Origin of the sequence: Pseudomonas sp. HT11, from assembly GCF_044875395.1 — a bacterium.
GTDB lineage: Bacteria > Pseudomonadota > Gammaproteobacteria > Pseudomonadales > Pseudomonadaceae > Aquipseudomonas.
This window is the reverse complement of sequence record NZ_CP173217.1, coordinates 699,216-756,886: the sequence shown is the minus strand read 5'-3', so window position 1 is coordinate 756,886 and position 57,671 is coordinate 699,216. Positions and strand designations below refer to the sequence as shown.

49 protein-coding genes (2 of these 49 cut by a window edge) are annotated in these 57,671 nt (G+C 62.4%); 27 read left to right on the top strand and 22 right to left on the bottom strand.

Going from position 1 to position 57,671, the window contains the following annotated elements; translation table 11 throughout:
• A protein-coding gene (locus ABWL43_RS03255) for a collagen-like triple helix repeat-containing protein (RefSeq protein WP_404486699.1) crosses the window boundary here: on the top strand, positions 1–519 show its final stretch. It extends 1,263 nt beyond the left edge of the window; the window shows 519 of its 1,782 coding nt (coding positions 1,264–1,782); the start codon falls outside the window, past its left edge; the stop codon is at positions 517–519.
• A gap of 182 nt (positions 520–701) precedes the next feature.
• Positions 702–2,384 carry a ShlB/FhaC/HecB family hemolysin secretion/activation protein gene (locus tag ABWL43_RS03250; RefSeq protein ID WP_404486697.1) on the top strand — a complete coding sequence of 561 codons (1,683 nt, stop codon included), beginning with the start codon at positions 702–704 and terminating at the stop codon, positions 2,382–2,384.
• Between the two features lie 317 nt (positions 2,385–2,701).
• Here the strand turns inward: ABWL43_RS03250 and ABWL43_RS03245 are convergent, their stop codons facing one another.
• The 3 genes from ABWL43_RS03245 to ABWL43_RS03235 are packed head-to-tail and all read right to left on the bottom strand — an operon-like array spanning position 2,702 to position 3,612.
• On the bottom strand, positions 2,702–3,109 hold the full coding sequence (locus tag ABWL43_RS03245; protein WP_145160348.1) for a response regulator: 408 nt from the start codon (positions 3,107–3,109) through the stop codon (positions 2,702–2,704).
• A 59-nt stretch (positions 3,110–3,168) separates the two neighbouring features.
• A complete protein-coding gene (locus ABWL43_RS03240) occupies positions 3,169–3,363 on the bottom strand; it encodes a Flp family type IVb pilin (RefSeq protein ID WP_145160347.1) in 195 nt (64 codons plus the stop codon).
• 54 nt (positions 3,364–3,417) lie between these two features.
• On the bottom strand, positions 3,418–3,612 hold the full coding sequence (locus ABWL43_RS03235; RefSeq protein ID WP_119737765.1) for a Flp family type IVb pilin: 195 nt from the start codon (positions 3,610–3,612) through the stop codon (positions 3,418–3,420).
• 333 nt (positions 3,613–3,945) lie between these two features.
• Here ABWL43_RS03235 and cpaB point away from each other — a divergent pair, with 333 nt between their 5' ends.
• Genes cpaB through ABWL43_RS03195 form a run of 8 tightly spaced genes read left to right on the top strand, consistent with a single transcriptional unit; the run spans position 3,946 to position 11,358 of the window.
• Positions 3,946–4,872 (top strand): Flp pilus assembly protein CpaB, encoded by a 927-nt coding sequence (gene cpaB, locus ABWL43_RS03230; protein WP_106577724.1) that lies wholly within the window; start codon positions 3,946–3,948, stop codon positions 4,870–4,872.
• A gap of 15 nt (positions 4,873–4,887) precedes the next feature.
• Entirely contained in the window at positions 4,888–6,108 is a 1,221-nt protein-coding gene (locus ABWL43_RS03225; RefSeq protein WP_262208962.1) for a type II and III secretion system protein family protein, read from the top strand.
• Entirely contained in the window at positions 6,105–7,298 is a 1,194-nt protein-coding gene (locus ABWL43_RS03220) for a pilus assembly protein (RefSeq protein WP_145160343.1), read from the top strand. The genes ABWL43_RS03225 and ABWL43_RS03220 overlap by 4 nt, the downstream gene beginning before the upstream one ends.
• Complete coding sequence (locus tag ABWL43_RS03215; protein WP_145160341.1) at positions 7,295–8,563, top strand: CpaF family protein; 1,269 nt, start codon at positions 7,295–7,297, stop codon at positions 8,561–8,563. The genes ABWL43_RS03220 and ABWL43_RS03215 overlap by 4 nt, the downstream gene beginning before the upstream one ends.
• A gap of 13 nt (positions 8,564–8,576) precedes the next feature.
• Positions 8,577–9,458 carry a type II secretion system F family protein gene (locus tag ABWL43_RS03210; protein ID WP_369301509.1) on the top strand — a complete coding sequence of 294 codons (882 nt, stop codon included), beginning with the start codon at positions 8,577–8,579 and terminating at the stop codon, positions 9,456–9,458.
• Between the two features lies 1 nt (position 9,459).
• Positions 9,460–10,353, top strand: a complete 894-nt coding sequence (locus tag ABWL43_RS03205; protein ID WP_404486693.1) for a type II secretion system F family protein — start codon at positions 9,460–9,462, stop codon at positions 10,351–10,353.
• 10 nt (positions 10,354–10,363) lie between these two features.
• Entirely contained in the window at positions 10,364–11,086 is a 723-nt protein-coding gene (locus tag ABWL43_RS03200) for a tetratricopeptide repeat protein (protein ID WP_369301510.1), read from the top strand.
• A 2-nt stretch (positions 11,087–11,088) separates the two neighbouring features.
• Positions 11,089–11,358: a DUF3613 domain-containing protein gene (locus tag ABWL43_RS03195; RefSeq protein ID WP_404486690.1), complete on the top strand. Its 270-nt coding sequence runs from the start codon at positions 11,089–11,091 to the stop codon at positions 11,356–11,358.
• A 143-nt stretch (positions 11,359–11,501) separates the two neighbouring features.
• Here ABWL43_RS03195 and ABWL43_RS03190 read toward each other — a convergent pair whose 3' ends face one another.
• Complete coding sequence (locus tag ABWL43_RS03190) at positions 11,502–12,284, bottom strand: response regulator transcription factor (RefSeq protein WP_242199087.1); 783 nt, start codon at positions 12,282–12,284, stop codon at positions 11,502–11,504.
• 125 nt (positions 12,285–12,409) lie between these two features.
• A complete protein-coding gene (locus tag ABWL43_RS03185) occupies positions 12,410–12,862 on the bottom strand; it encodes a prepilin peptidase (RefSeq protein WP_404488361.1) in 453 nt (150 codons plus the stop codon).
• Between the two features lie 93 nt (positions 12,863–12,955).
• Here ABWL43_RS03185 and ABWL43_RS03180 point away from each other — a divergent pair, with 93 nt between their 5' ends.
• Positions 12,956–13,396, top strand: coding sequence for a TadE/TadG family type IV pilus assembly protein (locus ABWL43_RS03180; RefSeq protein ID WP_145160327.1), 441 nt, complete (start codon positions 12,956–12,958; stop codon positions 13,394–13,396).
• Entirely contained in the window at positions 13,393–16,125 is a 2,733-nt protein-coding gene (locus tag ABWL43_RS03175) for an ATP-binding protein (RefSeq protein WP_404486688.1), read from the top strand. The genes ABWL43_RS03180 and ABWL43_RS03175 overlap by 4 nt, the downstream gene beginning before the upstream one ends.
• Here the strand turns inward: ABWL43_RS03175 and ABWL43_RS03170 are convergent.
• The 6 genes from ABWL43_RS03170 to pbpC form a co-directional block, all read right to left on the bottom strand.
• A complete protein-coding gene (locus ABWL43_RS03170) occupies positions 16,122–18,098 on the bottom strand; it encodes a pilus assembly protein TadG-related protein (RefSeq protein WP_404486686.1) in 1,977 nt (658 codons plus the stop codon). The two genes, ABWL43_RS03175 and ABWL43_RS03170, sit on opposite strands and share 4 nt — an antisense overlap.
• A 213-nt stretch (positions 18,099–18,311) precedes the next feature.
• Complete coding sequence (locus ABWL43_RS03165) at positions 18,312–18,869, bottom strand: DUF4136 domain-containing protein (RefSeq protein ID WP_145160321.1); 558 nt, start codon at positions 18,867–18,869, stop codon at positions 18,312–18,314.
• Between the two features lie 44 nt (positions 18,870–18,913).
• Entirely contained in the window at positions 18,914–19,516 is a 603-nt protein-coding gene (locus tag ABWL43_RS03160) for a DUF4136 domain-containing protein (protein ID WP_106577710.1), read from the bottom strand.
• Between the two features lie 24 nt (positions 19,517–19,540).
• The gene (locus ABWL43_RS03155; RefSeq protein ID WP_404486683.1) at positions 19,541–20,290 is read right to left on the bottom strand and encodes a methyltransferase; all 750 of its coding nucleotides are present in this window, start codon (positions 20,288–20,290) and stop codon (positions 19,541–19,543) included.
• Positions 20,283–20,591 (bottom strand): MazG-like family protein, encoded by a 309-nt coding sequence (locus ABWL43_RS03150; protein ID WP_119737788.1) that lies wholly within the window; start codon positions 20,589–20,591, stop codon positions 20,283–20,285. The genes ABWL43_RS03155 and ABWL43_RS03150 overlap by 8 nt, the downstream gene beginning before the upstream one ends.
• 293 nt (positions 20,592–20,884) lie before the next feature.
• Complete coding sequence (gene pbpC / locus ABWL43_RS03145) at positions 20,885–23,197, bottom strand: peptidoglycan glycosyltransferase PbpC (RefSeq protein ID WP_404488360.1); 2,313 nt, start codon at positions 23,195–23,197, stop codon at positions 20,885–20,887.
• Positions 23,198–23,387: 190 nt separating this feature from the next.
• Here pbpC and ABWL43_RS03140 point away from each other — a divergent pair, with 190 nt between their 5' ends.
• Positions 23,388–23,678: a hypothetical protein gene (locus tag ABWL43_RS03140; protein ID WP_145160315.1), complete on the top strand. Its 291-nt coding sequence runs from the start codon at positions 23,388–23,390 to the stop codon at positions 23,676–23,678.
• A gap of 139 nt (positions 23,679–23,817) precedes the next feature.
• On the opposite strand, the gene ABWL43_RS03135 is transcribed toward ABWL43_RS03140, so the two are convergent.
• Positions 23,818–28,719 (bottom strand): alpha-2-macroglobulin family protein, encoded by a 4,902-nt coding sequence (locus ABWL43_RS03135; protein ID WP_404486680.1) that lies wholly within the window; start codon positions 28,717–28,719, stop codon positions 23,818–23,820.
• 237 nt (positions 28,720–28,956) lie between these two features.
• Here ABWL43_RS03135 and ABWL43_RS03130 point away from each other — a divergent pair, with 237 nt between their 5' ends.
• The gene (locus tag ABWL43_RS03130) at positions 28,957–30,294 is read left to right on the top strand and encodes an MATE family efflux transporter (protein WP_404486678.1); all 1,338 of its coding nucleotides are present in this window, start codon (positions 28,957–28,959) and stop codon (positions 30,292–30,294) included.
• Here the strand turns inward: ABWL43_RS03130 and ABWL43_RS03125 are convergent.
• The 5 genes from ABWL43_RS03125 to ABWL43_RS03105 all read right to left on the bottom strand — a co-directional run bounded on the left by ABWL43_RS03125 (position 30,239) and on the right by ABWL43_RS03105 (position 35,574).
• On the bottom strand, positions 30,239–31,132 hold the full coding sequence (locus ABWL43_RS03125) for an alpha/beta hydrolase (RefSeq protein ID WP_404486676.1): 894 nt from the start codon (positions 31,130–31,132) through the stop codon (positions 30,239–30,241). The genes ABWL43_RS03130 and ABWL43_RS03125 overlap by 56 nt on opposite strands.
• 154 nt (positions 31,133–31,286) lie before the next feature.
• Complete coding sequence (speA, locus tag ABWL43_RS03120) at positions 31,287–33,200, bottom strand: arginine decarboxylase (protein WP_145160307.1); 1,914 nt, start codon at positions 33,198–33,200, stop codon at positions 31,287–31,289.
• Positions 33,201–33,413: 213 nt separating this feature from the next.
• Positions 33,414–33,785 (bottom strand): translation initiation factor Sui1, encoded by a 372-nt coding sequence (locus ABWL43_RS03115; RefSeq protein WP_005784408.1) that lies wholly within the window; start codon positions 33,783–33,785, stop codon positions 33,414–33,416.
• A gap of 182 nt (positions 33,786–33,967) precedes the next feature.
• Positions 33,968–34,504, bottom strand: a complete 537-nt coding sequence (locus tag ABWL43_RS03110; RefSeq protein ID WP_145160305.1) for an NUDIX hydrolase — start codon at positions 34,502–34,504, stop codon at positions 33,968–33,970.
• Positions 34,505–34,506: 2 nt separating this feature from the next.
• On the bottom strand, positions 34,507–35,574 hold the full coding sequence (locus tag ABWL43_RS03105) for a DUF2333 family protein (RefSeq protein WP_404486673.1): 1,068 nt from the start codon (positions 35,572–35,574) through the stop codon (positions 34,507–34,509).
• Positions 35,575–35,873: 299 nt separating this feature from the next.
• Between ABWL43_RS03105 and ABWL43_RS03100 the strand changes: the two genes are divergently transcribed.
• The 13 genes from ABWL43_RS03100 to ABWL43_RS03040 all read left to right on the top strand — a co-directional run bounded on the left by ABWL43_RS03100 (position 35,874) and on the right by ABWL43_RS03040 (position 52,938).
• Complete coding sequence (locus ABWL43_RS03100) at positions 35,874–37,544, top strand: PleD family two-component system response regulator (RefSeq protein WP_262208939.1); 1,671 nt, start codon at positions 35,874–35,876, stop codon at positions 37,542–37,544.
• A 1,466-nt stretch (positions 37,545–39,010) separates the two neighbouring features.
• Positions 39,011–39,559: a methyl-accepting chemotaxis protein gene (locus ABWL43_RS03095; RefSeq protein ID WP_370004716.1), complete on the top strand. Its 549-nt coding sequence runs from the start codon at positions 39,011–39,013 to the stop codon at positions 39,557–39,559.
• A gap of 297 nt (positions 39,560–39,856) precedes the next feature.
• Positions 39,857–40,312: a type II 3-dehydroquinate dehydratase gene (aroQ, locus tag ABWL43_RS03090; protein ID WP_016972516.1), complete on the top strand. Its 456-nt coding sequence runs from the start codon at positions 39,857–39,859 to the stop codon at positions 40,310–40,312.
• Between the two features lie 24 nt (positions 40,313–40,336).
• Positions 40,337–40,798, top strand: coding sequence for an acetyl-CoA carboxylase biotin carboxyl carrier protein (gene accB, locus ABWL43_RS03085; RefSeq protein WP_017738537.1), 462 nt, complete (start codon positions 40,337–40,339; stop codon positions 40,796–40,798).
• Between the two features lie 17 nt (positions 40,799–40,815).
• The gene (gene accC / locus ABWL43_RS03080) at positions 40,816–42,177 is read left to right on the top strand and encodes an acetyl-CoA carboxylase biotin carboxylase subunit (RefSeq protein ID WP_145160297.1); all 1,362 of its coding nucleotides are present in this window, start codon (positions 40,816–40,818) and stop codon (positions 42,175–42,177) included.
• A 277-nt stretch (positions 42,178–42,454) separates the two neighbouring features.
• A complete protein-coding gene (gene prmA / locus ABWL43_RS03075) occupies positions 42,455–43,333 on the top strand; it encodes a 50S ribosomal protein L11 methyltransferase (protein WP_106577697.1) in 879 nt (292 codons plus the stop codon).
• Positions 43,334–43,363: 30 nt separating this feature from the next.
• The gene (locus ABWL43_RS03070; protein ID WP_404486670.1) at positions 43,364–44,623 is read left to right on the top strand and encodes a DUF3426 domain-containing protein; all 1,260 of its coding nucleotides are present in this window, start codon (positions 43,364–43,366) and stop codon (positions 44,621–44,623) included.
• Positions 44,624–44,808: 185 nt separating this feature from the next.
• Entirely contained in the window at positions 44,809–45,822 is a 1,014-nt protein-coding gene (gene dusB / locus ABWL43_RS03065; protein WP_119737806.1) for a tRNA dihydrouridine synthase DusB, read from the top strand.
• The gene (fis, locus tag ABWL43_RS03060; protein ID WP_002555375.1) at positions 45,819–46,139 is read left to right on the top strand and encodes a DNA-binding transcriptional regulator Fis; all 321 of its coding nucleotides are present in this window, start codon (positions 45,819–45,821) and stop codon (positions 46,137–46,139) included. The genes dusB and fis overlap by 4 nt, the downstream gene beginning before the upstream one ends.
• Before the next feature lie 81 nt (positions 46,140–46,220).
• Positions 46,221–47,828 carry a bifunctional phosphoribosylaminoimidazolecarboxamide formyltransferase/IMP cyclohydrolase gene (gene purH / locus ABWL43_RS03055; RefSeq protein ID WP_242199054.1) on the top strand — a complete coding sequence of 536 codons (1,608 nt, stop codon included), beginning with the start codon at positions 46,221–46,223 and terminating at the stop codon, positions 47,826–47,828.
• Positions 47,829–47,997: 169 nt separating this feature from the next.
• Positions 47,998–49,290 (top strand): phosphoribosylamine--glycine ligase, encoded by a 1,293-nt coding sequence (gene purD / locus ABWL43_RS03050; protein WP_106577691.1) that lies wholly within the window; start codon positions 47,998–48,000, stop codon positions 49,288–49,290.
• A 116-nt stretch (positions 49,291–49,406) separates the two neighbouring features.
• Positions 49,407–52,178, top strand: coding sequence for a hybrid sensor histidine kinase/response regulator (locus ABWL43_RS03045; protein WP_145160286.1), 2,772 nt, complete (start codon positions 49,407–49,409; stop codon positions 52,176–52,178).
• Positions 52,179–52,341: 163 nt separating this feature from the next.
• Positions 52,342–52,938 (top strand): MarC family protein, encoded by a 597-nt coding sequence (locus ABWL43_RS03040; RefSeq protein WP_017253590.1) that lies wholly within the window; start codon positions 52,342–52,344, stop codon positions 52,936–52,938.
• On the opposite strand, the gene ABWL43_RS03035 is transcribed toward ABWL43_RS03040, so the two are convergent.
• The 5 genes from ABWL43_RS03035 to cobG all read right to left on the bottom strand — a co-directional run.
• A complete protein-coding gene (locus tag ABWL43_RS03035) occupies positions 52,935–53,714 on the bottom strand; it encodes a hypothetical protein (protein WP_145160283.1) in 780 nt (259 codons plus the stop codon). The genes ABWL43_RS03040 and ABWL43_RS03035 overlap by 4 nt on opposite strands.
• Positions 53,715–53,951: 237 nt before the next feature.
• Positions 53,952–55,589, bottom strand: a complete 1,638-nt coding sequence (gene cobJ, locus ABWL43_RS03030) for a precorrin-3B C(17)-methyltransferase (RefSeq protein WP_404486666.1) — start codon at positions 55,587–55,589, stop codon at positions 53,952–53,954.
• Positions 55,589–56,323 carry a precorrin-2 C(20)-methyltransferase gene (locus ABWL43_RS03025; protein ID WP_177410092.1) on the bottom strand — a complete coding sequence of 245 codons (735 nt, stop codon included), beginning with the start codon at positions 56,321–56,323 and terminating at the stop codon, positions 55,589–55,591. The genes cobJ and ABWL43_RS03025 overlap by 1 nt, the downstream gene beginning before the upstream one ends.
• Positions 56,320–56,946 (bottom strand): precorrin-8X methylmutase, encoded by a 627-nt coding sequence (locus tag ABWL43_RS03020; RefSeq protein WP_404486664.1) that lies wholly within the window; start codon positions 56,944–56,946, stop codon positions 56,320–56,322. The genes ABWL43_RS03025 and ABWL43_RS03020 overlap by 4 nt, the downstream gene beginning before the upstream one ends.
• Positions 56,939–57,671 carry the 3' portion of a precorrin-3B synthase gene (gene cobG, locus ABWL43_RS03015; RefSeq protein ID WP_404486662.1) on the bottom strand. The gene runs 614 nt beyond the window's last position, so 733 of the gene's 1,347 nt are visible here — the last part of the coding sequence; its start codon lies off the right edge, out of view; it ends in the stop codon at positions 56,939–56,941. Before cobG ends, ABWL43_RS03020 begins: the two co-directional genes overlap by 8 nt.

The following is a 57,671-nucleotide window of genomic DNA, read 5'->3' as shown; positions in this document are numbered from 1 at the left end:
AACGGCACTGTGAGTGCAGCGGGTGTAACCGGTGGCGCAGTGGGCAACACAGTCGCCTCGCTCGGCACCGTGCTGGGCGGCACCGGCGTCGCCAACACCGCCGCCACCGCACCGGTGGCTGGCTTGGCCACTAACGTCGGCGCGGCGCTCAATCCTGTGACGACCGGGGTTAGCACCTTGACGCAAAACATCGGCACCACCACAGGTGTCGGCGCTCCCGTCAACGGCCTGGTGACTCAAGTCGGCGGCGCAGTCAGCGGTATCGGCACCAACCTGACCGCCGCCAATGCCAACCCGATCACTAACGCTGTAGGCACCACTGTCACAGCCGTCGGCAACACCGTAGGCGCAGTGGGCGGCCTGGTCACCGGCGGCACCAGTGGCGCAAGTGGCAGTGGTGGTCTGCTCGGTGGGCTGACCGTAGGCGCTGGCGCCAGCACTTCGGCCAATGGCAGTGCAAGCACTGGCACAAGCGGCGGTCTGGGAGGTTTGCTCAACGGCCTGACCGGCAAAAAATAGAATTGCACCTGGCCGATTAGACGGCCTCCCCTACAGCGCCTACGCTTGGTTGAGACGAGAGACCCTTATAAGTCTCTCGTCTTTTTTATGGGCTGGCGTTAACGACTGCCGCGCCCTCCCGCACCGCGTCCAAGAAACCGGCGGGCCCGAAACGCTGCTGCAGTTTGACCATGGAGTGTCCTATGCGCGTGTTGACGCCGTTGTTATTGCTAACCCTCAGTGCCTACGTCCAGGCCGAGACCCTTCCCAGCTTTCTTAACAGCAACGACACCATTCGCACCCTGCCTGTGCCCAACCTTCCCGCCGATGCCTATCGACCGGTCACACCACAAACCCAGGTGCCGCAAGCGCCTGCGACCCAGAACCAGCCGTTGCAGATGGACACCAAAGTCACCATCCGCAAGCTGCAGATCGAGGGCGGTACGATCTACCCGCTGACGGACACGGCCAAGGCCTACGCATCGCTGATTGGCCATGAGACCAACCTTGCGCAACTGATCGAAGCCACCCGCAGCATCACCCGTCGCTATCAGGACGATGGCTACCTGTTGTCCTACGCGTTCCTGCCGCAACAGTCCTTCGAAAACGGCCTGGTGCGCGTGGTATTGGTGGAGGGTTACATCAAGGATTATCAGCAAAGCGGCGACATCGGCTCGGTGTCGGCCTACGTCGATAAACTGGCAGAAAAACTGTTGGCTGAACGGCCGCTCACGCGCAAGACGTTCGAGCGCTATACCACCCTGATGGGCCGTATCCCCGGCGTAACCCTGCAAGCGCAAGTGCCACCGCCGGGCACCACGGATGGCGCCACACACATGAAAATCGAAGCCACACGCAAGCCGTTTACTACCAGCATGAGCCTGGTCGACGAAAACCGTGGCGGCACCCAAGCCTTGCTCACCGCCACCAGCAATTCCCAGACGTCCATGGGCGAACAGCTCAACGTCAGCGGCCTGTTCCCGCCGGGCGACGATAAAGAACACTACTACCGTGTGGGCTACAGCCAGTTCATCAATGCCGAGGGCAGCCAGCTGGTCTTGGGCGCCGAGCGCTACCGCGCCGACCCCAAAAGCAACATACAGCTGGACGGTGGCTTCGAACTCAAGCCGCATCAGGCGATCGATCGCTACACCATTGGCCTCAGCCACCCGCTGATTGCCTCACCCACCGAATCCTTGACCCTGAGTACACGCCTGTATGCCGTTGACCAGACCACGCGCTATCAACTGGTGGGCTACCCCAACCGATTCGACATCGAAACCAACCTGCGCGCGCTGGCGTTCGAGGCCGACTGGCGCAAAGCCGACACTCGCCAATTACGCATCCTCAGCGCCGGCCTGTACCAAGGCATCAATGGCCTGGGGGCCACTACCCGCAGCGACCTGGAAGTCACCAAGCCTGACCTGGACTTCTTCCGCCTGCGCCTGTCCGGCGTGCAAAGCGACAAGTTTTTCGATAACTGGCAAGGCGTGCTGTCGGGGGCGTTCTACTGGAGCGACGACACCTTGCCCGACAGTGAACGCGCCACCTTCGGCGGGCAGAATTTCGGCCGCGGCTATCCCGACGACCAAGCCTCGGGCGACAAGGGTTGGGGCGTGGCCTATGAGGTCAACTACAGCTTCAACCGTGCCGGCGATTGGGTAAAGGTCCTGCAACCCTACGTGGTGCTCGACCGCGCCAAAACCTGGTTCAACGAGCTGCCGGTCAAAGGCAACAACATGTCGTCGGCGGCTGTGGGACTGCGCTTTGGCGACAACAAGTACTACAACATCGCCCTTGAAGCCGCCAAGCCAATGTCGGACATCGCCCTGGACAGCTTCAACCGGCGGCCGCGGTATACGCTGAGTTTCAGCTATCAACTTTGAGTGTTTGCGGTAGCCCGCCTGCGTGGCCGGTAGGCGTGTTCGTGACCAGTGGACTTGTCCTTCGCCAGGGGGCTTGTCTTTGGATAGGGGGCTTGTCTGTGGCCAGTGGTTTGTCCTTGGCCAGGGGCTTATCTGTGGCGAGCGAGCTTGCCCCGCGTTGGGTCGCGAAGCGGCCCTGACCCAGACGCCGCATTTTCCCAGTCAAAACCGCGTTGGCAGGTTTTGGCGCCGCTTCGCAACGCAACGCGAGGCAAGCCCGCTCGCCACAGACAAGCACGCTCGCCACGGACAGGCCGCTCGCCGCAGAAAGCCCGCGCCTACAGCTTGTGTTTGATCAGCGGAAACAGGCTGTTGAGGGTATCGATCAACCGCACCAGATAGATGGGTTTGCGAAACAGGTCCAGCACCTGCAGGCGCAGCATGTCGCTGACGTCATCCATCTCGGCATGGCCCGACATCACGATGACCGGCAGGTGTTGGCGATCGGTATGTTCGCGCAGGCGCCTGATCAGCGAGATCCCGCTTTCTTCAGGCATGCGCAGGTCGGTGATGACCAGCGCGATGTCAGGGTTGAGGGTCAGCTCCTGCAGCGCGAAGGTCACGGAAGTGGCGGTAAAACAAACGAAGCCCTCGTTCTCCAGCGACTCCGCCAGTTCTACGAGGGCATCTTCTTCGTCATCCACCAACAGGATCTGTTGGCGTAAAGGTGCAGATGCAGCATTCATGGGCACTACCTGGCATAGCCGATCAATAACGAGCGTACTCACAAGATGCTGCCTGCGACTTACGTCGTGGTAATGGCGCTCTGAATTTTACCGAAGAAGGTCGTGATCTGAGGCCCCAGTGTCGTGCCTGCGGCGAGTACCACCAGCGCCACAATGGCCACGAGGATGAGGTATTCAATCGCCGTCGCCCCCTCTTTATTGCGCAAGAGCAATTGAAGCTGAACATGCAGTTTCATCAACAGATCAAGGACCATCGTACTTCTCCTCTTGCGACTTAACGCCCTATCAAGGGTTTGCACAATCATTATTTACGTTGTGGTAATGGCGGTCTGGATTTTGCCAAAGAACGTCGTGATCTTCGGTCCTAGCGTAGTACCGGCTGCCAGTATCACCAACGCCACAATTGCCACGAGAATGAGGTATTCAATCGCCGTGGCGCCTTCCTTGCGATGAAAAAGCAGCTGGAGTTGAACGTGAAGTTTAATCAACAGATCAAGGATCATTTGTACTGCTCCTTTGGCGACCAGGCGCCCTATCACGGTGTCCTGCACAGTAATTGCGATGTGCCACCTGAGCATTGTCAACAAACCACGCGCTCACAACTGTAAGAACTGATTAATTACAAAGTAGAGGTCGCCTTACTGACGCCTTAAATCCGTGATTTAAAAGGCTAGTTATGGCGGGGTGAAGAAATCTTTCTGTCAGTAATGGCATTTCGTCCTAGCTGAACTACCTTCAAATAGCGAAATAGTTAGTCCGCTGTTCATAGCAGCCGGTTGCGTGATTAGCCTGTTCGGATAGACAGGCTGTGGTGCAACAGGAAAGGGAGAGCCGTCGTGAACACACGTCTGAGTATGATACTGGCCGGCGTGCTTTTGGTCGGCGCACTGTTTGCCGGTTATTGGGGATTAGTGCTCAGTCGTGAACCTGCCCCGGCGCCGCCACCGCCGCCACAGACCGCGCCGGTCGAAAAAGCCGTCGCCGTGGTGGAAGACCAGACCCGCCAGCCAGTGGTCGTACTGGCCCACGATGTACCGCCCTTTGTCGCCCTGAATGCCGCCGACCTCAGTGTAGAAAAACTGCGCACCGTGCCGGCTGGCAGCATGACCAGTGTCGACCAGGCCATTGGCCGCACGCCCTGGCGCGCATTGCAGGCCGGCACTTGGCTCAACGAAGAAAGCTTCACGCCCGGCGGGCCGCTGGCGCGCATGATCCGCCCTGACGAACGCGCCCTGGCGGTGGCCGTGGATGAAGTGATCGGCGCCGCCGGCCAATTGAGTCCCGGCGACTACGTGGACGTGTTGCTCTACCTGCGCCAGGACACCGCCAACCTCGAACAATCGGCCCAAGTGGTCGTCCCCGCCATGCGCCTGCTCAGCGTCGGCGACCAAATGGGCCTGACCAACGACGGCACTCCCGCCTCCCCGCCGGCGATGACCGCCGAAGAAAAAGCCCAACGCCGTGCACCCTCGCGCACGGTTGTGCTGGCGGTGCCCGAGCAACTGCTGAGCCGGCTGATGCTTGCCTCCCAGGCCGGCACTTTGCGCCTGGCCGTGCGCAGTGCCGACGAACGCTTGCTGAGCCAGTACTGGGCCGGCGAAAGCGACGCACCGGGCAAGCTGCAAAGTGCTAATCGCGACCTTTACCAGTTCACGCAACTGGCCTTTGCCCAAGCCCCGAAAAAAGTCGCCCAGAGCGCTCCGCACCGCACAGGTGTGGAGGTGATCCGCGGCAACCAAGCCACCCAACAAACGCCTGATTGAACAAGGATGCTGTGCATGAGCCGACGTTTCGCACCGGTGTTCACGCTGAAAATTGCCTGTGCCCTGCTGCTGTCGAACCTGTCGGCGGGCGGGGCCGTGGCCGCCACCGGCAACTGCAGTAGCTTGGGCCAACTACCCGCAGCCCTTTCGGTGGGCGAAGGCCTGCAACAGGAGCTGCAGTCACCGGTGGCGATCACGCGTCTGGCCATCGGCGACCCGAAAATCGCCGACGTGCACCTCAACGGCGATCGCGGCTTCCTGCTGACCGGCATCGCCTCCGGCACCACCAGCCTGATGGTCTGGACCGCCTGTTCCAACACGCCGCGCCAGAGCATGGTGTTTGTCAAAGGCAAGGCCACAGCGGCGCTGACCAGCCTGTCACTGGCGCCAGCGGACGACCCCTCGCTGCCCAGCCAAGTGCAGACCGACATCCGCTTTGTCGAGGTCAGCCGCACCAAACTCAAGGAAGCCAGCACCAAGATCCTGGGCATGGGCAAAAACTTCTTCCTCGGCAGCCCCAACCTGTTATTTCCCACGTCCAGCACCTTCAAGCTGCCGGTGAGCGCTGACCAGTTCAACATCGGCTTTGGCGGCGGGCGTGTCTCGGCGATGATCAACGCCCTGGAAAGCAGCGGCTTTGCCTACACCCTGGCACGCCCAAGCCTGGTGGCCATGAGCGGGCAAAGCGCGACCTTCCTCGCCGGTGGCGAGATCCCGATCCCGGTGCCCAGCAGCGGCAGTGACACCATCTCCATCGAGTACAAAGAGTTCGGCATTCGCCTGACCCTGACCCCCACCGTCATCGACCGCAACCGGATTTCCCTCAAGGTGGCACCGGAAGTCAGCGAGCTGGACTACACCAACGCCGTGGTCATTCAAAACATCCAGGTACCGGCGCTGACCATCCGCCGCACCGACACCAGCGTGTCCCTGGCCGATGGCGAGAGTTTCGTGATCAGCGGCCTGATCAGCAGCAACAACACCACCAACATCAGCAAGTTTCCGGGCCTGGGTGACATTCCGATCCTGGGCGCGTTCTTTCGCGATTCCTCGGTCAACCGCCAGGACAAAGAGCTGCTGATGATCGTCACGCCGCACCTGGTTCAGCCGCTGGCCGCCAACGCCCAACTGCCGTCGTTGCCTGGCGAGAACCTGCGCAACTACGACCCGAACTGGTACCGCCTGTACTTCCTGGAAAACGGCAATTTCGACCGCAACAATGGGTTATCACAATGAGCGATAGCCTGAGCCAGACCTTCCTGGCAATCACCCGCAACACCACTGACCTTGAGTGGCTGCAGGGCGCGCTGGCACCGCTTGGCCAAGTGGTCAGTGCCGGCAGCGGCACACTGGACGAGTTACTGGCGCTGGTCGATGTGACCTTCGCCAACCTGGTGTTTATCGGCCTCGACCGCGAGCATGTGGTGGCCCAGAGCGCGCTGATCGAAGGCGCGCTGGAAGCCAAACCGATGCTGGCCATCGTCGCCCTCGGTGACGGCATGGACAACCAGTTGGTGCTCAATGCGATGCGCGCCGGGGCGCGGGATTTTGTCGCCTATGGTTCACGCTCAAGCGAAGTGGCCGGGCTGGTGCGCCGCCTGAGTAAACGCCTGCCGCCCGTGACCACCAACACCCAACTGGGCGGCCTCACGGTGCTGTACGGCACTCAAAGCAATGCCGACGGCGCCTTGCTCGCAGGTCACTTGGCGCTGGTTGTACAAAAGAGCGGCCAGCAAACCCTGCTGCTGGACCTGGGCCTGCCACGCGGCGACAGCCTGGCGTTGCTGGGGCTGGAAAGCTCGTTCAATTTTGGCGATGCCCTGCGCCACCTGCGGCGGCTGGACGCGACCTTGATCAACAGCGCCTTCACCTCTGCCGAGGACGGCCTGCGCATCCTCGCCTACGCCCCCAACGATGAGCCGCTGGAACAGACCAGCGCCGCCGAGCTGTACATGCTGCTCAGCGCCCTGCGCCAACACTTCCAGCACATCGTGGTCAACCTCGCCGGCCAGCAGGACAGCGAAGCGCTGCGCACCTTTGTCAGCCACTGCGACAAGCTGTTGTGGTGCACCGATCAAAGCGTGCTCGACTGCCGTCGCAACCTCGCGATACTCAACCAGTGGCGCGAAAAAGGCATGAAACTGGAGCACGCCAAGCTGCTGGTCGATCGCTATATCAAAAGCTGCGCACCCGATTCCGAGGCGCTGGGAAAGAGCTTTGGGCTGGAGGTAATTGCCGTGTTGCCACTGAGCCCGGAGGTACGCCTGAATGCGAAAAACCAGGGGCAAACCTTGTTCGCCCTGGCCCCGCGAGAACCGCTGACCCTTGGCCTGAAAACCCTGGGCGAACGCCTGGCAAAACGCTCGGAAGGCATGAAAAAACCTTCTCACAACTGGCTTGACCGCCTGCTGGGCACCGGCAAATGAACGGCGAAAAACTCTTCGGCGCCCCCGCTCGCGGCATCGGTGGCAACACCGACCACGATGGGCTCAAGCTGGTGCTGCACCGGTACATCATCGATGCCATCGAAGAGTCGGGCAAGAATCTGCTGGAAGGCTCACGCCCGCTGCTGGCGCAATTTGTCATCGACAAGGTGGCCGAATACATCAACCGCATGCACCTGGCGATCTCGCGCTATGAAATGGAGCGCCTGGCCGAAGAAATCGTCGATGAACTGACCGGTTTCGGCCCACTGGAAGTGCTGCTGCGCGACCCGTCGGTGACGGAAATCCTGGTCAACGGCCCGCACCGGGTGTTTATCGAGCGGGACGGTGTGCTGCATCAAAGTGACCTGCGCTTTATCGACGCGCACCACGTGGAGCGCGTTATGCAGCGCATCCTCGCGCCTCTGGGTCGGCGTCTGGACGAGTCGTCGCCCATGGTGGATGCGCGCCTGCCCGATGGCAGCCGGGTCAATGCGATCATCCCGCCGATTGCCCTGGACGGGCCGTGTCTGTCGATTCGAAAGTTTCGCAAGGACATGCTCAAGAGCAGCGATTTGGTGGCCATGCAGACCATCGACCAGAACATCTTCGACTTCTTCCAGGAGGCGGTGGGCAAGCGCTGCAACATCCTGATCAGCGGCGGCACCGGCACCGGTAAAACCACGCTGCTGAATATTCTCAGTCAGTTGATCAACCCGCATGAGCGGCTCGTCACCATCGAAGACGTGGCCGAACTGCAACTGGGTCACCCTCACGTCGTGCGCCTGGAAACCCGACCGCCGAACGCCGAGGGCCATGGTGAGGTGAAAGCCAGCGACCTGATCCGCAACGCCCTGCGGATGCGCCCCGACCGCATCATTCTGGGTGAGATTCGCGGCGTGGAAGTGCTTGATGTACTGACCGCCATGAACACCGGCCACGACGGTTCCATGAGTACCGTGCACGCCAACAACGCGGCCGATGCCTTGCTGCGTCTGGAAACCCTGGTGGGTTTGACCGGCCGTGTGGTGGCGGAGAAAACCCTGCGACAAATGATCTGTGCGGCGCTGGATGTGGTGATTCAACTGACCCGCCTGCCGGACGGCCGTCGTTGCGTCAGCGAAGTGGTCGAGGTGGTCGGCATCCGTGAAGACGTGTACGTGACCAACACCCTGTTCCGCCATGACCGGCGCACCGGCTTCGGCTTTCTGCGCGAGGCGGTCAACCCGGCCGGTGAAAAACTGCGCCGCGAACCGTTACTGCCTTGAAGGGGACGCAAGCATGACCGGGGCCATCCTGCTGCTCATCTGCCTGATTCTGATCGGCCTATCAATTCGTTCCTTCCAGATCGGTTTGCGCCGCGCCCAGACCGAACGCGTGCTCGGCCGCCTTGCCGAAGGCCAGCCGCAGCTCGTTGAAGAGAACGGCCAGTGGAGCGGCGTGGAGCGCATGTTCCTGCGCGCAGGCCTGGGCAAGCCCAGTGACAACCTCGGCCTGTGGCTGGCGATCTGGGCGCTGGGCGCAGTCCTGGGCCTGCTGGTTGCCGGCTGGATCGGTCTGTTGGTGATGGTGGTATTGCCGCTGCTGGTACTGCGCCTGTACATCGCCTGGCGCTATCAACGGCGGATCAAGCGCATGATCGAACAACTGCCGCAATTGCTCGACCACACCGTGCGCAGCCTCAAGGCCGGGCGTACCCTGGCCGACGCGGTGCTGGGCGGCATCGAGATTACCGAAGACCCGCTGCAACACGCCATGGGCCGTATCCGGCGCAACGTGCAGCTGGGCGTGAGCCTGCCGGAGTCGGCCCACGACTTTGCCGAATTTTACGAGCGCGATGAGTTTCGCCTGTTCGCGCTGGGTTTGAAGGTCAACCACCGCTATGGCGGCAACGCCAGCGAGCTGTTGGAAAACCTGATCAAGATGATCCGCGAACGTGAGCAAGCCGCCCGCCAGCTGCGCGCCTTGACCGGCGAAACACGCGTCACGGCCTATGTGCTCACCGCCCTGCCGATCTCGATGATCGGCTACTTCCTGGCGGTGAACCCCGCGTACCTGATGACCATGTGGAACGACGGCACCGGGCGCATTCTGTTGTTCGTGGCGCTGGTGATGCAGTTGTTGGGCTGCTTCACCCTGTGGCGCATGTTGCGGAGCGTATGAGATGGCGATTGCACTGCTGATCAGCGCTGTACTGTTTATTGCCGCCCTCGGGTTAGTGCTGGCCAACCTGATAAAACACCGGCGCGGCCAGCGCCTGGTTGCCCAACGGTTGCAGGGCCAGATGGCGCGCGAACACAGGTTCGGCACGCTGATGCGCCAGCTGGGCAGCAGCCCGCTCGCGCAACGCTCGGTGAGCCTGGACAACGAAACCCAGATCCTGCTCAACCGTGTCGGTTGGCGCAAAGCCAACCAGCGCTCGATGTTCGCCGCCTTCCAGATCGGTACGCCGTTGCTGCTGTTGATCATGACCCTGGTGGTTCAGCAAGTGATGTACCCCGCGACCGGCTCGCCGTGGCTGGCGCCGTTGCTGGCCCTGGGCATCGGTTATCTGTTGCCCAAGCGCATTCTGGCCAGGGCCGCCAAGGCGCGCCAGCAACGCATCTCCCGCGAGGTATCGACCTTCATTCCGCTGCTGCGCATTCTGTTCGAATCCGGCATGGCGGTTGAACAAGCGCTGCGCGTGCTGAGCATTGAAGCGCAACGCCTGTTGCCGGCGCTGACCCATGAGTTGCGCTTGATCCTGACACGGGTCGACTCGGGCCTTGAGCTGAGCGAGGAGCTGGGCAAGACCGCGCGGCTGCTGGCCGTGGATGAATTCACCGACACCTGCACCATCCTCCAGCAGCTGGTTCAGCAAGGCGGCGGCGCGATGAAATCGCTGCTGTCGCTCAAGCAATTGCTCGACGACCGACGCCTCACGCGGATCCAGGAATTCGTCTCGAAGATGTCGGCAAAAATGTCCGTGGTGATGATGGTGTTTTTGTTTCCCGCCTTGCTGATCGTGCTCGGGGGACCCGCCTTTATCGGCATCACCCGGGCCTTGAGTAACTTATGAGGAGCGCCCGATGAAAGCCTTGATAGCCGGTTTGAGCCTGTTGCTGCTGAGTGGCTGCGCCACCAATGGCCAAACCCCGTGGGGCGCGTTTACCGGCACCGGCAGTTGCCCCAAGCCCAGTTCCGATCAGGAGCTGTCGCTGAACCTGGCCGATGAAATGGCCGGCGACGGCAAGCTGCACGCCAGCCTCGCCAACCTGCAAGGCTTGCCGGCCAATCTGCCCCAGGTGCGCCTGCGCCAGGCCAAGGCCTATCGCCTGCTCGGGCGCAGCGAAGCCGAGCCGTTGTACCGCAGCCTGATCGGCACCTGCATGGCCGCCGAAGGCGAACACGGCCTGGGGCAGGTTGCCTCGGCCAAGGGCGATAACGGGCAAGCGATGGCCCACTTGCAACGCGCCGCTCGGCTGGCGCCCACCGACGAGAAAATCCGCAACGACCTGGGCGTGGTGTACCTCAACCAACTGCGCCTGGAAGACGCGCGCTTTGAATTCATGACCGCCATGGAACTCAAGCAGAGCGACCCGCTGGCGGCGGTCAACCTGGTGACGCTGTTGATTTATCAGGACAACTGGAAGCAGGCCGCGCAACTGGTCAGCCAGATGGGCCTGAGCCCCGAGCAAGTCACTGAAGCCCAGGCCCGCGCCGAGAAACTCAAAGGCTCAAGCACGCCCGTCGCTAAAGCCAAGGATCAAGTCGCCGCTGTCAGTGATGCCGCAAGCACCCCGAGGAATTGATGATGAAAACACCTTATCTCGCCAGCCTGGCCATGCTCGTGTTGCCCTTCAGCGCCATGGCCATCGAGCCCGGCCCGTCGTCGCCCCAGCAAGCCTTGACCGAGCAATGGCTGACGCTGCAGGTCACGGGCAGCGCCGCGTCGCAAACACCTCAGAAGGCGTCCGCGGCCGAACGTGACAAGGCGCACCAGCGCTTGCTGGACAGCTACAAGTATCCGATTCCGGAGTATTTCGAGCAGAAGGTGGGGGGGAAAACTCAAGGGAGTAATTGAGAAAAAACCTGCCAGGTCTCCATCAACAGGTGGGAGCGGGCTTGCCCGCGATTACGGTGTGTCAACTAATACAGCCGTGACTGATCCACCGCCATCGCGGGCAAGCCCGCTCCCACATTTTTGACTGCATCCAACCAGGCCGATCAGTGCGCCGTCACTCGCTGGCGCAGCGATGAATTATTTGGCGATAACGCCAATGCCAATTGCGTGCGGTTGTGCATGTGCGTCAGGCGCAGCACTTGGGACACGTACAGCTTCACCGTGTTTTCAGTGATGCCCAACTCACAGGCGATCTGATAGTTGGTCTGCCCCTTGCCCACCAGCCGTGCGACATCCAATTGGCGTGGCGACAACTGGTTGAAGATCGCCGGGATTTCCACTGGCCCGGCATCCTCGGCCGAAGCCTCGTCGCTTTCCCGTCCAGGCCCACTGCTGCGCACTTTATCGAGGTCCTGATACAGGTCGTTGATGGACTCGGAAAGAAACTGCAGTTTCTGATTCAAGTTACCCAGTTGCAGGTCCTTTTTGCGCTCTTGCAGCGCGGCGTCCTGGCGCTGCAAGCCTTCGAGCAACTCGTGCAGGTTGATGGGTTTCTGGTAGTAGTCCGCGATGCCGGCACGCAGGGCCTTGATCACGTCCTGCTTGTCCGCGCGACCGGTCAACATGATGGCTTCGAACGCGCGCTGCTTACCGGCGATTTTTTGCAGGGCCTGCACCAACTCGATGCCATCCATCTCCGGCATATGCAGGTCGCACAGCACCAGGCCGATCTCGGCATCTTCGCTGAAACGCTTCACGGCCTGTTGGCTGGATTCACAGGGGACGCAGCGGTAACCGCTGCTTTCAAGAAATTCACAGAGTTCTTCCACGATCAGCGGCTGATCGTCGACAACGAGCACTTTTACCGCAGAGGTAAGCTTGTTCACGCGCTACTCCATGCATTTCAAGCCAAAAGATTGACCATCCCTTTACGACACATATCCGGTACATCTCCTCATTAAACGTAGACGCACTTTCTGACTATGTACATAGCGTTAATACCCGCTGACGACTAATGGATCCAAAACCACGCAACGGCAAAACCCACCAGTAAAAACGGGGCGAATGGCTGCTTTTTTGACGCACCGGGCGCGAGATAACCCATATGCTTTTTAAGATATTGATTCATATGCGGCCAAAGCGTTGGCGCAACGATCAGCCAGAGCAAATTGGCGACTGCCGCCCCTACAAACGACCACAGCAAGTACTCCGCATCCGACACCAGCGCCAACGCTGCGAGCAGCTTCACGTCGCCCGCCCCCAGACGACCGAAGGCGTAGCCAGGCAAGGTCAGCAGCAGCGCCAGAAAAAACGCCAACAGCCCCTGCCCGGTCGGCGCCCCCAGCCAGGTGGTGCCCGTCCAGAGCAGGTAGACCAACGCCAACAAGGCAACGCCCAGCGTCAGACGATTGGCGAGCAACCGCTGCCGAGCATCCTGCACTGCACACAGCACCAACCACACCATCACCACTGCGCCATGGATCACGTAAAAAACATCCCTTTTTGCCGATTGATTCTATGCTGATATCAAGTAGTAGCCGTCAGGGTAGACGCGGTGATGAAAACAAGCCTCCCGGATAAGCAAAAAGGCGCGGCAGCAATCGAATTCATTGCTGTGTTCGTGATTTTTTTCGCCGTGTTCTACGGCATGGTCAGCTATAGCCTGCCGCTGCTGCTGTTGCAGTCGTTCAACCAGGCGACGGCAGAAGCTGTGCGTCTGAGCGTGGCGCTGGACCCCAACATGCAGGGCTACGCCGCCGCCGTGCAAAGCACCGCCAAAACCGCAGTCGCCAACCGTTTGCTGTGGATCCCGCCCGCCTACAAATTCGACGCTGCCACGCAAGTCACCACCACCTTCAACAGCGGCCTGTTGTTAGTGAAGATCAACTACCCCACGGCCAATCTGCAGGCGGTAATGCCGTTTATTGTCCTGCCCGGCATCGGCACCGTACCGCAGCTGCCGACGACGCTGCAGGCCACCTCGAGCCTGCAGTTTTGACCTCGGGGGAAAAACTCTTCGGGCGCCTGCTCGGCCGAAGCAGCGCGCTGGCCCTGGACACGCCTGCGTCGCCTGTCGCCGGGCTGCACCTGTGGTTGGACGTGCACGGCCGCGTGCTCGAAATCAGCGGTGCACTGCGCTCACACCTGGCGCAATACACTGACTCACCGCCCCTCCAGGACCTGCTGTGTGCCCACAGCGCGATGGCGGTTGAAGGCGTTCCTGCCGATTGGCAGCGCCACAGCCTCGACCTGGATTTCCGCGGCGCCGCCGGGCTCGTGCTGCACACGCGAGGCACGATTGAAGCCCAGGATAACGGCTGGCTGCTGCATGCCGTGGACATCGGCGATTTGCTCAACGGCCGGCACCTGGCCGAGCAGCGCGAACAGGATCAGCAATTGGCCAGCCTTGTGAGTGAACACCTGCGGGTGTGCAGCCTCAGCCGGTTGCCCGACGTGTTCAACGAACAGCTGGCCAGCGTCGCGCAGCGCTGGCGCATCCCGTGTGTGGCCCTCGCGCTGCTCGATCAAGAGGACCAGGACTGGGTGATCTACAGCGAGTACGCCAACCATGATGCGCCACTGTTCTGGCACAACGGGCAGCGCCTCGGCACCTGCCTGGACAGCCTCAACGGCACTGCCCCGCTGAGTTTGCAGGCACCTTATGGACGCGGAGAACACCCGCGTTTGCACAGCGTATTCGGCAATGCCGACGGGTTTCTGGTGCCGTATCGCGATGGCCAGGGCGTGGCCGCGTGGTTGCTGTGCGGGGCCTACAACGGCCAGCCGCACATGCGCGACCGCGATTGGCTGAACCTCGCCGCCGCCATTGCAGCGCCGCTGCTCAGCCGCCTGCGCGAGCAACGCCACCACCAACAATTGGAACGCCTCGAAGCACTGCAAGGCCTGTTGGGCACCGGGTGGTTCGAGTTGCTGCCCGCCAGCGCCGAGATCCAACTTGCGCCGCAATTGATGCGCAACATCGACTCAGAGCAAGCCGCGACCCGGCAAGCCCTCGACACCTGGCTGGCGCTCATCCACCCCGCCGACCGAGAGGAACTGCACAGCCGCCTGCGCGACCTGCAAGCCCTGGGCAAGCCCTTGCTCGCCAGCGTACGCCTCAACCGTGGCGACAGCGCCCAACCGCCGACCTGGTATCGGGTGCAGGGCCAAGTGCTGGGCGTGGGTGAGCAACGCCGCTGGGTCGGGTTCATGCTCGACATCAGCGACATCAAGAACCAGCAGGTGCACGCCGACGCCGCCCATGCTCGCCTGGATAACCTGATTGCCAGCTCACCGGCGGTGATCTACGTGCAACGCTACGTGAACGGCGCGCTGCTGCCGGTGTTTTTCAGTGACAGCCTGCTGCCGTTGCTGGGCCGCACTCTCGCCGAGTGCAGCCACGACAGCCTGGTGCAATGGGTGCATCCCGACGACCGCGACCTGTACTTCCAGCGCACGCGCCAACTGCTGCGCGAAGGCAGCGTGCGCAGTCGTTACCGTGTGAAGGACAAACAGGGCAATTACCACTGGCTGCTTGATGAAGCCAAATTGCTGCGCGACGACCTGGGCCTGCCGGTGGAAGCGATTGGCCTGTGGCTGGACGTCACCGACGCGACCGTGGCTGCGCAACAGGTCAAAGCCAGCGAGGAGCGTTACCGAATTCTGGTGGAAGACTCCCCGGCGATGATCTGCCGCTACCGCCCGGACCTGACCCTGACCTTCGGTAACACGCCATTGGCCAACTACCTCGAATGCCGTCCCGCACAGTTGCGCGGGCTGAACCTGGGCGACTGGCTCTCAGCCGAACAGCGCGAGGCGTTTGTGCAGCGCATCCGGCAGTTGACTCCGGAGTTCCCGGTCAGCACCGCCGAAATCAGCCTGCAACTGCCCGGGCGCGAACACGCCTGGTGGGTCTGGTCGGACCGCGGCGTGTTCGATGAGCACGGCGCCCTGGTCGAGGTGCAGGCCGTGGGCCGCGACAACACCGAAGTGCGTCGCTCGCAGCAGCAACTGACGCAAAGCGCAAAAATGGCCACCCTCGGCGAAATGGCCACGGGCCTGGCCCATGAGATCAACCAGCCGCTGAACGTGATGCGCATGGCCATCGTCAATGTGCTCAAGCGCCTGGGCAGTGGCAACGTGCAGGTCGACTACCTCACCGAAAAACTCCAGCGCATCGACGCCCAGGTTCAACGCGCAGCCCGGGTGGTGGACCATATGCGCGTGTTCGGCCGCCGCTCGGAAGTCGAGCAACAACCATTCGACCCGGCGCAGGCAGTTGAGGGCACGCTCTCGCTGCTCAGCGAAGGCCTGCGCGGCAAAGGCGTGGAAGTCCGCCTGACCCAGGCGGACGTTCCCGTGCAGGTCAAAGGTTACGTCGACCAGCTTGAACAGGTGCTGATCAACCTGATGGTCAACGCCCGCGATGCCCTGCTGGGCCAGCGCGAAAAAAACCCTGAGTTGCGCCCGTGGATCGCCGTGCACACCGAACACGATAGCCGTCACGTGCGCATCTGGGTCGAGGACAATGGCGGGGGCATTGACCCACGCTTGCTGGAGCGGATCTTCGAACCGTTCTTCACCACCAAGCCCATTGGCGTGGGCACCGGGCTGGGCCTGTCGGTGAGCTACGGCATCGTCGAGAACATGGGCGGACGCCTGAGCGTCAGCAATGGCGAACAGGGCGCACGGTTTTGTGTGGAGCTGCCCAGGGCCACCGACGCTTAGATCACCAGGTAGGCCTCACCAGTCTGGCCGCAGGTGAGGTTGGCGCCCACGTTCACATTCGTCAGGCTGATGCCCAACATGTTCAACAGGTTGTTGAGGATCGGGTTGAGCAGCGGGCCCAGCAGGCTATCCACCACCGGGGTGACGATGGCGCTGACGCCACCGAGCAGCGACACGACACTTGCCGCCAGTGCGCCCAGCGGGTTACTGCCGACCGGCTGGTACGCCGTAATGCCTACGCCATTAAGCGTGGTCGACAGGCTGCTGACCACATTGGTCGCCGGCGCGGCCGCCTGATAGGTCGGGGTGAGGCCCACGTTAGGCGGCGTGGCGAATGGCGCAGTACTGGAGAACACCAGGGTTTGATTGCTCGCCGCAATCGGGCTTAGCACCTTGATCGCGACGCCACCGGCGGCAAACGGTACACGCGTCCCGCAGGTGCCGACTCCGAGGATTTCATGGCAGGTCTTGGTGCCGATGTCGATCAGCGCCAAAGGCGCCACGGTCATCGGTAACGTGCTGGAAAACGCATTGGTGATGGCGCCCACATTCAGCGACGCCAGCGAGGTGGTGGTGTAGGCCGTCAGGCTCTTGGTGCCAGCGCTGCCCGTCGGGCAACTGTAGGCGGTGACATAGCTGCTGGCGCCGCCGGCATCCAGCACGATATTGAGCGGCAGGTTACCCGGCAACGCCAGCAGATCCAGTTGTTGGCAGCCGGCCCCCAGCAAACACAGCGCCGAGTTGATCGTGCTCACCAGGTTCAGGCTCAACAGGCTGTTGACCACCGGCGTCAGCGGCCCCACCAGGTTATTCACGGCCGTGGTGAGCCCCGACAAACTGCTCAGCACCGGCAGGCTGACCGTCACCTCGGTGCGCACCTGGGCGGTACGCACATAAATCGCATTCGGTCCCTGGGGATTGGCCGCGGCCAGCGCCGGGTCACCCATCGCGGAGAGTTGCGGCGGCTCGATCACTTTGACCTGGGTGGTGATGTTGGCCAGCCCCAGCAGGCTGACGGGCAAGATCGCGGCAGCCGCACTCTGGCTGTTGGACAACTGCACCACGCCCTGAATCAGCTGGAACACCTGCAGGTTGGCATTCAGCGCGGCGGCGGTGATGCCCGTCTGCAACTGCAGGATCTGCCCGAGGGTCAGCGGGGCCTGGTTGATGGCGGCGATTTTCAAGCTGCCCAGGGCCGTCAATACATCCGCCGTCGCGCCGTTGGCGGTGAGCACCGTGATCGCGGCCTGGATCAATTGCGAGGCGGTGACATTGGTGTTGAGCAGTTGGGTGTAGTTACCTGCGGTCACGCCCAGGTTGATCGCCAGTTGGTCGAGGTAACTGAGCAGGCTGATATTGGTGTTGAGCAAGCCATTCCAGCCGGCGAGCGTCAGGTTGAGGTTGCCGCCGAGCAAGCCGCTGAACAAGGGGTTCAACAGGCTTGCGCTGGCGCTATTGACGCTGGCCAACGTGCTGTTGATGGTCAGTTGGGCCAAGGATGGCGTGGGCTTGGCCGCCACCGCCGTGGCTGACAAGACCGTGTTGAGGCTGACCGGGTTGCCGGAAAACAGTGCCCACACCCCGCCGGCCACGCTGGTCGTGACGGTTTTGCTGGCCACTACCTGGATCGCTGACGACAACGCGGGGTTTGCGCTGAACGTGCGCTGGCCCGAGGCGCCAGTGGTGACGGAGCCACAGCTGGTCACCAGGGTGTTGCCGTTGCCCACCACGAAATAATTGCGCGCCACGCTTTGCCCGGCGTAGGCCGCCGCACTCAACCCCGCCAGGCAGGTGCCGTTGCGGCTGACGGCTTCCAGCGCTGCGGTGTCCGCCACGCCTTGCAACTTGCGCTTTTCCAGGTACAAACGGCCGCTGTCGATCACCAGCAGGGTAAACGCCAACACCACCGCCAATACGCCGGCGGCCATCAAGCCAATGGCGCCGCGCTGCTTGCCATGAAATCGGGGAGACATCGAGCACTCCTGTGCCGGCGAGTCGCCGAGCGCTTACTCTCCTGGGGTGTCTTTGAGTGTAGACAAGGGCTGAGGGCTGCGCTGACTCAAGGCAGCAGGAGATCCAATGTGGGAGCGGGCTTGCCCGCGATAGTGGTGGGTCAGTCACAGCATTATTGGCTGACACTCCGCTATCGGGGGCAAGCCCCCTCCCACAGGGAATTGGGGAAAGGTTTAGTGGGGTGGGTAGTTGGAGAGGATTTTGCTGACGGTGGTGCGGATGGCGTTGTTGCGATCCTGTGGATTTGGACTGCTGGCCATCATCTGCTCGTCACTGCCGCGCCACACCAGCTTGCCGTCCTTGCCGTCCAGCAAGTCGATCTGGATGGTTGCGACTTTGTAGGTGATGCTGCGCGTTTCGTTGTACATCGGCGCGCCCCAATAGCCATTCCATGGGCCACCCCAGGCGCCGCCGTAATTGGTGGTGACTTGCTGCTGGCGGTCTTCGACGATCAGGTAAGCCTGCACGTTCAGGTCGGCCTTGGTGCCGGCTGCGGCGGGACGCAGGCCGCGTTGGTCAAGTTGTTCGCCGACGGCCTGGCGGATGCGCTGCTCGGTGAGGTCGCTCTTGATCCGTGGATCATCCGGGCGATATTGCAGCGCCGGGTCTTTCCAGGCCCAGTTGCGGTAGGCGCCGAAGTCGCGGCTGGCGTCAAAGTCGTGGTTGACCTGGTTGGACTGGCAACCGCCCAGCAACACGACAACAGCAAGTGCGGCAATGCGACGAAACATGGTTTATCTCCAAAAGACGCTTCAGCCTGAAATGAGAATAGCTGCTAACTGGGTGGATAGGCGCTCATTGCCTTCTGCATCGCTTCACGCAAGGCATCGGCCCGTTGGCTCAGGCTGCCCTGGCTGGCGGTTTCGGCGCTGGTGCTCCACACCGGCTGGCGAGTGCGGGCATCGAACAGGCTGATGCGCGCCACGGCGACCGTCACTTCATAAGTGCGCACCACCGGTACGGTGTTGTACATGCCGTAGCCATTGCCATAGCGGTTATAGCCGCCGTAACCGTAGCCATAGTCGTCCTGGACCTGGCGCAGGCGTTTTTCCAGACGCACATCGGCGCTCACCAGCAGGTCGGGCGCACGGTTGTCATGCAAGGGCCGCAGGCCACGCTGGTCGAGGGCGCCGCTGACCGCCTCGGCAATCTGCGCCGAGTCGGCCCAGGCCGTGCCCGCCGGCAGTTGCCCGTTGAGCCAGCCCCAGCTGCGGTAGGCGCCATAGTCGCGCACCGGGGCCGGGTAGGCGCTGGCATCAAAGGTGTTGGCCGCCTGGGCCGGTGCCGGCGGCATCGGCGCCGAAGCGGCCACGTAGGGATTGGGGCTGGAGCAGGCGCTCAAGCCCACCGACAACAGGATCAAACAGAGACGACGCATTTCGACCTCCGCAGACTGGGCCGCTTAAACCGGACGGCAAATCCAGTGCAAATAACGCCCAAGTCCGGCAAAGCTTGGGTGACGACGGTGAGCGAGTTCCATCTCCAACAAATCCTGTAAATCGGCGCGGGCCTGGAATTCCACCGGCATATAGTCGTGGAACACCCGCACGCCACTTTGGCTTTCGACCTGCCAGAGCCCCTCGAGTTGCGCCGCCAACTCACGTGGGTCGAGCGGCTGTTGCGGGGTGAGGCTCTGTTTCTCGCCGGCCATGTCGTTCTTGCGCATTTTGCGAAAGTGACCTTTGAGCAGGTTGCGGTAAATCAGCGCATCGCGGTTATAGAACGCCAGCGACAGCCAGCCGCCCGGCACGGTGAGCTGGTGCAGCACCGGCAGGACCGCATGGGGTTCGGCCAGCCATTCCAGCACGGCGTGGCACAGCACCAGGTCGTAAGGTTGGGTGAGTTGGCCGAGCAGTTCCTGCCAGGGCGCGTGGATAAAGGTTGCGCTCTGGCCGGCGTCGGCAAAGCGTTGGCGAGCGCCTTCGAGCATCGGCTCGGCGGGCTCGGCCAAGGTCACTTGGTGGCCGCGCTCGGCCAGCCACAGCGACATATGCCCAAGGCCCGCGCCGATATCCAGCACACGCAATGGACGGTCCGGCAGGGCTTCGATCAGGTCGGCCTGGAGCACCGCCAGGCGAATCGCGCCTTTGGCGCCGCCGTAGATTTTCTCGGCAAAGCGCGTGGCCAGTTGGTCGAAATGACGATCACTCATGGGCAAACCGCCGTTCGCTGTCGGCCAGTTTGGCGCGCACCACCTCGTTCATGTCCAGGCCCAACTCGCTGCACAGCAACAGCAGGTACAACACGATATCGCCGACTTCCTGCCCGGCGTGGGCGAGTGTGTCGGCGGGTAGCTGGCGCGATTGGTCTTCGCTCAGCCATTGGAAGATTTCCACCAGCTCGGCCATTTCCACACTGGCGGCCATGGCCAGGTTTTTCGGGCTGTGGAACTGCTTCCAGTCGTTGTTATCGCGGATGCGGTGCAGGCGTTCGGTGAGGTGTTCGAGGTTCATGCGGGGGCTCCTGAAGGTGTATAGCTTCGGGGGGATCAGGGATGAAGGCAAGTGAATCCCGGCGGTGTGCTTGAGGGCGCCATCGCAGGCAAGCCAGCGCCTGCATTTGATAGGTGTTCGCGGGCATGTTGTGGCGAGCGGCTTGTTGTGGCGAGCGGGCTTGCCCCGCGTTGGGGCGCGAAGCGGCCCTGAAATCTGACAACGCGATACATTTCTGGGGCTGCTGCGCAGCCCAACGCGGGGCAAGCCCGCTCGCCACAATGGATTGGGGTGGGTTGGGTGGGTTGGGATGGCTAATCGACGACGCTGAATTCGAGGCGGGCGGTTTGGCCGGCTTCGTCGAGGACGCTGAGCTGGTAGCGGCCCAGTTGTTCGAAGCTGGCGTTGATGCTGTCCTGGTTGGCGCTGTCGCCCAGTGGCGCGCCGTTGAGGAACCACCAGCGCCGGCCACTGCCGCCCAGGGCAGAGATTTTCAAGTGCAGGGCCTGCTGGCTGGCGGCGGGCAGGCGCAGTTGGTCGCCTTCGCGTACGCCGACGATGGACAGCGGCGACGAGGCGGCCAGCGCTGGCGGTGGGCAGTCGGGGTCGGCAGCCGGGATGCGCGCCTCGCGGCGCTCCACCCTAGGCAGCCAAGGCTCCAGCGGTGCCGGCCACAAGGCGATATTTTTTGACACTGCCCCAGAGCAATGCGCGTCCACCCGCAAGCCTTTGGCATTGACCCACACGCTTTCCACCAATCCCATGCTCAACGGCTGGTCCAACGCCTGCAAGGTCGGCGGCGTGGTGTTGTCCAGCGTCCAGGCAAAGCGCTGGCGGCGGCAATTGGGGTCGCTGCGGCTCATGGGCTGGCCCAGCGGCCAACAGATCGCGGCCACGCCAACATTGGCAGGCACCGGCTTGGCGGGCGCGCTGATCCCGCGCTGGCTGTCGCGGTTGGTCAGCACGTCATGCACCTGCAACATCAACGGCGCCGCCGAGGCCAGCCCGAACTGCCCCGGTACGGGCGTGCCGTCAGGTCGGCCAATCCACACGCCGATCAAGTAGCGCGGCCCCACCCCCATCGCCCAGGCATCGCGAAAGCCATAGCTGGTGCCGGTTTTCCAGGCCAGCACCGGGCGCTGCACCAGCTCGGCACGCGGATCTCGGTCGGGCCGCGCCTGGCCGCTGAGGATGCGCCGCACAATCCAGGCGGCCCCTGGCGACAATAAAGGCCGTTCTTTAAGCGTATCGTCCGGCTGTAATCGGATAGCAGCACTCCTGCCGTCGCGGGCAAAGGCGCTGTAACCGCTGACCAAGTCTTCCAGACGGCTGCCCGCCCCGCCCAGAATCAGCGCCAGGTTCGGTTCGGCCAACGCCGGCAATGCCAGCGGCACGCCGCCGATGCGCATCTGCGCAGCAAACCGTTTCGGCCCATAGGCCTCCAGCAATTGCACCGCCGGCAAATTCAATGAACTGGACAGCGCCGTACTCGCCGGCACTGCACCGCTGAAACCCATGGAGAAGTTGCCTGGCCGGTAATCGCCATAGCGCCGGGGCACGTCCTGCAGCAGCGATTCGGAGTGGATCAACCCCTCGTCCATCGCCATGCCATACAGAAAGGGTTTCAAGGTGGAGCCGGGCGAGCGCAGCGCGCTGATCATGTCCACATGGCCAAAGCGCTTGGCGTCATTGATATCCACCGAACCGAGGTAGGCGCGCACGGCCATGGTTTCTTCTTCCACCACCAGAATGGCGGCGGAGGTGTGTTCCGGCAGCCGCGCGCGCCAACCCAGCAGCAGGTCTTCGAGGCGGCGTTGCAGCGTCGCGTCCAGGGTGGTGCGGATCAGCGGCGGGCTGTCCGGACGGTTGAGGCGGCGGGCCAGCAACGGCGCGAGGCTGGGTTCGAGCCGAGGGGCGAGCAACAGCGGCTCTTCGAGGGCTTCATCAACGGCCGATTGCGGCCATACCTGGAATTCGGCAAGGCGGCGCAGCACTTTGTCGCGGGCCTGCTGGGCGCGTTGCGGGTGGCGATCCGGGCGCAGACGGCTCGGCGCCTGAGGCAATACGGCGAGCAACGCGGCTTCGGCATGGGTCAGCTGCGCCGGGGACTTGCCCAAATACGCCCAACTGGCCGCCGCCACGCCCTGCAACGTACCGCCAAAGGGCGCGCGGTTCAGGTACAGATTGAGGATCTCGTCCTTGGACAAATGCCATTCCAACTGCGCGGTGCGCCACAGCTGACGCAGCTTGCCGTGGAAAGTGCGCGAATGCGGGTCGAGCAACCGCGCCACCTGCATCGACAAGGTGCTGCCGCCCGACACCACCCGCGCGCCGGTCAGGTTCTGCCACGTCGCCCGCACCAGCGCCAGCGGGTTCACGCCGGGGTGCTCGTAAAACCAGCGATCTTCGTAGGTGAGCAGCGCGTCCAGGTAATACGGCGACACCTCACGGGTCTGCACCGGATACCGCCACACGCCATTGGCATCGGCAAAGCGCCACAACGGCGTGCCATCCTCGGCCAGCACCACCCGCGCCAAATCATCCTTGGGCAGCGGCAACGGCCAAATACGATCCGCCAGCCACAAGAGGGCAATGACTGCCAACACACATCCAAATGCCCAGCCCAGTAAATGTGGGAGCGGGCTTGCTCGCGAAAGCGATTTGTCAGTCAACTCACTCACAACGGCCCCACCCCACCCACAACAAATCGCAAATTCAACCGCGCAAACCTCTATGCTTCACGGAACTAGCCGCGACCCTTCGCGACCAAAGGCCCAGTGCTGGCAATTTCGTCCACTTATTCATCGAGACACACCTATGCAAGCAGACTTTTTCGGATGGTTGGGTAACACGATTGGCCTGATCATCCACTACATCGTCGAATTCTTCAGTGGGCTGTTCAATATGCTCACCCATGCCGGTGGCGACTTCGTCAATGGCATGTCCCGCGCACTGGGCATGGACACCTCGATCATCAGCATCATCACCCTGATCATCGGCCTGCTCTTCCTGTATTCGGCCGTTCGCGCCTTCATGCGCGCCTCGATCATCCTGGGCGTCATCTGGCTAATGCTCGGCCTCTGGCTACTCAGCTGGGTTGTGCACTAAACCCCAAGCCCCCCCAATCCCCTGTGGGAGCTGGCTTGCCTGCGATAGCGATCTATCAGCCACCAAACGTGCCGGCTGACCCACCGCCATCGCAGGCAAGCCAGCCCCCACATTTAAACCCCATTCCTACCGCCAGGTATCAGCGCCCCTTGATCACCAAATCCGCCGGCGTCTCCCCCACCGCCTGCCAGTTCGGCCGATACATCGACTCCACCTGCGGCGGCGGCACGCGATAAGTCCCCGGCGTCACCGCCCGCGCCAGGTACAACAAGTGCGTGGTGGCGCCATAACCCTCCAGGTTCATCGCCGCCACATAGCGATCATCGCGGAACTCCTGGTGCTTGAGCGACGCGTTCTGCATCGACTCGCGCCACTCCTTCACCTGGCTGCTGGCGTTTTCCAGGCTGGCTGCACTTTGTGCCAGGTTCTGGTTTTCCAGCTCCAGCCCAGCCGGCAACAGGTCAACCACCAACGCGTCCGGCACCCGCTGCTTGGCGCTGACCGCCACATGCACCAGCACCAGGTCGCCACTGTTGACGTTATGCAGGTTCAACGGCTGGCCATTCATGCCCAGGTATTCGCGGCGGATACTCAGGTTGTCGCCGCCCGGTGCCGGTGGCACTTGGGGGTAACCGGAGATCGTCAGTTGCTGGTAAACCGGCGCCTCGCCCTGATTGCTCAGGGTCAGGTCGCTGGACAGCTGCTTGCCATCCAGCGCCAGCGTCGATTGTTGGTTGTTCAACGTTTGCACACCGCCACTGCCGGTCAGCGACACCTGCCAGTTCGACTCCGGCTGTGAGAACCCGAGGCGCCCGGCCAGGAACAGTGCATTACGTTCCTGGGTCGAGAGATAAGGGCTGGCGGCCAACTGGTCCGAGAGCGTAAACAAACGCTCCTCGCGTTTGCCCTTGGCCAAGTCGTTTTCTTCAAGCAAAGCCAGGATCATCGCCTGGTCACGCAGCGGGCTGCCGTAGTCGGCCAGCCACTCGTTGGCATCGCGTTGCGCCGCCAGGCCGGCAAGCAAGGCTTGATCGGCACGTGGCTGGTCGCCCATTTTTTGCAGGGCAATGGACAACTGCACCAACGGCAACCCGGAGCGCGCCTCGCTGCGGCGCTCGAAGATACTGCGCAACGCGCCCAACGGCGCTTGCTGACTGCGTGCCAGCACCATGCCGGCGTAGGCCTGCACGGCAAAGCGGGTGTGGTCGGCGTTGTCGCTGTAATCCACTTCGATCAGGTTGCGTTCCTGCACATAACGCAGCAGGCGCTCGCTGGCTTTCTTCAGCGCTTCAGGCGGCACGGCAAAGCCCTGGTCGCGGGCGCGCAGCAGGAAGTCGGTGACATAAGCAGTCAGCCAATATTCCTCTTCGCCGTCGGCGCCCCACAAACCAAAGCTGCCGTTGTAGCGCTGCATGCCCAGCAGGCGCTCGATGCCGAGCTCGATCTTGCGTTTGCGTTCACTGTCCGACTCGCCCGTGACGCCCAGGCGCTTGAGCAGGGCAGCGTCGGCATACAGCGACGGATACAGGCCGCTGGCCGTCTGCTCCAGGCAGCCATAGGGGTACGCCTTGAGCGCACTGATCTGCGCGCCGAGGTTCAACGGCGGCCGGCTCGACAGGCTCAGCAGCGCATCACGCCCCGAGGCATCGAACTGATCCAGACTGCCGACCGGCAAGCTCCACGGCTGATCCTTGAGCACTGCGCGGTAATGCTTGAGCAGCGCCGGGTAGGCCGGGCGCACGCCCAGGGTCCACTCGCGGCTGAACGGCGGCAGGTTTTCCCCCGGCAGGTCCAGGCCATTTACCGTGACCTTGACTTTGCCCCGCCCTAACCCGCCCCAGGCTTTGACCGGGATGCGCAAGGTGGTGCGCTGGCCTTGCTTGAGTTCAACAGACTGCGCGCCGCTGTTGACCAACTCCAGCTGGCCTTCGGTGCTCAATTGCACATCGAGTTTCTGCGCGTTGCCCGACAGGTTGGACAGGTCCAGCGCTAACGTCGTCTGGTCACCACCGGCGAGAAAGCGCGGCGCCGACAGCTCGGCAATCAGCGGCGCGGCAATCACCGTCTTGCCTTCGGCCATGCCATACCGATCATCGCTCCAGGCTTGGGCCATCAGGCGCAATTCGCCATTGAAGTCGGGGATATTGACGCTGACTTCGCCCTCGCCCTGTTCATTCAAGGTCACGGGCGCGCTCTGCAACGCCACAATGGTCACGCTGGTGTCCGGGCGTTTGCCGCCCTTGGCCAGCGCCGCATCACCACCGAACGCCAGGCTGGCCAAACGACCCTGGCCGGCCTCGATCAACTGGCCGTAAATGTCGAACTGGTCCACGCCATAGGCCTTGCGACCAAACAGGCTGGAGTACGGGTCCGGTGTCGGGTATTCGGTGATATTGAGGATGCCCACGTCCACGGCCGCCAGCAGCACATGCACCTGTTTGGGCACGCTGCCGTCGGCGTTCTTGGCGGCGATCTTCACCGTCAGCGGTTGTTTGGGGCGCATTTTTTCCGGCGCGGTAAGGGTCAGGCCGAGTTTGCGCTGGGTGCGATCCAATGGCAGGTGCAACAAGCCCACGGCCCGTTTAGGCGTGATATTGGCTTTGCGCTCACCCGGACGAATCACCAGCGCGCTGACGTACAGGTCATGGCGCGACCATTTCGGGTCAAGCTTCACGGCAAAGCTTTTGCCTTCGGCCGGCACATCGATTTCCTGCCACCACAGCGGCCCTTCACTGGATTCCACCAGCAGGTAGCCTTTACCGGCCGCCGGTGGCGTGACGGTGACATTGGCGGTATCGCCATCGCCATACGCCGGTTTATCCAGCGCCAATTTGACTTGGTCCGGGCGCACGGCGCCGCCTTCGGTGTTGTCCTGGGCCTGGTAGCCGGCCCAGAAACGCAGGCTGCTGACCAGCCCGGTTTGCGGGTCTTCGACCTCGACACGGTACGGGCCCCACTCGACCTGGAAGCTGACCTTGGCGGTGTCGCCCGCCTTGATGTTCAGGGTCTGTTCGTCGAGGTTGAGGAATTTCTCGTTGAAGTGGTAACTCCAGCCGTCGCTTTCCGAGTAGTTCCAGTAGTAGTCGCGGCGCTCACGCACCAGGCGCACCTTGAGGTTTTGCGCGGCGAGTTTCTGCCCGTCCTGATTGGCCAGCAGCACTTCGAATTCTGCTGGGCCATCGCCGTCGGTTTCCTTGCCGTCGAACAAGCCACGCAAGCCCGGCAGTTGCTCGGCCGGCCAGATCGGCTGCACCAGGCGCCGAGTGATCGGGCGCCCACCCGACTCTTGCAGGCTGGCCTGCACGATCAATTGCAGGGGTGATTTGGCCTCGGCCCATTTGCTTTCCAGCGTCAGGTCTTCCTGACCCTTGGCGTCGAGCACGCTTTCGTCCAGCTCGAAATCCTGACTCAGTTCTTCTTCGGTGACCGAGCCGAACTGGTAGCCCGGCAGCGATTTGACCGCCTCGCGCAACGGGCGCACATACACTTGCCCGCTGACGCGGTTGCCCGATGCCGGTGCGCCGTAGAGGTAGCGACCATTGACGTGAATCACCGGGTTATCCGCCGGGCTCAAGGCTGTGTCACTGCCCTTGAGTTCCAGCGCCAGGCGCTCGGGCAAGAAGTCTTCGACAAGAAACTCATACAGCTGCGGCTTGCCGTCGCCGAGGTCGAACACCAGTTGCCAGCGCCCGGTCGGCGCTTCACCGGCCAATTGCAGCTGGTACTGATAGAGGCCCGACGCATCGGCATCCCACACGAACTTGCGGCTGACCTGCTCATCCGGCCGGCGCACCTCCACGCTCACCGGTTGCGGCTTGACGGCATTGCCATCCTTGTCGCGCAACAAGGCGTTGAGCAGCACGGTTTCACCGGGGCGATACAGGTCACGTGGGCCGAACACAAAAAACTGCAGCGGGTGCGCCGGCTGGCCGCCGATATCGAACTCGGCCAGGTCCAGCGCGGCGCTGTCCAGGCGCAGCAGGCTGGTTTGTTCGCCAAGCTTGGCCAGCAACACCTGGGCTTTTTTCGGCAACGGCAACTCGGCATGGCCACCCTTTTCGGTCTTGCCCTGGCCCAGCACACGGCCTTCGGCATCCAGCACTTCGAGGTCCACGCCCTCCAGCGCTTTGCCGCCTTCGAGCGCTTGGGTAAACACATCCAGGCGATTGGCATAGCGGTGCACCGACAGGCCGATATCACTCAAGGTGAACAGCGTGGCCGGTTGCGAATAGTTGTAGGTGCCCGAGGCGCGCATCACCGCCAGGTACACGCCTGGCTGCTGCAATTGCTTGAGGCCGGCGATCGGCAGCAACAGGGTTTCGCGCGTATTGCGCGCCGGGTTCAGGTCGAAGCGGCCGCCGTAGACCAGGTCGGCCATGGGCAGCAGTTCGCGCGATTCATAACTCTGCAGGCTGGTGTTACGCCCCCACTGCGCGAGGAACGAGGGCAGGGATTCGGGTTTGATGCGGAAGAATTCGACGTCGATCTTGTCGACATTCAGCGCGATCACCGGCAGGCCTTCAGCCAGACGGGTCGGCAGCAAGGTGCCGCGGCTGGCAAAGCCGACAGTGGCTTGCAGGTCACGGGTTTCCAGGCGTGCGGTGTACTCGGCAGCGAGCTTGTTGTCGTTGACCGCCTTCACGCCAGCGTCAACCGTCAGCACCAGTTTGCGCTGCGGCTCGAGGTGGCGCAGGCGCAGTTCCATCAGGTTATCGGACAGCTCCCAGGCGCCATCGACCTTGCCGGACTTGCTGTCCACCAAGTGGACTTTGTCGGCGAATTTCTGCTCGGGGTCCAACGGGATGGAAAAGCTCACCGACAGCGTGCTGGCCCCGTCCAACTGGACTTCGGACACGTCCACCACGCTCAACTCACGGCCGGCATAACGCTGTTTCAGCGCTGCCACATCCACCGCCGCTTTCGCCGGTTTGGGTGCAACCGTCGCCGCCGCAGGAGCGGTCGGGGCAGCCGGTTTATCGGAGGAATCGCAGGCGCTCAGCAGGGCCAGCGCGCAGGCCAGGAACAGTCCTTTGTTAAGCATGGGGCACTCGTCGTGAGAGGGGTCCGAGGGGTGAACTATATATCAGCCTGCGAGGGGCCGATGAGGTGCTGGTCACATTGACCGACGGAGGGTGCTTTGGTTCTTGATCCTCGCTTATCCCAGCCAAATCCCACAGCTACTGGAGATCAAAATGTGGGAGCTGGCTTGCCTGCTCCCACATTGGTTCTACGGTGCGGCTGGGGCCCAGTTACAATACCGCCCCCCAAAGGAGCCTCCATGACTTCCCTGCTCACCGACTGGCGCCACCGCCCCACCCACCGTCGCGTCTGGGCGCTGGCCGCGCCGATGATCCTGTCAAATATTTCGGTGCCGCTGGTGGCCCTGGTCGACAGCATGGTCATCGGCCACCTGCCCCACGCCCACCAGTTAGGCGCCGTGGCCGTCGGTGCCAGCCTGTACACCTTCCTCGCCTGGGCCATGGGTTTTCTGCGCATGGGCTCCACCGGGTTCGCCGCCCAAGCCGCCGGGCGCAATGACGGCGCGGCGCTGCGGCAAATCCTGCTGCAAGGCTTGCTGCTGGCACTGGGGTTGGCGATGTTGCTGAGCACCGTCGGCGTTCCGCTGAGCCACCTGGCGTTGGAGTGGATGCAACCCTCTCCCGAGCTCAATCAGCTGACCCGCGAGTTTTTCCACACGCGCCTGTTCGGCCTGCCTGCCGCCCTGGCCAGCTACGCCTTGGTCGGCTGGTTCCTGGGCACGCAAAACGCCCGCGCGCCGCTGGCGATTCTGTTGACCACCAACCTGGTCAACATCGCCTTGAACCTGTGGTTCGTCCTTGGCCTGGAGTGGGGCGTGGTCGGCTCCGCACGTGCGTCGGTCATCGCCGAATGGACCGGCGCCCTGCTCGGCCTGGCCCTGACGCAAAACGCCCTGCGCGCCTACCCCGGGCATATCGCCTGGGCCGCGCTCAAAGCCTGGCAAAGCTGGCGCCCGTTGCTGGCGGTGAACCGCGACATTTTCATCCGCAGCCTCGCCCTGCAATCGGTGTTTTTCATGATCACGGTGCAAGGCGCACGATTGGGCGACGCCACCGTGGCAGCCAACGCGCTGCTGCTCAACGGCCTGCTGCTGACGGCGCATGCCCTGGACGGCCTGGCCCACGCGATCGAAGCCCTGTGCGGGCATGCCATCGGCGCCCATGATCGTCAGGCACTGCGCCGTTCGCTGGTGGTTGCCTGCGGCTGGTCACTGATCGCCAGTGTCGGGTTCGCGCTGCTGTTCACCTTTGCCGGCCATCTGTTTATCGCCATGCAAACCGACATCCCCAGCGTGCGCGAAACCGCCGACATCTACTTGCCGTATCTGGCGGTGCTGCCGTTGATTGCGGTGTGGAGCTACTTGCTGGACGGCCTGTTTATCGGCGCCACCCGCGCGCGGGAAATGCGCAACGGCATGCTGCTCACCGTGGCGATGCTGCTGCCCTTCGCCTGGGCACTGCAGCCGTACGGCAACCACGGCCTGTGGCTTACCTTCCTGCTGTTCATGGCCCTGCGCAGCCTTACTTTGTGGGCGATTGCCTGGCGCTTGAATCGGCAGAATCAGTGGCTTGGATAAAGGCCGTGACGCGGTCCAGTACCGGCGCCAGCCAGCGTAGGGGCCGAGCGATAGACGCCACCAGTGTCGCGTGGCTGGTCTTGGTGAAGTAAAACGCTTCAACCGGTACATCCGCTGCGCGCAGTTTTTTCGCCAACCCACCGGTATTGCGCGTGGGGTTGACCAGCGTGTCGCTCACCGACGCGATCAACAGACTCGGCGGCGCAGCGTGGCTGACATGGTTGATCGGCTGGGAATCCGGCGGCGAGTCAGGAAAGAAAAACACCGGCTTCACGTCAGGGTTTTCAATCGGCAGGAAGTCGTACGGCCCCGCCAGGCCGATCCAGCCCTTTAGCATTGTGGGCGACAGGTTCACTTCTTTAAGCCAGCGCGGATCCAGCGCCAGCATCGACGCGTTGTAGGCGCCGGAGCTGTGCCCCATCAGGTACAGCTGCTTGGGATCAGCGCCGTAGTCGGCGATGTGTTGATAAGTCCAGGCGACGGCCTGGGCGTTGTCCTGCAGAAACGAGGGGTAGCGCACTTGCGGGTAGAGCCGGTAGTCGGCGATCACCACCACGATGCCGCGGGAAGCCAGGGCTTCGCCCACAAAACCGTAGTCATCCTTGGCGCCGCTGTTCCAGCTGCCGCCATAGAAAAACACCACGACCGGGGTATTGGGCAATGCCTTGATCGGACGGTAGACATCGAGTGTTTGGCGCGGGTCATCGCCGTAGGCAATGGAGGAGGTTTTGGTGAACGTGTCGGAAGGCGTGAGTGCGTTGAGCACTTTGATGGGCGAGCAGGCCGCCAGAAAGGCGGCGAATGCCAGGGTGAAGGCTTGCAGCCATTTGCTCCACATCGTTCAGACCCCACACGGAAGGCACTGCCAAATGAAGATCCAAATGTGGGAGCGAGCTTGCTCGCGAAAGCGGTGGGTCAGTTAACACATGTGTGACTGATGTACCGCCTTCGCGAGCAAGCCCGCTCCCACATTAGATTGCTATCAGCTTAGATCACGACGACAGGTACGAAGAACGCGTCAAACCAAGACGCAACGCGTCGAGGAATTGCGTACGCTCCGACGCACTGATCTTCGCGCTCGCGCACTTGTCACGGTAGTGCGTCATCAACTCCTCCGGCGACAAGTGCACATAGCGCAGCATGTCTTCGATGGTGTCGTGGGTCTCGATCCCGGCGCTGTACACCGAACCGTCCTCACGCTGGTAGATGTTCACCGAGTCGGTGTCGCCGAACAGGTTGTGCATGTCGCCCAGGATTTCCTGGTAAGCGCCCACCAGGAAAATGCCCAGCAAGTAGTCTTCACCTTCGTTCAAGGCGTGCACCGGCAGGCTGGTTTCGATGCTCTGCTCGTCGACGTATTGCTTGATCTTGCCGTCGGAGTCGCAGGTCAGGTCTTGCAGCACGGCGCGGCGCAGCGGCTCTTCGTCGAGACGGTGCAGCGGCAGAATCGGCAGGACCTGGCCGATCGCCCAGGTGTCCGGCAGGCTCTGGAATACCGAGAAGTTGCAGATGTACTTGTCGGCCAGCTTGTCGTTGAGTTCGTCGAGCACTTGGCGGTGCGAACGCTGACGGGCTTTCAAGGAGTTGTGCAGGCGACGGCACACGGCGAAGTAGCACTGTTCGGCCAGGGCTTTTTCGGCCAGGGTCAGTTTGCCGTCGGCGTACTGGGTGGCCACGTCGCTCATGTAGTGCGTGGCGCGCCAGTAAGTTTCGGTGACCATCTCAATGTCGGTCGGGCCCAGCAGGTCCACCAGCCACTGCACGGTTTCCGGCAGGTTTTCCTTGTTCTCGATCAGCGGGATTTCGTCGTTGTGTTTCTCAACGTCAGTGACCTGCACCACCAGCATGGCGTGGTGCGCGGTCAGGGAACGGCCGCTTTCGGAGAAGATATGCGGGTGCGGCAGGCTCTGCGCGTCGCAGAATTCCTTGAGCATGCCCACGACCACGCCGGCGTAGTCGTCCATGTCGTAGTTGATCGAGCTGGCGTTACGCGAGTGGGTACCGTCGTAGTCCACGCCCAGGCCGCCGCCGACGTCGATGTGGTCCACCGGCAAGCCGAGGTTGCGCAGTTCGCCGTAGTAACGAATGGCTTCCTTGAACCCGTGCTGGTAGTCGGCCAGGTTGGCGATCTGCGAACCCATGTGAAAGTGCAGCAGGCGGATGCCCTGATCCAGGCCGGCAGCGCGGAAGCGCTCGACCACCGACAGCAGTTGCGCCGCCGACAAACCGAACTTGGACTTTTCGCCACCGGTGTCTGCCCATTTGCTCGACGCCAGGGACGACAACCGCACGCGCAGGCCAACCTGTGGCTTGACCTTGAGGTTGGCCGCCTCTTCGATCACCAGCGCCACTTCGGATTCTTTCTCGATCACGATGAACACGTTGTGGCCCAGCTTCTGGCCCATCAGCGCGAGGCGGATGAACTCACGGTCTTTGTAACCGTTGCAGACGATGGTGCCGCCTTTCGGTGCCAGGGCCAGCACGGCCAGCAGCTCAGGCTTGGAGCCGGCTTCCAGGCCGATGGAAACATTCTGGGTGGCGATGATGTTCTCGATCACCGCTTCCTGCTGGTTCACCTTGATCGGGTACAGCGCGGTGTACTTGCTCTGGTATTCCAGGCGCTCGATGTTCGCGTCGAACGCTCCGGTCAGCTGGCGCACGCGGTCTTGCAGGATGTCGGGGAAGCGCACCAGCAGCGGCAAGGACAGGCCGCTTTTGCGCAGCTCGTCAACTTGTTCGTACAGATCGACAGGCGTGCTGTTCGGGCCGTTCGGACGGACTTCAACGCGACCGGCTTCATTGATCGCGAAATACCCGGCCCCCCAATGGCGAATCCCGTAAACACTGCGGCTGTCCGCAACTGTCCATTGGCTGCCATCGTCTTTGCGTGTGCGTCGTACGGACATCGAAGTCCCCTATATAAAGTCGAAGATCACCACACCCTTCTTGTAAGGCTGGCGAAGTCTAAAGAATGAAAATGACGATTTGCCTGTAAGGAAGGTAGACCCCACTCGCAGGACAGAGTTTAGACACCGGTCAGGAACAGGCTCTGTGAAAACCATGGAGACGACAGTTCGCGTTCAGCAAACCGGCGATCGGGGTGGGTTTCACAGAGGCTGCTAGCCGCCGGACTTCTTCGCCTTGTAACCCAGCTTGATCAGCTCGGCCAACAGCAACTCGACGTGATCGCCCTGGATTTCGATAACGCCGTCTTTCAACGCGCCACCGGTGCCACAGCGCTTTTTCAGCGTGGTAGCCAGTTCCTTCAGGGCATCTTCGGCCAGCGGCACGCCGGTGATGGTGGTCACCGTCTTGCCGCCACGGCCTTTGCTCTCGCGTCGCACGCGCGCAATACCGTCGCCTTCAGGGATCAGGGTCTGTTTGCAGGTGCACGAATCCACGGGCTGACGACAGTCCGGGCAGTGTCGACCTGCGTCGGTGGAAAATACCAGGCCACCAAGGGCGGCGAAGGATGCGGCTTTTTTGGCCACCGGCAATCCTCTTGGGAGGACAAAGACTGATCGGCGCTCCCCAGGAGCATTACCGACCGCGAAGCCCCACTCAGGCAGGGGCAGCGCTACCGAACCTTAAAGGTGGTTCGGGTGAAAAGTCGCGCAGTGTAACGGCAAAAAGCCGACTTGCTAAGAGCCAAATAGCGCCAATTTATGCAACTTTAGCGACGCAAGGCCAGATAGCGCCGCAAGCCCTCTTGAGCGTCCGGGCAGTAAGGCTTTTGTTCGGCTTCCTGCAGGACAATTTCAATGGGCAAAAACCGCGCTTCCATCACCTCTTCCGGCTGCAGGCGCAACGGGCCATCCCAGACAGCGGAGTAGGATTTGCACCACAGCCGGCTGTCGCCATCTTCAAAGTAGAAATGGTCATGCTCGACCAGCTCCACGCCCGCAACGCCAAGCTCTTCTTCCAGCTCTCGGGCCGCCGAATCGGCGTAGCTCTCGCCGGCCGCCACCATGCCGCCCGCCGCGGTGTCCCAGAAACCCGGGTACATGGCTTTGCTCAGGGTGCGCCGATGCACACACAACTCACCGGCAGCATTGAACAGGAAGATAAAGGTGCAACGGCCGATCAGGCCACGTTGGCGCAGGTCGGATCGCACCAGGGTACCGAGCAGGTTGTCCTGCTCGTCGACCCAGTCGATCAGTTCAGCGTCGGAGGCTGCGCGATGCGCGGCCTCCTTTTGAGAAGCGTCCATCATCACCCCTGGTTGAGGAGCTGACGCAAATCTATAACTGCAGCGTTTGCCCGGGAAATATAGTTGGCCATGACCAGCGAGTGGTTGGCGAGGACGCCAAAGCCACTGCCGTTCAGAATCATAGGGCTCCACACCGGCTCCTGCGAGGCCTCCAGCTCACGAATGATCTGGCGCACGCTGACGGTGGCGTTTTTCTTGGCCAGCACGTCGGCAAAGTCCACTTCAATGGCGCGCAGCAGGTGGGACAAGGCCCAGGCCTGGCCGCGGGCCTCGTAGAACACGTTGTCGATCTGCATCCATGGGGTTTCCACCACTTCTTCGTCGACCTGCGGCACTTCACCCGGCGCCAGGGCTTCGGTTTTCAGTGCGGTGTTCAGTTTCACCCGACCAACGCTGGCCGACAGGCGTTGCGACAGCGAACCCAAGCGGGTCGCGACGTCACCCAGCCAGTTGTTCAGGTTGTCGGCACGTGCATAGAACAGCGCGCCGCGCTGGTTCGGGTCCGACAGGCGCGCTTCATAGCGGCTCAGGGAGTTGATGCCTCCCTGGTACTCCGACTCGCTGGAGGGCAGCACCCAGCTCTTGTTATCGAAGTTGAAACGCGGCTCGGCCTTGGCCAAGTCAGCGTCTTCGGCCGACTGCGACTGGGAACGGGCGAAGTCTTTACGCAGGGCACGGGTCAGGTCACGCACTTGCACCAGCACGCCATATTCCCAGCTCGGCATGTTGTCCATCCACAGGCCCGGCGGGAAACGGTCGTTGGAAATGTAGCCACCGGGCTTGTTCAGCAAGGTGCCAACCACGGTCTTGAGGGTTTCGACGGTGGTGTAGCCCACCACCATCTGCTTGCCTTCCTTCTCGGCGGCAAGCTGGGCATTTTGCTGGACCGGGAACAGCGCCGGCTCTTCGCTCCAGTACCAACCCAGGGCGCCGGTCACCAACAGGTACAAACCCAGCACGCTGAGCAAGGCTTTGCTCATCAGCAGGTTGCGAAAGTAACTACGGTTGGCCGACTTGGGCTCAGGGGCGGGGCCTTTGGCACTGCCTGCGCGGTTTTTCCAGTCCAGCATGGCGATATCCTTTCAATCACTTGAGTTCATGCACGTCATTTGTCCGGGTGCGTTCAAACACTCCGACCACAACCCTACCCCATCGTGCCCATCGGCGCGGGGCTTTTAACCGAAAGTGGCGCGCAGGGGATGTTCGACTATAAATGAAGCACGCTTTTTACGCAGCGCGACCATCAGGTCAAAAACTGAATGGCCCAGACCGCTACTTAATTGACGCAAGACACTCATGTGAGAGAAAAGAGGTGCTAGCATAGAGCCATCAGTCGACCTCTGCATGCACCCTAACTAGTAGTCAGGATATGACCGAGCCAGAAGACCCCAGCCGTGAGCGTCTCAAGCACCATTTTGCCCAGCGGGTAATTCATCAGGCACGTCAAATTCTTGAGATCTGGCAACGCCTGCAACGCAGCGAATGGTCGAACACCGATTTGTCCGAACTCAGCGAAGCCAACCTGCGCCTGCTGCGCTTTGCCGAGCGTTTCGAGCAGCCGGAACACGGCCAGCTGGCGCGGCAAATTGGCGAGTCCCTCAAGGCGGTGGATGAAAATCGCGGCCGCCTGAGCAGCCAGGTGATCACCGAACTCAACCGCCTGATGCAGCGCCTGTCCCGCACCGGCCTGCGCCAGGGCGACCAGCTGGAACAAACCTTCCTGCCCCCCATGCGCAAGCCGATCTACGTGATGCTGGCCGATCACGACCGCGCCGAGCGCCTGGCCAAGCAGCTTGAATTTTTTGGCATGAGCGCCCAGTCGCTGGACAGCGTGGCAGCCTTTCGCGCGTCGCTGGCCGAGCGCCTGCCGTCGGCCATCGTGATGGATGTGGATTTCTGCGGTGCAGGCCTGGGCCTCAAGCTCGCCGCCGAAGCCCAGGAAGGCCTGGAGCAAAAGCTGCCGCTGCTGTTTTTCAGCCTGCACGAAACCGACACCCCGACGCGCCTGGCCGCCGTGCGCGCCGGCGGCCAGGAATTTCTCACTGGCACGCTTGAGGCTTCAAGCCTTTTGGAAAAGATCGAGGTGCTGACCTGCGTCGCGCAGTACGAGCCCTATAAGGTGCTGATCATCGACGACTCACGCGCTCAGGCGCTGCACACCGAGCGCCTGCTCAACAGCGCCGGCATCGTCACGCGCACCTTGATCGAGCCGATCCAGGCGATGGCCGAACTGGCGGACTTCCAGCCGGATTTGATCATCCTCGACATGTACATGCCCGCCTGTACCGGTACCGAACTGGCCAAGGTGATCCGCCACAATGACCGTTACGTCAGCGTGCCGATCATCTACCTGTCGGCCGAAGACGACCTGGACAAGCAACTGGACGCCATGAGCGAAGGCGGTGACGACTTCCTCACCAAGCCGATCAAGCCGCGCCACCTGATCACCACGGTGCGCAACCGCGCCGCCCGCGCGCGCAACCTCAAGGCGCGGATGGTGCGTGACAGCCTGACCGGGCTGTACAACCACACCCATATTCTGCAACTGCTCGAAGACTGCAGCTTCCGCGCTCGCCGCGAGAACAAGCCGCTGAGCTTTGCCATGCTCGACATTGACCACTTCAAGCGGGTCAACGACAGCCACGGCCACCCGATGGGCGACCGTGTGATCAAGAGCCTGGCGCTGTTTCTCAAGCAGCGCTTGCGCAAGACCGACTACATCGGCCGCTACGGCGGTGAAGAATTCGCCATCGTGATGCCCGACACCGACCTGGAATCGGCCTGCAAGGTGCTGGACGAAATCCGTGGGCGGTTTGCCGAAATTCACTACCCGGCCCAGCCGCAGGATTTGTGGTGCACCTTCAGCGCCGGGCTGGTGGAGCTGTGCGACGGTTCCGACAGCTTGATGATGGCCGCTCAGGCAGACGAGGCGCTTTACCGCGCCAAGGACACCGGACGCAACCGCGTACACGCTGCGCGCACATCAAAGCAAAGTGCCATCTTTTCACCGGAATCCACCGATTCCGTCATAACTCTGTAATGGAAACGCAATAACTTCAGGCACTTATCTTTTGCTGTCGGTTGAAACCACGCATGCGCCTGAAGCTGCTGACCAATTTGAATACCCTTCTGCTGGTGGCCGTGTGCCTGGCCCTTGGCGCGACGCTATGGTGGTCGCAACGGGCACTGGAACGGCCTTATTTGCTGATGGAGCGCTACCTTGGCCTGTCGCAGACATTTCAGAATCAGGCCGCGCGCAATATCGACGACTACCTGGCCAGCGGCGACGCGTTGCGTTTGAGCAGTGCCGGCCAGAGCCTGGAAAACCTCCTGCAGCACCTCGACGAACTGCCAGCGGACCTGGCGCAGAACCTGCGCCCCAGCCTGGTCGAGCTGGACACGTTCAGCAAAACCGACCTGCTGGCTGCCGGCAAACTGGCCGGCGACCCGCAAGCCCTGCTGCTGCAAGCCGAACGTGAGCTGGGCGCGAACCTGGAACAATTGAGCCAGTACGCCACGGGCGTCACTTCACCCGACGCTGCACGCTACTTGCCGCCGCTGCTGGCCGCGTCCCAGCACCTGGGCAAACTGTCTCTGGCCCGCGACAAGCTGGTGAGCAGCGGGCGCGCAGAGCTGGCCGATGAGGTGGAGCGCGAAGTTGCCAGCATCCGCACGCAGGCCGACCTGTTGGCGCAGTTACCGCTGCTGGGCGTAAAGGCCAGCGCCGCGTCCAGCGCGGATGATTTCTCCGCCATGCTGGGCCTGGAAAGCACCGAAAAAGCCGAAGCGCAAGACACCGGCGTGGACCTCAAACGTGAACTCAACAGCCTGCTGACCCGCTACCCTGCCGAGCTCAAACGCACTCGCGATCAGATCCAGCTGCGCACTGCACTGGCCGACAGCACGCATCTGAAAATTGCTGCCGTGCAGCAAGCCATCGCCGGCCTGGAACCTGTTGTTCGCGCGCAACACGCCAGAATCCAGGGCGAAGTGCGCCTGATGCAAGGTGTGATGATCGGGCTGATTTTGCTCATCGCACTGCTGATCGACACGCTGCAACGACGGCTGGCAAGGGTACTGACCAACCTCGCACCGGCCTTGTCCACCTGGGCCGAAGGCGACTTCAGCCAGTCGATTGCCTTGGGCAAGACCAACCGCGAACTGCACGACATCGAGGCCTCGCTTAACCGCTTGCGCGCTTACCTGGTGGACTTGGTGGGTACCATTCGCGGCAATGCCGAAGAAGTCGCCGGCAGCAGCCGCGCCCTCGCCGAACTGAGCAGCGGGCTGCACGACGGCGCCGAGCGTCAAGCCGGCGATACGGCGCAGATCCGTGATTCGCTGGGTGAACTGGAGGCGACCATCCAGCAAGTCGCCGGCGATGCCAGCCAGGCGGCCGGCGCCAGCCGCAGTGCGGGCCAGGCGGTGGAACAGGGCCAGCGGGTGATCGGCCTGAGCCTGACCGGACTGCATGCCCTGGTGGGCGAGGTGCAGCAAAACGCGCAGATGATCGAAAAACTCGCCGAAGAGTCTGCCACCATCGGCGGCGTGCTGACGGTGATTCGCGCGATTGCCGACCAGACCAACTTGCTCGCGCTCAATGCCGCCATCGAGGCTGCACGGGCCGGTGAGGCTGGACGCGGGTTTGCCGTGGTTGCCGATGAGGTGCGCTCGCTGGCGCAACGCACCGCCGGCGCCACGGCCGAAATCCAGAGCCTGATCGCCGGCCTGCAAACCGCCGCCCACCAATCGGTGCAAGGCATGCGCACTCAGGTCGAGCACGCCGAGGCCACCGCCCAGCAAGCCCAGGCAGCGGATGGCGCGCTGGATGAAATCGTCGGGGCAATCCAGACCATTTCCGACACGTCGGTGCGCATCGCCGATGTGACCGCGCAGCAGAGTGGCGCCGTCAGTGAGATTCGCGACAACAGCGAGCGGATTCACCAGTTGGGTGAGGATAATCTGCTGCGCATCGGCCAGGGCCGCCGCCAGGGCGAACACCTGCTGGTGCTGGGTGGGCAGCTCAATACGGCGGTTCAGGCGTTCCGGGTTTGAGCCCATCTCCTGCCATATGGAGAGCAAAAAGTGGGAGGGGGCTTGCCCCCGATGACAGTGTGTCACTCACTGCATGTGTTGCCTGATGCAGCGCATCGGGGGCAAGCCCCCTCCCACATTTGACATCCACAGTATTCAAGACAGTGTTGCCAATGACTGGATACTGCACCCCAGTCACAAATTTTGCGCAATCATCGCTAATCGTGCTGCCTACTGCATAGAACTGGACAGTCACAAAGGCTTTGCGGCATAGTCGCCGGGTTCTGACGTACCCACATCAATAACAAGGAACAGCCGATGGCGACCTTACTGGTTCTTCACGGACCCAACCTGAACCTGCTCGGCACCCGCGAACCGGGCGTCTACGGGGCAGTCACCCTCGATCAGATCAACCTCGATCTTGAACGACGGGCGCGTGAGGCCGGCCACCATTTGCTCTACCTGCAAAGCAATGCCGAGTACGAATTGATTGATCGCATCCATGCCGCGCGCGGCGAAGGCGTGGACTTTATCCTGATCAATCCCGCCGCTTTTACGCACACGAGTGTTGCATTACGTGACGCGCTGCTGGCGGTGAGCATCCCATTCATCGAAGTGCATCTGTCCAACGTGCACAAACGCGAAGCTTTCCGCCATCACTCCTACTTCTCCGACGTAGCAGTAGGCGTGATCTGCGGCCTTGGCGCCAGCGGTTACCGACTGGCCCTGGAGGCCGCCCTGGAACACATTGAACAACCGGCCAAGCGCCCCTGACCGACCCTTGGGAGTTGATGATTCATGGATATCCGTAAAGTTAAGAAACTGATCGAACTGCTGGAAGAATCCGGTATCGACGAGCTGGAAATCAAGGAAGGCGAAGAGTCCGTACGGATCAGCCGTCACAGCAAGACCCCGGCTCAACAGTTCTACGCACCTCAGATGCAAGCACCGGCTCCGGCCGCTGCTGCGCCAGCCGCCGCACCTGCTGCCGCTGCTCCAGCCGCACCTGCCGCGCCTGTACTGAACGGCTTCGTGGTCAAGTCGCCAATGGTCGGTACGTTCTACCGCACCCCGGCACCGACCTCGCCAGCCTTCGTTGAAGTCGGCGCAACCGTGAAAGTGGGCGACACCATCTGCATCGTTGAAGCGATGAAGATGATGAACCACATCACTGCTGAAAAAGCCGGCGTCATCGAATCCATCCTGGTAGAAAACGGTCAGCCGGTTGAGTACGACCAGCCGCTGTTCACCATCGTTTGAACCGCGGAGCGCCTTCGATGTTGAAACCTGCGAAGAAACTGCAAAAAGTCCTGATCGCCAACCGCGGCGAGATCGCGCTGCGTATCCTGCGCGCCTGTAAGGAAGAGGGCATCAAGACCGTCGCTGTTTACTCGACGGCCGATACGGAATTGATGCACGTGAAACTGGCGGACGAGAGCATCTGCATCGGCCCGCCACTGGCGACCAACTCGTACCTGAAGGTCTCCAACATCATCGCGGCCGCTGAAGTGACCGGCGCTGATGGCATCCACCCAGGCTACGGCTTCCTTGCGGAAAACGCCGACTTCGCCGAACAAGTGGAAAAATCCGGGTTTGCCTTCATTGGCCCGAAAGCCGAAACCATTCGCCTGATGGGCGACAAGGTATCGGCCAAGGACGCCATGATCGCTGCCGGCGTGCCAACCGTTCCAGGCTCCGATGGCCCACTGCCTGAAGACGAGGCAACCGCGCTGCGCATTGGTCGCGAAGTCGGTTACCCGGTGATCATCAAGGCCGCCGGTGGCGGTGGTGGTCGCGGCATGCGCGTGGTGCACAAGGAAGAAGACCTGATCGAAGCCGCCAAGCAGACCCGCTCCGAAGCGGCTGCCTGGTTCGGCAACCCGATGGTCTATCTGGAGAAGTACCTGACCAACCCACGTCACGTGGAAGTGCAGGTACTGTCCGACGGCCAGGGCCACGCCATCCACCTGGGCGACCGCGATTGCTCGCTGCAGCGCCGTCACCAGAAGGTACTGGAAGAAGCGCCGGCACCCGGCCTGGATGAAACCGCGCGCCAGGAAGTACTGGCTCGTTGCGTCAAGGCGTGCATCGACATCAACTACCGTGGCGCCGGTACGTTCGAGTTCCTCTACGAGAACGGCCGCTTCTACTTCATCGAGATGAACACTCGTGTGCAGGTAGAGCACCCGGTGTCGGAGATGGTCACCGGCATCGATATCGTCAAGGAGATGCTGAGCATCGCCGCTGGCAACACGCTGTCGTTTACCCAGGACGACGTGAAGATCCACGGCCACTCCCTGGAGTGCCGGATCAACGCCGAAGACCCGAAAACCTTTATCCCAAGTCCAGGCCTGGTCAAGCATTTCCATGCTCCGGGCGGCAACGGCGTTCGCGTCGATTCGCACCTGTACAGCGGCTACAAGGTTCCGTCCAACTACGACTCGCTGATCGGCAAGCTGATCACCTGGGGCGCCACTCGCGACGAGGCCATGGCCCGCATGCGCAACGCCCTGGACGAAATCGTGGTAGACGGCATCAAGACCAACATCCCGCTGCATCGGGACCTGGTGCGTGATGAAGGCTTCTGCGAAGGTGGTGTGAACATTCACTACCTGGAACACAAACTGGCCAACCAGTAAGTGCTCCACCCAACAAAGCCGCCTTCGGGCGGCTTTGTTGTTTCTGAGCCCTCTACTTTGAAGATGTCCATAGTCCAAATGTGGGAGGGGGCTTGCCCCCGACAACGGTGGATCAGTTACAGATACAGAGACTGACACACCGCAATCGGGGGCAAGCCCCCTCCCACATTCGGTCCGTGTTCATTCAGCACAGTCGTCTTCTGCTGTTCGCTCGCGTAAACTTGCGCGCTTTCGCGACCCCGCCGTCGCACATTCATTTTTTTCAAAGGTGCCCGCCATGCCTTGGCTGCAAGTCCGTCTCGCCATCAGCCCAGAACAAGCCGAAACCTACGAAGACGCTTTTCTTGAAGTCGGCGCCGTCTCGGTGACGTTCATGGACGCCGAAGACCAACCGATCTTCGAGCCCGAACTCAACACCACGCCGCTGTGGTCGCACACCCACTTGCTGGCCCTGTTCGAAGACGGCACCGATGCCGCCGCCGTGCTGGCCCATATGGAGTTGCTCACCGGCGGCCCGCTGCCCGAGCACCACAGCGAAGTGATCGAAGACCAGGACTGGGAACGCAGCTGGATGGACAACTTCCAGCCGATGCGCTTTGGCCAACGCCTGTGGATCGTACCCAGCTGGCACGCCGCACCTGAGCCGGATGCCGTCAACCTGCTGCTCGACCCGGGCCTGGCGTTCGGCACCGGCACCCACCCGACCACCGCCCTGTGCCTGGAATGGCTGGACGGCCAGGACCTGACCGACTGCAACGTGCTGGACTTCGGCTGCGGCTCGGGGATCCTGGCAATTGCCGCCCTGCTGCTGGGCGCCAAGGAAGCCGTCGGCACCGACATCGACGTACAAGCCCTGGAAGCCTCCCGCGATAACGCCGGGCGCAACAACATCCCTGAAGGTAAATTCCCCCTCTACCTGCCGGAGCAATTGCCCCAGGTGCAGGCCGATGTGCTGGTGGCGAATATCCTCGCCGGCCCTTTGGTTTCCCTGGCGCCGCAGTTGTCGAGCCTGGTCAAGCCGGGCGGTCGCCTGGCGCTGTCGGGCATTCTTGCCGAACAAGGTGAAGACGTGGCTGCGGCCTATGCCGCGGATTTCGATCTGGATCCGATCGCCAACCGTGATGGCTGGGTACGCATCAGCGGTCGTCGGCGCTAGAATGAGCGCTTGCCTGAATCGGATGGCCGCATGACCGACAGTTTCGTCACCCAGTGCCCGCATTGCCAAGCGCGCTTTCGCGTCAGCCACGCTCAATTGAGTGTGGCCCGTGGCGTGGTTCGCTGCGGCTCGTGCCTGCAAGTGTTCAATGCCGCGCGCCAATTGCTGGAGCAGCGCGCCAGCACCTCGGCGCCGGAACCCGAGCAGCCAGGCGTCGCCGAACACGCCGTTGAGCCAGTGCCCCAGGCTCCGCGGGCCATCAGCCAGAAACAGTGGACCGCCGAAGAGCTGGACCTGGACAACCTGGACCTGGACGAAGAACTGGCCAAGCTTGAACGCCGCGAGATTCAACACACGCAACCGCCCGGCGCGGAGCGTCGCCAGGCGAGCAGCGAGCGCCGGCAAAAGGAAGATGCCCTCAGCGCCAGCCGCGACACCGTCAAGGCCGAAGAAGAAAAATGGGCCGCCAGCCTGTTCAGCGAGCCGCCCGAAGAGCGCACCCAACCAAGCGAAGACGCGCCTGAACCGGCCAGGACGCCTGCGACCAAGCAGCGCACCGAGCCATCGATGTCGTTCAACATCGACGATATCGACGATGAGCCCCCGCTGCGTTCTCCACCTGACGACGACGAAGACGACCTCGACCCGCCGTTCACGCCGCTGACGGCTGCAGCGGACGCGCCGGAACCCGAAGACCGCCCGCAACCGCGGCGCAAGCGTGCGCGCACAGAAACCAGCGTTCACGACGATGTACTTCAGGACCTGGAAGACGACCCGCTGCACCTGTATGCGCAGAAACGTCCGACGAGCTGGGGCCGTCGCCTCATCTGGATACTCCTGGTGCTGCTGGCCGCCGCGGGCCTGGCGGGCCAGTACATCGCCTATCAATTCGACGACCTGGCTCGCCAGGACGCCTATCGCCCGTGGTTCCAGCAACTGTGCCCAACCCTCGGTTGCACCGTGCCATCACGGGTCGATATTACCCACATCAAGAGCAGCAACCTGGTGGTGCGCAGCAATCCCGAGTTCGCCGGGGCGCTGGTGGTGGACGCAATCATCTATAACCGCGCGACGTTCTCACAGCCCTTCCCGCTGCTGGAGCTGCGCTTTGCCGATTTGAACGGCGGCCTGATTGCCAGTCGTCGCTTCAAACCGGCTGAATACCTCAGTGGTGAGCTGGCCGGGGTGAGCGAAATGCCTTCGCAGACACCCATCCATATTTCCCTGGATATCCTCGATCCAGGCAATAAAGCCGTGAATTACAGCCTGAGTTTCCACTCGCCCGAGTGAGGCGCCGCGCACGCCGAGGTTTGACGGCAGATAATTGACTGGGCGCTGCGCAACCAAACCGACCGCGATAAAGAAATAACTGTTCAGATTTTATCCAATTCAGCCTTTATCCAGTCATCGAGAGCGGGTATCATGCCAACCCTTTTTCGAACTCTAATGATCCGGCCCCACAACAGGGAAGTCCTATGTCGGCGGTACGCATCGGCCCATACACATTGCAAAACGGCTTGATCCTCGCCCCGATGGCGGGCGTCACCGACCAGCCCTTTCGTCAGCTGTGCAAGCGTTTGGGCGCGGGTCTAGTAGTCTCTGAAATGGTCACCAGCGACATGAGCTTGTGGAACACCCGCAAATCGCGGATGCGCATGATCCACGAAGGTGATCCCGAGCCGCGCTCGGTACAGATCGCCGGTGGCGATGCACAGATGCTCGCGGACGCGGCCAGGGCCAACGTGGAGTTGGGCGCACAGATCATCGACATCAACATGGGCTGCCCGGCCAAGAAGGTCTGCAACAAGGCCGCCGGTTCCGCCCTGTTGAAAGATGAGCAATTGGTAGCCGAGATCCTGCAGGCCGTTGTCGCCGCAGTGGATGTGCCGGTCACCCTGAAGATTCGTACCGGCTGGGACCGGGACAACAAGAACGGCCTGACGGTGGCGAAGATCGCCGAACAGGCAGGCATTACAGCGCTGGCGGTGCATGGCCGCACCCGCGCCGACCTTTACACCGGTGAAGCCGAGTACGACACCATTGCCGCGATCAAGCAGGCGGTGTCGATCCCGGTCTTTGCCAATGGCGACATCGACTCAGCCGAGAAAGCCCGGCGCGTGCTGCACGCAACCGGCGCCGATGGCTTGTTGATTGGCCGGGCCGCCCAGGGGCGGCCATGGATTTTTCGTGAGATCGAGCACTTTCTGCGTACTGGCGAAGTCATGCCGGCACCGGAGCTGATCGAGGTGGAACGTATTCTGCTAGAGCATCTGGCCGCCCTGCACGCCTTCTATGGAGACGTGATGGGAGTACGCATTGCTCGCAAGCATGTCGGCTGGTATCTCGCAACCTTGCCGGGCGCCAGGGAGTTTCGCGCCCACTTCAATCGTTTGGATGATACGGAAGCACAGTGCGCCAACGTTCGTGAGTTCTTCAGCGAGCGTTACAAGAGCCTGGGGACAGGGGACGGAGAGGGGGTGGCCGCATGACGATGATGACCGAGACTTTAGTGAGTGGAACAACACCCGTGAGCGACAACGTCAATTTGAAACAGCACCTCAACACGCCGAGCGAAGAAGGCCAGACCCTTCGCGGGAGTGTCGAGAAGGCGCTGCACAATTATTTCGCCCACCTAGAGGGCGCTTCCGTCACGGACGTGTACAACCTGGTGCTCTCCGAAGTCGAGGCGCCCTTGCTCGAAAGCGTGATGAACTACGTCAAGGGCAACCAGACCAAAGCCAGTGAGCTGCTGGGCCTCAACCGTGGCACCTTGCGCAAAAAGCTCAAGCAGTACGATTTGCTGTAAGCATTCAATCAAACCAGAAAGGCGCCCGCGTAAAAACGGACGCCTTTTTTGCTGACTCCTTTGCTTTTGATGGAAATTGAAATGACCGACCAGACTACCCGCCTGCCGATCCGCCGCGCCTTGATCAGTGTTTCCGACAAGACCGGGATCCTCGAATTTGCCCGGGAGCTGGAAGCCCTGGGTGTGGAAATCCTCTCCACGGGCGGGACCTTCAAACTGCTGCAGGACAACGGCGTGGCCGCAGTAGAAGTCGCGGACTACACCGGTTTCGCAGAAATGATGGACGGTCGGGTCAAGACCCTGCACCCGAAAATCCACGGCGGGATCCTCGGTCGTCGCGGTATCGACGACGCCATCATGACCGAGCACGGCATCAAGCCGATCGACCTGGTGGCCGTTAACCTTTATCCGTTCGAAGCCACCATCAACAAGCCAGGTTGCGACCTGCCGACCGCCATCGAAAACATCGATATCGGCGGCCCGACCATGGTTCGCTCGGCTGCCAAGAACCACAAAGACGTGGCCATCGTGGTTAACGCCAGCGACTACGCCAACGTGCTGGAAAGCCTCAAAGCCGGCGGCCTGACGTACGCCCAGCGTTTCGACCTGATGCTCAAGGCGTTCGAACACACCGCCGCCTACGACGGCATGATCGCCAACTACATGGGCACCGTGAACCAGGCCGCCGAGACCCTGAGCACAGAGGGCCGCAGCCAGTTCCCGCGCACCTTCAACAGCCAGTTCATCAAGGCCCAGGAAATGCGCTACGGCGAGAACCCGCACCAGAGCGCGGCGTTCTACGTTGAGGCCAAACCTGCTGAAGTCGGCATCGCCACCGCGACCCAACTGCAAGGCAAAGAGCTGTCCTACAACAACGTGGCCGACACCGACGCCGCGCTCGAATGCGTGAAGAGCTTCGTCAAGCCGGCCTGCGTGATCGTCAAGCACGCCAACCCGTGCGGCGTGGCCGTAAGCCCGGACGCTGAAGGCGGTATCCGCCAGGCGTACGAACTGGCCTACGCCACCGACACCGAATCCGCCTTCGGCGGCATCATCGCCTTCAACCGCGAGCTGGATGCTGAAACCGCAAAAGCCATCGTCGAGCGTCAGTTCGTTGAAGTGATTATTGCCCCGTCCGTGAGCGAAGAAGCCCGCGCCATCGTTGCCGCCAAAGCCAACGTGCGCCTGCTGGCCTGTGGCGAGTGGTCGGCGGACCGCGCCGCTGCCTGGGACTACAAACGCGTCAACGGCGGCTTGCTGGTACAGAGCCGCGACATCGGCATGATCGGCAGCGCCGATCTCAAAGTGGTGACCAAGCGCGCCCCGACCGAGCAGGAAATCAACGACCTGATCTTTGCCTGGAAAGTCGCCAAGTACGTTAAATCCAACGCTATCGTCTACGCCAAGAACCGCCAGACCATCGGCGTCGGTGCCGGCCAGATGAGCCGCGTGAACTCGGCGCGTATCGCTGCGATCAAGGCTGAGCACGCCGGCTTGCAGGTAGCCGGTTCGGTGATGGCTTCCGACGCGTTCTTCCCGTTCCGTGACGGCCTGGACAATGCGGCCAAGGCTGGCGTTACCGCGGTGATCCAACCTGGTGGTTCGATGCGCGATGCTGAAGTCATCGCCGCCGCTGATGAGGCTGGCATCGCCATGGTCTTCACCGGCATGCGCCACTTCCGCCACTGACAGATTTGATCCCAAGCGGGCACTGGCCCTCTGTGGGAGCTGGCTTGCCTGCGATGCGGGCGCCTCGGTGTATCAAGTACACCGAGGTGATGCTATCGCAGGCAAGCCAGCTCCCACAGAAAAGCGGCCCATAGTGCTCCCAGAATTTGCGTCATCCGAGGTTTTTGAAATGAATGTTTTGATCATTGGCAGCGGTGGCCGTGAACACGCCCTGGCCTGGAAAGTTGCCCAGGACCCGCGCGTCCAGAAAGTATTCGTCGCACCCGGCAACGCCGGCACCGCCATTGAAGCCAAGTGCGAAAACGTCGCCATCGACGTGTTGGCCCTTGAGCAGCTGGCTGATTTCGCCGAGAAGAACGTGTCCCTGACCATCGTCGGTCCGGAAGTACCATTGGTGGCCGGCGTCGTGGACCTGTTCCGCAGCCGCGGCCTGGACTGCTTCGGCCCGACCGCCGGCGCAGCCCAACTGGAAGGCTCGAAAGCCTTCACCAAGGACTTTTTGGCACGCCACAAGATTCCGACTGCCGACTACCAGAACTTCACCGAGATCGAGCCGGCCCTGGCTTACCTGCGTGAAAAAGGTGCACCGATCGTCATCAAGGCCGACGGCCTGGCCGCCGGTAAAGGCGTGATCGTGGCGATGACCCTGCAAGAAGCCGAAGACGCGGTGCGCGACATGCTCGCCGGCAACGCATTTGGTGACGCCGGTTCGCGCGTGGTCATCGAGGAGTTCCTCGACGGCGAAGAAGCCAGCTTTATCGTGATGGTCGACGGCAAGAATGTCCTGCCGATGGCCACCAGCCAGGACCACAAACGCGTCGGCGACGGCGATAGCGGCCCGAACACCGGCGGCATGGGTGCTTACTCCCCTGCCCCGGTGGTCACCGCCGAGGTACACAAGCGCGTGATGGACCTGGTGATCTGGCCGACCGTGCGCGGCATGGCCGACGAAGGCAATGTGTACACCGGCTTCCTGTACGCCGGCCTGATGATCGACAAAGCCGGTAACCCGAAAGTCATCGAGTTCAACTGCCGCTTTGGTGATCCGGAAACCCAACCGGTGATGCTGCGTCTGCAATCGAGCCTGGTGCTGCTGGTGGAAGCGGCCCTGGCTCAGGCGCTGGACAAGGTTGAAGCGCAATGGGATCCGCGTCCGAGCGTCGGCATTGTGCTGGCGGCCGGTGGTTACCCTGGCGACTACGCCAAGGGCGATGTAATTGAAGGCCTCGACGCAGCTGCTACGCTGGAAGGCAAGGTGTTCCATGCGGGCACCGCGCTCAAGGACGGCAAGGTTGTAACCGCAGGTGGCCGTGTATTGTGCGCCACCGCAATGGGTGCCAGTGTCGACGCCGCGCAGCAACAGGCGTACAAGCTGGCCGCGAAAATCGACTGGAAAGGTTGCTTCTACCGCACGGACATCGGCTACCGCGCCATTGCCCGTGAACGTGGCGAGAACCAATAAGCAGCTGCCCTCCAGTCGCTATCCGTTCGGTTAGGCAAGGGCCTTTGGCCCTTGCCGTACCCACGTCGCCCCGCGCATAGTTAACCCGTGCAATCAACCTACGAAGGGATTTCGCCGTGCGCTGGCTCAGGATCGCCATAGGTTTCACAGTCAGTCTGCTGACCCTGCTCTGCTTGTTCCCGGCCCAGGCCGCCGCGCAAGGCAGTGGATGGGCAGTATTGCTTGATGAACAGGCCGACCTGCAACTGAGCGATATCCGCTCCGCCCGTTACACCAATCAATTTAGCCCCATCGAACTGGACCGGATTACCGCCGCCGAGCCGGACGGTGCGTTGTGGGTACGTTTCAAGCTGCAACCTGGCAAGCACGAGCAAGTGCTGCGGGTATTTGCCCCCGACCTGTCCCACCTGAGCCTCTATGTACTGGACGGCGACACCCTGGTGGAACAACAAAGTACCGGCACCCGCCAGCCGCAGGCGGAACGCCCGCTGCCCAGCAGCGATTTCATGCTGCCGATGCCCCAGAGCCAGAAACCCCTCGAGGTGTACCTGCGCCTGGTGTCGGAACACGAACTGCGCCCCTACATCACCCTGGAACCGGCCGTACTGGCTGCCGCCGACCAGAACCAGACGCTGATCTACGGCCTGTTGTTCGGCTGCCTGCTGATGCTGATCCTGCACAACCTCACGCGCTTCGCCTACCACCGCTCGCGCAGCAGCCTGTGGCTGGCGGCCTGCGAGTTGCTCTTGATGTTGAGCCTGGCACTGTTGCTCAACCTGGTGGGGCCGTGGCTGCCGAACTGGCATGCTGTCCAGACCCCGGGCGCCTACCTCGCCCTGCTGCTGACCGCGCCGTGCGGGCTGATGTTCGCCTATCGGTTCTTCATGCCGCTGGGCCCGCACCTGCTGAACAAACTGTTGATGGCCGACATCCTGCTGATCGTGCTGTGCGGCCTGCTGCTGTTGTTCGTCAACACCTTGCCGCTGAACATCATCACTTACGCCCTGGTGGCCCTGGCCGGTCTGAGCATGCTGTTTGTCTCGGCCTACCACTGGCAGAAAGGCTACCGGCCGGCACGTTTGTTCGTAGCGGGCATGGTGGTGTTCAACATCGGCACACTGATCATCCTGCCTGCCCTGCTCGGCCTGACGCTGGTGGCACCGCAAGGCTTGATCGTCACGCTGCTCGGTTTTATCTGCCTCAGCGGCCTGCTGATGAGCCTGGCCCTGGGCGAACGCCAGCGCGCAATTGTCGAAGCGCGCTTCAGCCTCAGCCGCGACCTGGCGGCCAGCAATGCCGAGATCGCCGCCAAAGCCGAGTTCCTGGCGAAGATCAGCCACGAAATCCGCACCCCCATGAACGGCGTGCTGGGCATGACCGAGCTGCTGCTGGGCACGCCGCTGTCGGTCAAGCAGCGTGACTACGTGCAGACCATCCATAGCGCCGGGAACGAACTGCTGACGTTGATCAACGAGATCCTCGACATCTCCAAGCTGGAGTCCGGGCAGATCGAGCTGGACGACGTGCAGTTCGACCTCAACGCATTGATCGAAGACTGCCTGAGTATCTTCCGCGCCAAGGCCGAGCAACAGAACGTCGAACTGATCAGCTTTATCCAGCCTCAGGTGCCACGCGTGATCAGCGGTGACCCGACGCGTCTGCGCCAGGCGTTGTTGAGCCTGCTGGAAAATGCCCTGCAAAAGACCGACGAAGGTGAAGTGCTGATCGTCGTTGCACTCGACGAACGCAGCACCAAGCCGCGCCTGCGCATCGCCGTGCAAGACAGCGGCCTGCCGATGGAAGCCGCCGAGCGTGACGCGTTGCTGCACAGCGAACTGCACAGCAAGAACTTCCTCTCGGCCACGCGCTTGAGCGGCCACCTGGGCCTGGTGATCGCGCGACAACTGATCCTGTTGATGAATGGCGAGTTCGGCATCAAGAGCGGCAGCCATCAGGGCAGCACCTTGTGGTTGACCCTGCCGCTGGACCCGGAACGCCTGGAACACCCGACCTCCGACCTCGACGGCCCGCTCAAAGGCGCACGGGTGCTGGTGGTCGATGACAACGACACCTGCCGCAAAGTGCTGGTGCAGCAATGCACGGCCTGGGGCTTGAACGTCAGCGCCGTGCCGTCCGGCAAAGAAGCCCTGGCGTTGCTGCGCACCAAGGCGCACCTGCGCGACTACTTCGACGTGGTCCTGCTGGACCAGAACATGCCCGGCATGACCGGTATGCAACTGGCCGCCAAGATCAAGGAAGACCCGAGCCTGAACCACGACATCCTGCTGATCATGCTCACCGGTATCAGCAACGCGCCGAGCAAGATCATCGCGCGCAACTGCGGGATCAAGCGCATCCTCGCCAAGCCGGTGGCCGGCTACACGCTCAAGACCACCCTGGCCGATGAACTGACCCAGCGCAGCAAAGGCGTGGTGCAGCCGCGCGCGGCCATCAGCGCGCCGGCAGCGGTGACCGTGCCGGCAGACTTCCGCATCCTGGTGGCCGAAGACAACAGCATCTCCACCAAAGTGATCCGCGGCATGCTCGGCAAGCTCAACCTCAACCCGGACACCGCCAGCAATGGCGAAGAAGCCCTCGAGGCGATGAAGGCTCAGCGTTACGACTTGGTGCTGATGGACTGTGAAATGCCGATCCTCGATGGTTTTTCCGCCACCCAGCAATTGCGCGCGTGGGAAGTCAGCCACCAACGCATTCGAACGCCGGTGGTCGCACTGACCGCGCATATCCTTTCGGAACATAAAGAGCGCGCGCGCCAGGCCGGGATGGATGGGCATATGGCCAAACCGGTGGAGTTGTCGCAGTTGCGCGAGCTGGTGGAGTTCTGGGTGGCGCAGCGTCAGCAACGACCGGAACACGCGCCTTCCTGACCCGAAATGCAGTCTCCTGTGGGAGCTGGCTTGCCGGCGATGGCGGTGTGTCAATCACACACTTTTTGTCTGATCCACCGCTATCGCCGGCAAGCCAGCTCCCACATTTGACCTGTGTCGCCTGATAGACTCTGCCCACTTTCCCCGCCCGCGAGCCGCCCTCATGCTCCACGTGTTATTCAGCGTTTACCTGAAGATGCTGGTGCTCTACAGCCCGTTCTTCGTGCTGTCCTGTTTTATCAGCCTGACCCGTGGTTATTCCAGCAAGGAGCGGCGGCGACTGGCCTGGAAAGTAGCGCTGGCAACGCTGGTGTCGAGCGTGTTGCTGTACCTGTTCGGGCGGGTGATTTTCAGCGTGTTCGGCATCACCGTGGACGCTTTTCGCATCGGCGCCGGCAGCGTGCTGTTCATCTCGGCGCTGGGCATGGCCCAGGGCAAGTCGGCGGTACAGACCGACAACGTGCAGCAGGACGTGACCATTGTGCCGCTGACCATCCCGCTCACCGTCGGCCCGGGCACCATCGGTGCGCTGCTGGTGATGGGCGTGAGCCAGCCGCACTGGGATGACAAGATCATGGCCATCCTCAGCATTGCCCTGGCCAGCCTCACGGTGGGCGTGGTGCTGTACCTGTCCAACCGCATCGAACGCATTCTGGGCGACCAGGGCTTGCAGATTGTCAGCCGGTTGATGGGGTTGTTCGTGTGCGCCCTCGCCGCGCAGATCATCTTTACCGGCGTACGCGGTTATCTGGTGCCCTAGATACGGTACTTGGCGATGGCCAGCTGGACCTTGTCACCGGCGCTCTCACGCATCAGCTGGAGCGTCGTTTCGTTGACCACCGCGGTATTGAGCACCAGGCAGGTTTGCCCACTGAAGGCCTCGAACGAGGCGCTGTCCCATTCCAGAAAGGGCAAGCCGACCTGCTTGCTCACACCGTGACTGCTGTAGGTCACCAGCACCATCATCACTTCTCCCTCGGTTTCGGCGCAGGAGGCCAGGCCGAAATCACCGCCCTGATGCACCGTGCTATTGCGTTTGAACAGGTCAAACGTCGCGGGTTGCTGCTTCAACGCCTCCAACGCATCCGCCGCCAGCTTGGGCAATGCGGTGAGCAACGGTCCTGCCAGCGACGTCGAGGCCAGCATCGCCGCAATGATGTTCAGTGCCGCCAGTTGCACGGTCAGGCCTTTGCCCGAGCGCGTGACCCGCTCGAAGCGGCTGCGCACCGGCAGCCAGCCCAGACTGACCATCACCTTGATAAATTCGTCATACCAGGCTTCGGTGCCGCGTTGAACCTTCAACACATCGCTGACGTAGCTGCTCGCAAGCAAATAGCTCTTGCGAACGTATTCGCGGTTCGGGGCGGACATCCCCTCGATAAACGAGATCACGCCGTTGTTCACCACCGCCGCGTTGCTGTCATCGTCCGTGCCCATCGGCGCAGAGGTCTGTACACCCGGCGCTCCCGGCAACTTGTAGGCGGCAATCAACTTGCGCCTCTTTACGCTGTTGATCCTTCGGTGCTGTCGCTCCATTTTCAGTTCTCCACAGGCACCCCACATGGGGCGTGTGTTCACACTAGTCCAGCCGCGAGCGCGCTTTCCAGACCACAAACATCATTTGCCGGCATGCGGCGAGCTACGCCACCCAACGATTGCTGGGCGGCCCTTGGGCCCTTCCGGATTTCGTCGATAAAAAAAGAAAAAGCCCCGAATAACGGCGGGCGTTAACCCAGCGTTACTCGGAGCTTTCCGGCGTGCGACAGGCCGTTTTCAGGAGGCGGGTTTTTCGCCATACCAGCGCGGCGTGTACACCCACGCACCGCCACCGGCGCGCGGGAATACGCACGTGGTGGACGAGCCGATCAGCACCATGGTGCGCATATCCACCTGTTCAGGCGTCAGTTGCCCAAGCGTGGTGACACGCAGTGTCTGGCCTGGGCGACCGATATCGCGCCCCAGCACTACAGGCGTTTCAGGCGTGCGGTGCAGCGCGACGATTTCCAGCGCGCGCCCCAATTGCCATGGCCGCGAACGCGAGATCGGGTTGTAGAACGCCAGCGCCAAGTCGGCCTGGGACGCAAGGTCCAGGCGCTTTTCGATGATCGACCAGGGCTTGAGGTTGTCCGACAGCGACATCACACAAAAGTCATGCCCCAGCGGCGCACCCGCCTGCGCAGCGGTGGCAAGCGACGCCGAGACGCCTGGCAGAATCTGCAGGTCAACCTGATGCCAGGCCGGGTTACTCGACTCATGCAAGGCCTCGATCACGGCCGCCGCCATGGCGAATACGCCGGGGTCTCCGGACGATACCACCACAACTGAACGCCCTTGCGCGGCCAGCTCGAAGGCATGGCGCGCACGCTGCATTTCTTCGCGGTTATCGGTGCAGTGCTGCACTTGGTCGTCACGAAATGGCCCGGCCATGCGCACATAGGTTTCGTAACCAAGCACATCGGTGCAGCGCGCCAGTTCAGCCTTGACCGCCGGCACCATCAACTCGGCGGCGCCAGGGCCCAGGCCAATCACCGCCAGACGGCCGCGCGGGCGCCCGACATGCGCCAGGTCCAGGGGCTGCTCGGCGACGCTGATGACGATGTCCGCCTCTTGCGTGACGCTGGAAAACAGCAGCGGCACATTCAACGCCAGCGCAGCCTCGTGCAGCGAAGGTTCGGCCATCTGTGTATCGCTGGCCAACACGCAGGCCAGGGATTGAACGGCAAGACCCGCGTCGTGCAATGCCGCCCGCACACGCTCAGCCAAGTGCGCGCCGGGCTTGCAGGTGACGCACACGTTCTGCGAGTAAATCAGCAACTCGTTGGCCGCAGGCACGCGCTCGGCGCTGCCCACATGAATCGCCAGACGCGCCTGCTGATCCTGCGGCAGATTGGCCTGAGCCAGCCAGGGCGCCGCGCCTTCGATGCGCACGCTTTCGCCGGCCAGCAGGTCCGAGACAAAACGCTTGCCCAGCTCCAGATCCGCCAGCTGATAACCGGCCGGCGGGTTGAGCAGGCAGGTGCCGAACCGCAACTCGCCACTGGTGGTGATCGCGGCAGGCACGTCCAACGCGGCGGCAATGTCGCGCGCCATCACGTTCACGCCACCGAGGCCGCCGAGCAACGGCACCACGGCGCTGCCGTCTTCCGCCACGGCCAGCACGGCGGGCTCCTCGCCCTTTTCCAGCAGCAGCGGCGCCAGGGTGCGGATCACGATGCCGGCAGCGCACAGCGCAATCAGCGGCGTGCCCTGTTGATACAGCTGGCGCAGGGTCGCGCCGAACTCGCTGTAGGTCTGGTCGGCGCCTTCAACGCGCCCGGCCAAGCCGTGGATCAGCGCGCCGGGGTAAACCTGCGCAATCCTGCGCGCCGTGGCCAGGCTGCCCTGGCCCAGAATGACAATCGCCGGGCGCATCAACCTTGCCACCTTTCGCCGGGCACGATGATCAGCGAGAAGTACGGCGAAGACGCCGGGTCGACCTGATCCAGCGGCACGATTTTCTGGTTGGCCATGGTCGCGCGCTCTACGTACAGCGCGCGCTCGGCCAGGCCGAGTTCTTCCAGCACCTGGCGCACCTTGGGGAAGTTACGCCCCAGCTTCATGATTACCGCCGCATCGGCATCCGCCAGGCGACGTTTGAGGTCGTCATGGGGCAGCACGCCCGAGAGCACCGACAGGCTCTGATTGCGATACACCAGCGGCGCGCCGAGTACCGAGGCGCCGCCGAGCATCGAACACACGCCGGGAATCACCTGGGCGTCATAGCGCTCGGCCAGGCGATCATGCAGGTACATGTAGGACCCGTAGAAGAACGGGTCACCTTCGCAGATCACCGCCACGTCGCGGCCGGCGTCCAGGTGCGCGGCCACGTCGAGGCTGGCCGTGTCGTAGAAGTCGCTGATGACTTGCTCGTAGGACAGCGGCGCCGGCAGCACTTCGGTGGTTACCGGGTACACCAGCGGCATCAGGGTCTGCTGCGCGACCAGGTGGTCTTCGATGATGCCGAACGCATTGCCCTTCTTGCCCTTGGCCACGAAGTACGCCACCACCGGCGATTCGCGCAGCAGGCGCAGGGCCTTGAGGGTGATCAGTTCCGGGTCGCCGGGGCCCACGCCCAGGCCGATCAAACGTCCGCGTGCCGACATTATTCGACCTCCGTGGCCAAGGCGTTGACCGCAGCGGCCGCCATCGCACTGCCGCCCAGACGCCCTTGCATGATCACGAACGGCACGCCACGGCTGTCGGCCGCCAGCATGGCCTTGGACTCGGCAGCGCCGACAAAGCCGACCGGAAAGCCCAGGATCAATGCAGGTTTTGGCGCGCCGGCGTCGAGCATCTCCAGCAGGTAGAACAGCGCGGTCGGCGCGTTGCCGATCACCACCACGCTGCCTTCCAGGTGCGGGCGCCACAGCTCCAGCGCGGCAGCGGAACGGGTGTTGCCCAACGCGCGCGCCAGGTCCGGCACGCTGTCGTCGCGCAGGGTGCAGATCACCTCATTGTTGGCCGACAGGCGCGCACGGGTTACGCCTTCAGAGACCATCCGCGCATCGCACAGAATCGGCGCACCGGCGGCCAGCGCATCGCGCCCGGCCTTGCCTGCGCCTTCGGAGAACTGCAGGCCATCGATGGCCTCGACCATGCCGCAGGCATGAATCACCCGCACCGCGAGTTTTTCCAAATCAGCCGGGATGCGGTCCAACTTGGCTTCCGCGCGAATAATGGCGAAGGAGTTGCGATAGATCTCCTGACCGTCGCGGATGTAATCAATCATCGGTGTTGCTCCGTGAGCGTGCGCGTAACAGGGCGCCCGCCGCTTCAATGGAAAGAGTGCGCGCGTGCAGCCGGCCGAAACCTGGCTGGGCTGCATCGCGAAAATAGACGTCGTAGTGGCCGGGGCTCACCGCCAGCAACGTGACAGCCGCGGTGTGCGCGGCCGCGCAGGAGCGTGGGCAGCCGGACAGGTGCACCTCAACGCCAGGTTGCAGCGCGGCCAATTGCAGGGCGTCGGCCTTGGTGTCGGCCAGGCCTTTGCCACAGCCGCTTGAGCCGGTGCAGGCAATCAGGCGCGCCAGGGGTTGGTCGACTGAGCAGAGAAAGCCCAGGTGCGCCAGACGTTCAGTCACTGCGCCGTGGCTTTTAAGGTTGGGCAGCAGCACGCCCTGCCATGGCGTGAAACGTAAAGTGCCGTCGCCGAACTCCAAGGCCAACTGCGCGGCGCCTTTGAGCATGCTTGAATCCAGGCGACCCAGCGGTGCAACGGCGGCGACGTAGAATTGATCTTTTTGCCGCTGTGGATAACTGCCCAAGTGCAGTAAAGCCCCACTGGCCGGGCGCTTGAAGCCTTCCACCGGCAGCAGCGGCAGGCTCAGACGGGCCAGTAAGTTATCCACAGCCAGATGACGCATACGGGTTTGCGTGGGCGTCGCCACGTCGAGAAACAGCTCCAGCACGGCAACGACCAGAGCATGACCTTGCTCCAGGGGCACGGCCGCCAAT

Coding starts and splice junctions, on each gene's coding strand:
- ABWL43_RS03245 (WP_145160348.1), bottom strand. CDS start 3,109: ATGAATGCTGCATCTGCACCTTTACGCCAACAGATCCTGTTGGTGGAT.
- ABWL43_RS03235 (WP_119737765.1), bottom strand. CDS start 3,612: ATGATCCTTGATCTGTTGATTAAACTTCACGTTCAACTCCAGCTGCTT.
- ABWL43_RS03095 (WP_370004716.1), top strand. CDS start 39,011: ATGATCGAAAAACTCGCCGAAGAGTCTGCCACCATCGGCGGCGTGCTG.
- ABWL43_RS03180 (WP_145160327.1), top strand. CDS start 12,956: ATGAAAACAAGCCTCCCGGATAAGCAAAAAGGCGCGGCAGCAATCGAA.
- ABWL43_RS03225 (WP_262208962.1), top strand. CDS start 4,888: ATGAGCCGACGTTTCGCACCGGTGTTCACGCTGAAAATTGCCTGTGCC.
- ABWL43_RS03250 (WP_404486697.1), top strand. CDS start 702: ATGCGCGTGTTGACGCCGTTGTTATTGCTAACCCTCAGTGCCTACGTC.
- ABWL43_RS03105 (WP_404486673.1), bottom strand. CDS start 35,574: ATGCTGGACTGGAAAAACCGCGCAGGCAGTGCCAAAGGCCCCGCCCCT.
- purD (WP_106577691.1), top strand. CDS start 47,998: ATGAATGTTTTGATCATTGGCAGCGGTGGCCGTGAACACGCCCTGGCC.
- fis (WP_002555375.1), top strand. CDS start 45,819: ATGACGATGATGACCGAGACTTTAGTGAGTGGAACAACACCCGTGAGC.
- ABWL43_RS03140 (WP_145160315.1), top strand. CDS start 23,388: ATGCAAGCAGACTTTTTCGGATGGTTGGGTAACACGATTGGCCTGATC.
- ABWL43_RS03160 (WP_106577710.1), bottom strand. CDS start 19,516: ATGCGTCGTCTCTGTTTGATCCTGTTGTCGGTGGGCTTGAGCGCCTGC.
- ABWL43_RS03205 (WP_404486693.1), top strand. CDS start 9,460: ATGGCGATTGCACTGCTGATCAGCGCTGTACTGTTTATTGCCGCCCTC.
- ABWL43_RS03155 (WP_404486683.1), bottom strand. CDS start 20,290: ATGAGTGATCGTCATTTCGACCAACTGGCCACGCGCTTTGCCGAGAAA.
- accB (WP_017738537.1), top strand. CDS start 40,337: ATGGATATCCGTAAAGTTAAGAAACTGATCGAACTGCTGGAAGAATCC.
- ABWL43_RS03165 (WP_145160321.1), bottom strand. CDS start 18,869: ATGTTTCGTCGCATTGCCGCACTTGCTGTTGTCGTGTTGCTGGGCGGT.
- speA (WP_145160307.1), bottom strand. CDS start 33,200: ATGTCCGTACGACGCACACGCAAAGACGATGGCAGCCAATGGACAGTT.
- ABWL43_RS03070 (WP_404486670.1), top strand. CDS start 43,364: ATGACCGACAGTTTCGTCACCCAGTGCCCGCATTGCCAAGCGCGCTTT.
- prmA (WP_106577697.1), top strand. CDS start 42,455: ATGCCTTGGCTGCAAGTCCGTCTCGCCATCAGCCCAGAACAAGCCGAA.
- ABWL43_RS03130 (WP_404486678.1), top strand. CDS start 28,957: ATGACTTCCCTGCTCACCGACTGGCGCCACCGCCCCACCCACCGTCGC.
- ABWL43_RS03200 (WP_369301510.1), top strand. CDS start 10,364: ATGAAAGCCTTGATAGCCGGTTTGAGCCTGTTGCTGCTGAGTGGCTGC.
- ABWL43_RS03215 (WP_145160341.1), top strand. CDS start 7,295: ATGAACGGCGAAAAACTCTTCGGCGCCCCCGCTCGCGGCATCGGTGGC.
- ABWL43_RS03110 (WP_145160305.1), bottom strand. CDS start 34,504: ATGGACGCTTCTCAAAAGGAGGCCGCGCATCGCGCAGCCTCCGACGCT.
- purH (WP_242199054.1), top strand. CDS start 46,221: ATGACCGACCAGACTACCCGCCTGCCGATCCGCCGCGCCTTGATCAGT.
- ABWL43_RS03150 (WP_119737788.1), bottom strand. CDS start 20,591: ATGAACCTCGAACACCTCACCGAACGCCTGCACCGCATCCGCGATAAC.
- cobJ (WP_404486666.1), bottom strand. CDS start 55,589: ATGCGCCCGGCGATTGTCATTCTGGGCCAGGGCAGCCTGGCCACGGCG.
- ABWL43_RS03125 (WP_404486676.1), bottom strand. CDS start 31,132: ATGTGGAGCAAATGGCTGCAAGCCTTCACCCTGGCATTCGCCGCCTTT.
- ABWL43_RS03020 (WP_404486664.1), bottom strand. CDS start 56,946: ATGATTGATTACATCCGCGACGGTCAGGAGATCTATCGCAACTCCTTC.
- ABWL43_RS03100 (WP_262208939.1), top strand. CDS start 35,874: ATGACCGAGCCAGAAGACCCCAGCCGTGAGCGTCTCAAGCACCATTTT.
- ABWL43_RS03185 (WP_404488361.1), bottom strand. CDS start 12,862: ATGGTGTGGTTGGTGCTGTGTGCAGTGCAGGATGCTCGGCAGCGGTTG.
- dusB (WP_119737806.1), top strand. CDS start 44,809: ATGTCGGCGGTACGCATCGGCCCATACACATTGCAAAACGGCTTGATC.
- accC (WP_145160297.1), top strand. CDS start 40,816: ATGTTGAAACCTGCGAAGAAACTGCAAAAAGTCCTGATCGCCAACCGC.
- ABWL43_RS03035 (WP_145160283.1), bottom strand. CDS start 53,714: ATGGAGCGACAGCACCGAAGGATCAACAGCGTAAAGAGGCGCAAGTTG.
- ABWL43_RS03195 (WP_404486690.1), top strand. CDS start 11,089: ATGAAAACACCTTATCTCGCCAGCCTGGCCATGCTCGTGTTGCCCTTC.
- ABWL43_RS03240 (WP_145160347.1), bottom strand. CDS start 3,363: ATGGTCCTTGATCTGTTGATGAAACTGCATGTTCAGCTTCAATTGCTC.
- ABWL43_RS03210 (WP_369301509.1), top strand. CDS start 8,577: ATGACCGGGGCCATCCTGCTGCTCATCTGCCTGATTCTGATCGGCCTA.
- aroQ (WP_016972516.1), top strand. CDS start 39,857: ATGGCGACCTTACTGGTTCTTCACGGACCCAACCTGAACCTGCTCGGC.
- ABWL43_RS03040 (WP_017253590.1), top strand. CDS start 52,342: ATGCTCCACGTGTTATTCAGCGTTTACCTGAAGATGCTGGTGCTCTAC.
- ABWL43_RS03220 (WP_145160343.1), top strand. CDS start 6,105: ATGAGCGATAGCCTGAGCCAGACCTTCCTGGCAATCACCCGCAACACC.
- ABWL43_RS03135 (WP_404486680.1), bottom strand. CDS start 28,719: ATGCTTAACAAAGGACTGTTCCTGGCCTGCGCGCTGGCCCTGCTGAGC.
- ABWL43_RS03170 (WP_404486686.1), bottom strand. CDS start 18,098: ATGTCTCCCCGATTTCATGGCAAGCAGCGCGGCGCCATTGGCTTGATG.